The sequence below is a fragment of the Hymenobacter coalescens genome, from assembly GCF_054783195.1.
In genome coordinates this window covers 57,672-112,381 of the sequence record NZ_BAAGRA010000026.1, presented here as the reverse complement: position 1 = coordinate 112,381, position 54,710 = coordinate 57,672, and the positions used below count along the sequence as shown (strand labels likewise).

Annotated in this window: 55 protein-coding genes (1 of these 55 only partly in view); 27 read left to right on the top strand and 28 right to left on the bottom strand. The window is 63.7% G+C overall.

Going from position 1 to position 54,710, the window contains the following annotated elements; translation table 11 throughout:
- Window positions 1–6: 6 nt before the first annotated feature.
- A complete protein-coding gene (locus ACYVKQ_RS22130) occupies window positions 7–1,110 on the top strand; it encodes a vWA domain-containing protein (RefSeq protein ID WP_460677548.1) in 1,104 nt (367 codons plus the stop codon).
- A gap of 127 nt (window positions 1,111–1,237) precedes the next feature.
- Here the strand turns inward: ACYVKQ_RS22130 and ACYVKQ_RS22125 are convergent, their stop codons facing one another.
- Complete coding sequence (locus tag ACYVKQ_RS22125) at window positions 1,238–2,212, bottom strand: c-type cytochrome (protein WP_460677547.1); 975 nt, start codon at window positions 2,210–2,212, stop codon at window positions 1,238–1,240.
- A gap of 110 nt (window positions 2,213–2,322) precedes the next feature.
- On the bottom strand, window positions 2,323–3,297 hold the full coding sequence (locus ACYVKQ_RS22120) for a c-type cytochrome (protein WP_460677546.1): 975 nt from the start codon (window positions 3,295–3,297) through the stop codon (window positions 2,323–2,325).
- A 398-nt stretch (window positions 3,298–3,695) separates the two neighbouring features.
- Here ACYVKQ_RS22120 and ACYVKQ_RS22115 point away from each other — a divergent pair, with 398 nt between their 5' ends.
- Both ACYVKQ_RS22115 and ACYVKQ_RS22110 read left to right on the top strand, forming a co-directional pair.
- Complete coding sequence (locus ACYVKQ_RS22115) at window positions 3,696–5,231, top strand: sigma 54-interacting transcriptional regulator (protein ID WP_460677545.1); 1,536 nt, start codon at window positions 3,696–3,698, stop codon at window positions 5,229–5,231.
- A gap of 206 nt (window positions 5,232–5,437) precedes the next feature.
- Window positions 5,438–6,040, top strand: coding sequence for a helix-turn-helix domain-containing protein (locus ACYVKQ_RS22110; protein ID WP_460677544.1), 603 nt, complete (start codon window positions 5,438–5,440; stop codon window positions 6,038–6,040).
- Window positions 6,041–6,501: 461 nt separating this feature from the next.
- On the opposite strand, the gene ACYVKQ_RS22105 is transcribed toward ACYVKQ_RS22110, so the two are convergent.
- The gene (locus ACYVKQ_RS22105) at window positions 6,502–7,278 is read right to left on the bottom strand and encodes an MbnP family protein (RefSeq protein ID WP_460677543.1); all 777 of its coding nucleotides are present in this window, start codon (window positions 7,276–7,278) and stop codon (window positions 6,502–6,504) included.
- 342 nt (window positions 7,279–7,620) lie between these two features.
- On the opposite strand from ACYVKQ_RS22105, the gene ACYVKQ_RS22100 reads away from it, so the two are divergent.
- On the top strand, window positions 7,621–7,803 hold the full coding sequence (locus tag ACYVKQ_RS22100; RefSeq protein WP_460677542.1) for a hypothetical protein: 183 nt from the start codon (window positions 7,621–7,623) through the stop codon (window positions 7,801–7,803).
- A 216-nt stretch (window positions 7,804–8,019) separates the two neighbouring features.
- Here ACYVKQ_RS22100 and ACYVKQ_RS22095 read toward each other — a convergent pair whose 3' ends face one another.
- A complete protein-coding gene (locus tag ACYVKQ_RS22095; protein WP_460677541.1) occupies window positions 8,020–8,478 on the bottom strand; it encodes a peptidylprolyl isomerase in 459 nt (152 codons plus the stop codon).
- 317 nt (window positions 8,479–8,795) lie between these two features.
- Here ACYVKQ_RS22095 and ACYVKQ_RS22090 point away from each other — a divergent pair, with 317 nt between their 5' ends.
- Entirely contained in the window at window positions 8,796–9,275 is a 480-nt protein-coding gene (locus ACYVKQ_RS22090; protein ID WP_460677615.1) for a fasciclin domain-containing protein, read from the top strand.
- 174 nt (window positions 9,276–9,449) lie between these two features.
- Window positions 9,450–10,067, top strand: a complete 618-nt coding sequence (locus tag ACYVKQ_RS22085) for a fasciclin domain-containing protein (protein WP_460677540.1) — start codon at window positions 9,450–9,452, stop codon at window positions 10,065–10,067.
- A 160-nt stretch (window positions 10,068–10,227) separates the two neighbouring features.
- On the opposite strand, the gene ACYVKQ_RS22080 is transcribed toward ACYVKQ_RS22085, so the two are convergent.
- The 7 genes from ACYVKQ_RS22080 to ACYVKQ_RS22050 all read right to left on the bottom strand — a co-directional run bounded on the left by ACYVKQ_RS22080 (window position 10,228) and on the right by ACYVKQ_RS22050 (window position 17,405).
- Window positions 10,228–11,124 carry an NAD(P)-dependent oxidoreductase gene (locus ACYVKQ_RS22080; RefSeq protein ID WP_460677539.1) on the bottom strand — a complete coding sequence of 299 codons (897 nt, stop codon included), beginning with the start codon at window positions 11,122–11,124 and terminating at the stop codon, window positions 10,228–10,230.
- 148 nt (window positions 11,125–11,272) lie between these two features.
- Complete coding sequence (gene rsgA / locus ACYVKQ_RS22075; protein WP_460677538.1) at window positions 11,273–12,202, bottom strand: ribosome small subunit-dependent GTPase A; 930 nt, start codon at window positions 12,200–12,202, stop codon at window positions 11,273–11,275.
- A 113-nt stretch (window positions 12,203–12,315) separates the two neighbouring features.
- The gene (locus tag ACYVKQ_RS22070; protein ID WP_460677537.1) at window positions 12,316–13,572 is read right to left on the bottom strand and encodes a 3-deoxy-D-manno-octulosonic acid transferase; all 1,257 of its coding nucleotides are present in this window, start codon (window positions 13,570–13,572) and stop codon (window positions 12,316–12,318) included.
- 172 nt (window positions 13,573–13,744) lie between these two features.
- A complete protein-coding gene (locus tag ACYVKQ_RS22065) occupies window positions 13,745–14,386 on the bottom strand; it encodes a redoxin domain-containing protein (RefSeq protein ID WP_460677536.1) in 642 nt (213 codons plus the stop codon).
- A gap of 144 nt (window positions 14,387–14,530) precedes the next feature.
- Window positions 14,531–14,974 carry a Fur family transcriptional regulator gene (locus ACYVKQ_RS22060; protein ID WP_460677535.1) on the bottom strand — a complete coding sequence of 148 codons (444 nt, stop codon included), beginning with the start codon at window positions 14,972–14,974 and terminating at the stop codon, window positions 14,531–14,533.
- Between the two features lie 302 nt (window positions 14,975–15,276).
- Window positions 15,277–16,050: an enoyl-CoA hydratase-related protein gene (locus tag ACYVKQ_RS22055; RefSeq protein WP_460677534.1), complete on the bottom strand. Its 774-nt coding sequence runs from the start codon at window positions 16,048–16,050 to the stop codon at window positions 15,277–15,279.
- Between the two features lie 35 nt (window positions 16,051–16,085).
- Window positions 16,086–17,405: an aspartate kinase gene (locus tag ACYVKQ_RS22050; RefSeq protein WP_460677533.1), complete on the bottom strand. Its 1,320-nt coding sequence runs from the start codon at window positions 17,403–17,405 to the stop codon at window positions 16,086–16,088.
- 92 nt (window positions 17,406–17,497) lie between these two features.
- Between ACYVKQ_RS22050 and fbp the strand changes: the two genes are divergently transcribed.
- Window positions 17,498–18,532: a class 1 fructose-bisphosphatase gene (gene fbp / locus ACYVKQ_RS22045; RefSeq protein WP_460677532.1), complete on the top strand. Its 1,035-nt coding sequence runs from the start codon at window positions 17,498–17,500 to the stop codon at window positions 18,530–18,532.
- Between the two features lie 86 nt (window positions 18,533–18,618).
- Here the strand turns inward: fbp and ACYVKQ_RS22040 are convergent, their stop codons facing one another.
- The 3 genes from ACYVKQ_RS22040 to yihA all read right to left on the bottom strand — a co-directional run bounded on the left by ACYVKQ_RS22040 (window position 18,619) and on the right by yihA (window position 20,404).
- On the bottom strand, window positions 18,619–19,194 hold the full coding sequence (locus ACYVKQ_RS22040; RefSeq protein WP_460677531.1) for a DUF5606 family protein: 576 nt from the start codon (window positions 19,192–19,194) through the stop codon (window positions 18,619–18,621).
- A gap of 37 nt (window positions 19,195–19,231) precedes the next feature.
- Window positions 19,232–19,711, bottom strand: coding sequence for an energy transducer TonB (locus ACYVKQ_RS22035; protein ID WP_460677530.1), 480 nt, complete (start codon window positions 19,709–19,711; stop codon window positions 19,232–19,234).
- A 75-nt stretch (window positions 19,712–19,786) separates the two neighbouring features.
- Entirely contained in the window at window positions 19,787–20,404 is a 618-nt protein-coding gene (gene yihA, locus ACYVKQ_RS22030; protein ID WP_460677529.1) for a ribosome biogenesis GTP-binding protein YihA/YsxC, read from the bottom strand.
- 484 nt (window positions 20,405–20,888) lie between these two features.
- Between yihA and ACYVKQ_RS22025 the strand changes: the two genes are divergently transcribed.
- The 4 genes from ACYVKQ_RS22025 (at window position 20,889) to ACYVKQ_RS22010 (ending at window position 25,635) form a co-directional block, all read left to right on the top strand.
- Window positions 20,889–23,186 (top strand): OmpA family protein, encoded by a 2,298-nt coding sequence (locus ACYVKQ_RS22025; RefSeq protein WP_460677528.1) that lies wholly within the window; start codon window positions 20,889–20,891, stop codon window positions 23,184–23,186.
- Between the two features lie 130 nt (window positions 23,187–23,316).
- Entirely contained in the window at window positions 23,317–24,042 is a 726-nt protein-coding gene (gene ubiE / locus ACYVKQ_RS22020) for a bifunctional demethylmenaquinone methyltransferase/2-methoxy-6-polyprenyl-1,4-benzoquinol methylase UbiE (protein WP_460677527.1), read from the top strand.
- Window positions 23,991–24,788, top strand: coding sequence for a type IX secretion/gliding motility protein PorT/SprT (gene porT, locus ACYVKQ_RS22015; RefSeq protein WP_460677526.1), 798 nt, complete (start codon window positions 23,991–23,993; stop codon window positions 24,786–24,788). Before ubiE ends, porT begins: the two co-directional genes overlap by 52 nt.
- A gap of 94 nt (window positions 24,789–24,882) precedes the next feature.
- Window positions 24,883–25,635 carry an SDR family NAD(P)-dependent oxidoreductase gene (locus ACYVKQ_RS22010; RefSeq protein ID WP_460677525.1) on the top strand — a complete coding sequence of 251 codons (753 nt, stop codon included), beginning with the start codon at window positions 24,883–24,885 and terminating at the stop codon, window positions 25,633–25,635.
- Window positions 25,636–25,772: 137 nt separating this feature from the next.
- On the opposite strand, the gene ACYVKQ_RS22005 is transcribed toward ACYVKQ_RS22010, so the two are convergent.
- Window positions 25,773–26,432, bottom strand: a complete 660-nt coding sequence (locus ACYVKQ_RS22005; protein WP_460677524.1) for an alpha/beta hydrolase — start codon at window positions 26,430–26,432, stop codon at window positions 25,773–25,775.
- 51 nt (window positions 26,433–26,483) lie between these two features.
- Window positions 26,484–26,975, bottom strand: a complete 492-nt coding sequence (locus ACYVKQ_RS22000) for a cytidine deaminase (protein WP_460677523.1) — start codon at window positions 26,973–26,975, stop codon at window positions 26,484–26,486.
- A gap of 201 nt (window positions 26,976–27,176) precedes the next feature.
- On the opposite strand from ACYVKQ_RS22000, the gene ACYVKQ_RS21995 reads away from it, so the two are divergent.
- The 3 genes from ACYVKQ_RS21995 to ACYVKQ_RS21985 are packed head-to-tail and all read left to right on the top strand — an operon-like array spanning window position 27,177 to window position 30,189.
- Complete coding sequence (locus ACYVKQ_RS21995; protein WP_460677522.1) at window positions 27,177–28,532, top strand: saccharopine dehydrogenase family protein; 1,356 nt, start codon at window positions 27,177–27,179, stop codon at window positions 28,530–28,532.
- Between the two features lie 21 nt (window positions 28,533–28,553).
- Window positions 28,554–29,495, top strand: a complete 942-nt coding sequence (locus tag ACYVKQ_RS21990; protein WP_460677521.1) for a hypothetical protein — start codon at window positions 28,554–28,556, stop codon at window positions 29,493–29,495.
- Window positions 29,488–30,189, top strand: a complete 702-nt coding sequence (locus ACYVKQ_RS21985) for an ATP-binding cassette domain-containing protein (protein ID WP_460677520.1) — start codon at window positions 29,488–29,490, stop codon at window positions 30,187–30,189. The genes ACYVKQ_RS21990 and ACYVKQ_RS21985 overlap by 8 nt, the downstream gene beginning before the upstream one ends.
- 15 nt (window positions 30,190–30,204) lie before the next feature.
- Here ACYVKQ_RS21985 and ACYVKQ_RS21980 read toward each other — a convergent pair whose 3' ends face one another.
- The 5 genes from ACYVKQ_RS21980 to aroQ form a co-directional block, all read right to left on the bottom strand.
- Window positions 30,205–30,924: a tRNA1(Val) (adenine(37)-N6)-methyltransferase gene (locus tag ACYVKQ_RS21980; protein WP_460677519.1), complete on the bottom strand. Its 720-nt coding sequence runs from the start codon at window positions 30,922–30,924 to the stop codon at window positions 30,205–30,207.
- Window positions 30,925–30,949: 25 nt separating this feature from the next.
- Window positions 30,950–31,417, bottom strand: a complete 468-nt coding sequence (gene rnhA / locus ACYVKQ_RS21975) for a ribonuclease HI (RefSeq protein WP_460677518.1) — start codon at window positions 31,415–31,417, stop codon at window positions 30,950–30,952.
- Window positions 31,418–31,535: 118 nt separating this feature from the next.
- Window positions 31,536–32,099, bottom strand: a complete 564-nt coding sequence (locus ACYVKQ_RS21970; RefSeq protein WP_460677614.1) for a MarC family protein — start codon at window positions 32,097–32,099, stop codon at window positions 31,536–31,538.
- Between the two features lie 97 nt (window positions 32,100–32,196).
- Complete coding sequence (locus ACYVKQ_RS21965; RefSeq protein WP_460677517.1) at window positions 32,197–33,252, bottom strand: aminotransferase class V-fold PLP-dependent enzyme; 1,056 nt, start codon at window positions 33,250–33,252, stop codon at window positions 32,197–32,199.
- A 139-nt stretch (window positions 33,253–33,391) separates the two neighbouring features.
- Window positions 33,392–33,838 (bottom strand): type II 3-dehydroquinate dehydratase, encoded by a 447-nt coding sequence (aroQ, locus tag ACYVKQ_RS21960; protein WP_460677516.1) that lies wholly within the window; start codon window positions 33,836–33,838, stop codon window positions 33,392–33,394.
- Window positions 33,839–33,910: 72 nt separating this feature from the next.
- Between aroQ and ACYVKQ_RS21955 the strand changes: the two genes are divergently transcribed.
- A complete protein-coding gene (locus ACYVKQ_RS21955) occupies window positions 33,911–34,507 on the top strand; it encodes a Riean_0653 family protein (protein ID WP_460677515.1) in 597 nt (198 codons plus the stop codon).
- Window positions 34,508–34,552: 45 nt separating this feature from the next.
- Window positions 34,553–35,458 carry a site-specific tyrosine recombinase XerD gene (xerD, locus tag ACYVKQ_RS21950; protein WP_460677514.1) on the top strand — a complete coding sequence of 302 codons (906 nt, stop codon included), beginning with the start codon at window positions 34,553–34,555 and terminating at the stop codon, window positions 35,456–35,458.
- 16 nt (window positions 35,459–35,474) lie between these two features.
- Here the strand turns inward: xerD and ACYVKQ_RS21945 are convergent, their stop codons facing one another.
- Window positions 35,475–35,924 carry a hypothetical protein gene (locus tag ACYVKQ_RS21945; protein ID WP_460677513.1) on the bottom strand — a complete coding sequence of 150 codons (450 nt, stop codon included), beginning with the start codon at window positions 35,922–35,924 and terminating at the stop codon, window positions 35,475–35,477.
- Between the two features lie 92 nt (window positions 35,925–36,016).
- On the opposite strand from ACYVKQ_RS21945, the gene ACYVKQ_RS21940 reads away from it, so the two are divergent.
- The 3 genes from ACYVKQ_RS21940 (at window position 36,017) to ACYVKQ_RS21930 (ending at window position 41,626) form a co-directional block, all read left to right on the top strand.
- Window positions 36,017–37,744, top strand: a complete 1,728-nt coding sequence (locus ACYVKQ_RS21940; RefSeq protein WP_460677512.1) for a DUF6044 family protein — start codon at window positions 36,017–36,019, stop codon at window positions 37,742–37,744.
- Between the two features lie 159 nt (window positions 37,745–37,903).
- Window positions 37,904–40,867: an FtsK/SpoIIIE family DNA translocase gene (locus ACYVKQ_RS21935; RefSeq protein ID WP_460677511.1), complete on the top strand. Its 2,964-nt coding sequence runs from the start codon at window positions 37,904–37,906 to the stop codon at window positions 40,865–40,867.
- Between the two features lie 114 nt (window positions 40,868–40,981).
- Entirely contained in the window at window positions 40,982–41,626 is a 645-nt protein-coding gene (locus tag ACYVKQ_RS21930; RefSeq protein ID WP_460677510.1) for a LolA family protein, read from the top strand.
- Window positions 41,627–41,736: 110 nt separating this feature from the next.
- Here the strand turns inward: ACYVKQ_RS21930 and ACYVKQ_RS21925 are convergent, their stop codons facing one another.
- Both ACYVKQ_RS21925 and ACYVKQ_RS21920 read right to left on the bottom strand, forming a co-directional pair.
- The gene (locus tag ACYVKQ_RS21925) at window positions 41,737–41,949 is read right to left on the bottom strand and encodes a hypothetical protein (protein ID WP_460677509.1); all 213 of its coding nucleotides are present in this window, start codon (window positions 41,947–41,949) and stop codon (window positions 41,737–41,739) included.
- A 23-nt stretch (window positions 41,950–41,972) separates the two neighbouring features.
- Window positions 41,973–42,551 carry a tetratricopeptide repeat protein gene (locus ACYVKQ_RS21920; protein WP_460677508.1) on the bottom strand — a complete coding sequence of 193 codons (579 nt, stop codon included), beginning with the start codon at window positions 42,549–42,551 and terminating at the stop codon, window positions 41,973–41,975.
- Between the two features lie 83 nt (window positions 42,552–42,634).
- Here ACYVKQ_RS21920 and ACYVKQ_RS21915 point away from each other — a divergent pair, with 83 nt between their 5' ends.
- From ACYVKQ_RS21915 to ACYVKQ_RS21890, 6 genes are all read left to right on the top strand, one after another.
- Window positions 42,635–43,942 carry a DUF2851 family protein gene (locus tag ACYVKQ_RS21915; protein WP_460677507.1) on the top strand — a complete coding sequence of 436 codons (1,308 nt, stop codon included), beginning with the start codon at window positions 42,635–42,637 and terminating at the stop codon, window positions 43,940–43,942.
- Window positions 43,939–45,219 carry a hypothetical protein gene (locus ACYVKQ_RS21910; protein ID WP_460677506.1) on the top strand — a complete coding sequence of 427 codons (1,281 nt, stop codon included), beginning with the start codon at window positions 43,939–43,941 and terminating at the stop codon, window positions 45,217–45,219. Before ACYVKQ_RS21915 ends, ACYVKQ_RS21910 begins: the two co-directional genes overlap by 4 nt.
- 107 nt (window positions 45,220–45,326) lie before the next feature.
- A complete protein-coding gene (locus tag ACYVKQ_RS21905) occupies window positions 45,327–45,959 on the top strand; it encodes a NeuD/PglB/VioB family sugar acetyltransferase (RefSeq protein ID WP_460677505.1) in 633 nt (210 codons plus the stop codon).
- A gap of 93 nt (window positions 45,960–46,052) precedes the next feature.
- Window positions 46,053–47,009 (top strand): oxygen-dependent tRNA uridine(34) hydroxylase TrhO, encoded by a 957-nt coding sequence (gene trhO, locus ACYVKQ_RS21900; protein ID WP_460677504.1) that lies wholly within the window; start codon window positions 46,053–46,055, stop codon window positions 47,007–47,009.
- Between the two features lie 28 nt (window positions 47,010–47,037).
- The gene (locus tag ACYVKQ_RS21895) at window positions 47,038–47,805 is read left to right on the top strand and encodes a hypothetical protein (protein ID WP_460677503.1); all 768 of its coding nucleotides are present in this window, start codon (window positions 47,038–47,040) and stop codon (window positions 47,803–47,805) included.
- Window positions 47,806–47,828: 23 nt separating this feature from the next.
- Window positions 47,829–48,701, top strand: coding sequence for a nucleoside phosphorylase (locus tag ACYVKQ_RS21890; protein WP_460677502.1), 873 nt, complete (start codon window positions 47,829–47,831; stop codon window positions 48,699–48,701).
- A gap of 130 nt (window positions 48,702–48,831) precedes the next feature.
- Here the strand turns inward: ACYVKQ_RS21890 and ACYVKQ_RS21885 are convergent, their stop codons facing one another.
- The gene (locus ACYVKQ_RS21885) at window positions 48,832–49,131 is read right to left on the bottom strand and encodes a hypothetical protein (protein WP_460677501.1); all 300 of its coding nucleotides are present in this window, start codon (window positions 49,129–49,131) and stop codon (window positions 48,832–48,834) included.
- Between the two features lie 110 nt (window positions 49,132–49,241).
- Window positions 49,242–50,258 carry an acyl-CoA reductase gene (locus tag ACYVKQ_RS21880; protein ID WP_460677500.1) on the bottom strand — a complete coding sequence of 339 codons (1,017 nt, stop codon included), beginning with the start codon at window positions 50,256–50,258 and terminating at the stop codon, window positions 49,242–49,244.
- Between the two features lie 175 nt (window positions 50,259–50,433).
- Here ACYVKQ_RS21880 and ACYVKQ_RS21875 point away from each other — a divergent pair, with 175 nt between their 5' ends.
- Window positions 50,434–50,784 (top strand): 4Fe-4S dicluster domain-containing protein, encoded by a 351-nt coding sequence (locus tag ACYVKQ_RS21875; protein WP_460677499.1) that lies wholly within the window; start codon window positions 50,434–50,436, stop codon window positions 50,782–50,784.
- Window positions 50,785–50,859: 75 nt separating this feature from the next.
- Here the strand turns inward: ACYVKQ_RS21875 and ACYVKQ_RS21870 are convergent, their stop codons facing one another.
- Complete coding sequence (locus tag ACYVKQ_RS21870; RefSeq protein WP_460677498.1) at window positions 50,860–52,077, bottom strand: adenine nucleotide alpha hydrolase family protein; 1,218 nt, start codon at window positions 52,075–52,077, stop codon at window positions 50,860–50,862.
- A gap of 53 nt (window positions 52,078–52,130) precedes the next feature.
- Window positions 52,131–52,994, bottom strand: a complete 864-nt coding sequence (locus ACYVKQ_RS21865; protein ID WP_460677497.1) for a carbon-nitrogen hydrolase family protein — start codon at window positions 52,992–52,994, stop codon at window positions 52,131–52,133.
- Between the two features lie 315 nt (window positions 52,995–53,309).
- On the opposite strand from ACYVKQ_RS21865, the gene ACYVKQ_RS21860 reads away from it, so the two are divergent.
- Window positions 53,310–54,710: the 5' portion of a valine--tRNA ligase gene (locus ACYVKQ_RS21860; protein ID WP_460677496.1), read on the top strand. Its footprint extends 1,230 nt past the window's final position; only the first 1,401 of its 2,631 coding nucleotides appear in the window; it begins with the start codon at window positions 53,310–53,312; its stop codon lies off the right edge, out of view.

The window sequence follows — 54,710 nt, the reverse complement described above, 5'->3', positions numbered from 1 at the left end:
TGATCTATGGCTGTTGGCTTCCGCTTCCGCGATTACGTGCCCGAAGAGTCTCCTGAGAAAGGCTTCGACACGCTTTTTAAACTATTCATGCAGCTGGTCACCATCACGTCGGGCGACGTGGCGGAGGCCCTGTCCTGGCTCAACGAGCTGGACAAGCAGTACGGCCTGACCGACGACGAGTACGGCATGGGCGACTTCATCGAGGACCTGAAGAAAAAGGGCTACATCGACGAAAACGAGCAGCAACTCGGCGAACTGAAGATTACGGCCAAGTCGGAGCAACTGATCCGCAAATCGGCGCTGGAAGAAATCTTCGGCAAGCTCAAGCGCGGCACCCAGGGCAACCACCGCACCCCGCACGCCGGGCAAGGCGACGAGCTGACCACCGACCTGCGCGACTACCAGTTCGGCGACACCATCGAGCAGATCGAAATGACCGAGAGCCTGCGCAACGCTCAACTCAACCACGGTCTCGACGGCAACTACCTGCTCACCGAGGGCGACCTGGAAGTGCGCGACACCGAGCATAAGACGCAGACCTCGACGGTGCTGATGATTGACATTTCGCACTCCATGATTCTCTACGGCGAGGACCGCATCACGCCGGCCAAGAAAGTGGCCATGGCCCTGGCCGAGCTGGTGAAGCAGAAGTACCCCAAAGACTTTCTCGACATCATCGTGTTCGGCAACGACGCCTGGCAGATCGAGGTGAAGGATTTGCCCTACCTGCAAGTGGGGCCCTACCACACCAACACGGTAGCTGGGCTGGAGCTGGCCATGGATCTGCTACGCAAGCGCAAGACGGCCAACAAGCAGATCTTCATGATTACCGACGGCAAGCCGACCTGCCTCAAGGAGCCTGGCGGCTACTACAAAAACTCGTTCGGCCTCGACCGCAAAGTGGTCAACAAGACCCTGAACCTCGCCGCCGCCGCCCGCCGCCTGAAAATTCCCATCACCACCTTTATGATTGCCTCCGACCCGTACCTGCAGCAGTTCGTGCGCGAGTTCACCGAAACGAACCAGGGCAAGGCCTACTACAGCTCCCTGAAGGGCCTGGGCGGGCTGATTTTTGAGGATTACAAGCGCAACCGCCGCAAGTCGCTCTAGCACTGTGCAGCGCGGACCGAATCGAAGGAAAGCTTAGATAAGTCATTGTTTACCAGTATGTAGCACAAAAAAACGGCCGCCCCCGACTGGGGCGGCCGTTTTTCATTGCCGGGCCTCTGGTTTTTCCCTAACGCGTAGCCACGGCGGCGGCGCCGTCTTCGGGCGTCGCATGCTTTAATACGGGAACGGTGCGCAGGTAGGCGTAAATGGCCTTGGCTTCGCTCTCCTCCATGAGGGTAAATTTGGGCATGGGCAGGCTCAGCGGCCCGTGGGGCGACTGGCCGAAGCGCACTGCCTGCACGAACTGGGCTTCCGTCCAGTCGCCGATGCCGGTTTCGGGGTCGGGCGTCAGGTTGCGGCTCACGATGGCCTTGCCGTTCGGGGTCATAAACGTGTTGCCGCCGCCCATGTACCCGCCGGATTTTTCCGGCTCTTGGGCGTTGTTGGTTTTGAAGTCCTTGCTGTGGCAGTCGTAGCACATGTAGCGGCCCACCACCAGGTAGCGGCCGTAGGCCACGGCATCGGTTTGGGCGGGCGCCACCACCGCTTTGGTGGGCATGGGCTGGGGTTTCATCACGGTGTTGGCCAGTGTCTTGGCCAAGAACGACGGCTCCTGCGTGTGGGAGGGAGTCGGGTTGGGCTGCACCTGCGCGTCGTTGGAGTGCAGGTAAGCAATGACGCTGTGCACGTCTTCGTCGGACATGTGCACGAAGTTGGGCATCACGATGCGGTAGCGCCCGTCGCGCCCGATGCCGGTGCGCAGCAGGCCCACCAATTCCTCGTCGGTCCAGGTGCCGATGCCGTGCTGCTTGTCCTGCGTGATGTTGGCCGAGTACAGTTTGCCGAACTCGGGGGGCAATTCGTCCATACGCTTGCCCGTCAGCGCGCCGGTGCTGCGGTCCAGGTGGCAATCGGCGCACATGGCATTGACGATGCGCTGCCCGTGGGCAATGCGCGCCGGCGTGGCCACGATCTTTTGCGTGGCCACCTGCGGCTTGTCGTAGCTGGGAATGCCGCGGACCTGGATGGCGGTAGCGGCCACGACTCCCAGGAAGATTATCCCGGCCACGAGCAGGCCCAGGATGCGAAATACTTTTTTCATAGCGTCAGGAAGGCAATAGGGAGGCGGAAGAGAGTGGGACAAAAGTATGGTAAACTTGTACCCAAGTCACTCGCATGATCATGTGAGGACCTCAACCGTGCCCCTGGCAGCTAGCGCGCCGCCACGGCCGCCGGCCCGTCCTCGGGAGTGGCTTTGCGGATAATGGGCACCGTGCGCAGGTAGGCGTAGATGGCGCGGGCCTCCTCGTCGGTCACCAGCGAATACTTAGGCATGGGGTAGCGCAGGGGCCCATTGGGGGAGCGGCCGTACTTCATGGCCTGGGTAAACTGGTCGGGCGTCCAGTCGCCGATGCCGGTTTCGGGGTCGGGCGTCAGATTGCGGCTCACGATGTCGTGGCCGGCCGCGTCCTGGAGCACCGAGCCCCCGCCCAGGTAGCCGGAGGAGTGCTCGGGGGTTTGATCGTCGGTTTTCAGGATGTCGCCGGAGTGGCAGTCGTAGCACTTGTAGCGGGAGGTGACGAGGTAACGGCCGAAGGCGACGGCGTCGGTGGGGCTCGGCTGCAGAATGGGGCGGGCGGGCAAGGCCGCGGGCTTGATGATGGTATTGGCCAGCACCTTCCCGAAAAAGCTGGGCTCCTGCGCGTGCGAGGCCACGGCCGCCGGCTGCACCACCGCGTCGGCGGAGCGCAGGAAGGCCACAATGCTCAGCACGTCCTCGTCGGAGAGGCGGGCGAAGTTGGGCATCACCGAGCGAATGCGCCCGTCGGGGCCCAGCCCGGTGCGGATCAGGGCCACCAGCTGGGCGTCGGTCCAGGCGCCTATGCCGTGCTGCCTATCCTGGGTGATGTTGGCCGAGTAAAACTTCCCGAACTGGGCCGGGATATCCTTCAGCAGCTGCCCGCTCAACCGGCCGGTCTGCTTGTCGAGGTGGCAGGAGGCACAGACGCTCATGGCCAGGCGCCGGCCGTGTTCCAGGCGGGCCGGGGTGTAGGCGACAGGGGCTAACCGGAGCTGGGGTGGGTCGTAGCTGGGAATGCCGCGCACCTGCACAAACGTGGCCGCGCAGGCGACAAGGAAAATGACGCCGGCCACCGCGAAGCCGACGATTCGGAGGATTTTTTTCATAGCTGAAAAGGGGATGGTTGGAAGCGGAGCGAGCCGCAAAAGTATCCGCCGCAGCTACGCCTGTCAGTCGCATAATCATGTGTAAGCCAGGGCCGATGAGGCAAGTAATTCGGCCGTGTCGTCCTGAGTCCCGGCTCACCACCTGTCATCCTGCAGCTGCCGTACGCGCAGCGAAGGACCTTCTCCGGTTTGATGGTAATCTATCCAGCGTGATAAGGTCCTGCGCTTTGCTCAGGATGACAGCTCCCTCCCGTGACGGCCCTCCTCCATAACCACTCCCTTTTCGGAAGCCGGTTTCTCAAACCGCGCCGGTCCGCGCCACCGGCCCCGACGAACCTCCGCCCCGGTTTCGCTGTTTAACGGGCCGGGACCTGTCTCCCGCTCCCTATCTGCCCCTGATGAACCACCAGCAAATCACCACCCTCGGCCAGCTCAAGGCCGCGGGCTACCGGTCGCGCTCCGTGAAGGAAGAGCTGCGCGACAACCTTATCCAGAAATTACAACGCCGCGAAAACGCCTTTCCCGGCATCCACGGCTACGACGAGACGGTGATTCCCGACCTGCAGCGGGCCATCCTCTCCATGCACCACATCAACCTGCTGGGTTTGCGCGGGCAGGCCAAGACGCGCATTGCCCGCCAGCTGGTGGGCCTGCTCGACGAGTACATTCCCGTGGTGCAGGGCTCCGAGCTGAACGACGACCCCCTGCTGCCGCTCTCGCGCTACGCCGTAGACCTGCTGGCCGACAAGGGCGACGATACGCCCATCAGCTGGCTGCACCGCGACGAGCGCTACACCGAGAAGCTGGCCACCCCCGACGTATCGGTGGCCGACCTGATCGGCGACGCCGACCCCATCAAGGCGGCCACCTTGAAGCTGCCGTACTCCGATGAGCGCGTGATTCACTTCGGCCTGATTCCGCGCGCCCACCGCGGCATCTTCGTTATCAACGAATTGCCCGACTTGCAGGCGCGCATTCAGGTGGCCCTCTTCAACATCCTGCAGGAAGGCGACATCCAGATCCGCGGCTTCAAGGTGCGCCTGCCGCTCGACATCCAGTTCGTCTTCACCGCCAACCCCGAGGACTACACCAACCGCGGCTCCATCGTGACGCCGCTCAAGGACCGCATCGACGCGCAGATCATCACGCACTACCCCAAGACGCTGGAAATCGGCAAACGCATCACCCGCCAGGAAGCCCGCCTGACGGAGCAGCAGCGCCAGCTGGTGACCGGCAACGAAGTCGTGCACGATTTGGTGGAGCAGGTGGCCATCGAGGCCCGCGGCTCGGAGTACGTCGACGCCAAATCGGGCGTGTCGGCCCGCCTCACCATCTCGGCCTACGAGCAAGTCATTGCCGCTGCCGAGCGCCGCGCCCTGATTAATGGCGAGACGAGCACCCGCGTGCGCGTGGCCGATTTCATGGCCGCCGTGCCCGCCATCACCGGCAAGGTGGAGCTGGTGTATGAGGGCGAGCAGGAGGGAGCCGGCATCGTGGCCGAGAAGCTCATGGGCAAGGCCCTGCGCACCCAGTTTCTGCAGTACTTCCCCGACCCCGAAAAGGCCAAGAAGCAGAAGGACAAGCCCAATCCCTACAAGCCCGTGCAGGATTGGTTCGGGAGCCACACCGTGGACGTGCTCCACGACGCCCCCGAAACCGACTACCGCGCCGCCCTGGAAGCCATTCCCGGCCTGCGCGACCTGGTGAAGGGCAGCGTGCCGGCCGAGATGTTCGTCGAAGACCCGCTGTTCTGGCAGGAGTTTGCCCTGCACGGCATGGCCGAGATGAGCCTGATTTCGCGCAACCGCCTCACCGGCGGCACCCAGTTCAAGGACCTGTTCTCCTCCATGTTTACCATGCCCAACTTCGGCGGCGACGACGACGACGACGAGGACGACGAGTACCTCTCGTCGAAGAAGCGCAAGCGACGTTAAGGCGCTGCCGCCCCGCTGCCTACCCAGCAAAAAGCCCCGCGTACCGGCCGGTACGCGGGGCTTTTTGCTGGGTAGGCCGGTACGCGCCACCTTAAAGGCGCTTGTCAACAATAAACGCTTGAATTTTTAATTGTTTACAACTGTTGTCTATAATTTCTCGTTAATTGAATAATTGTTGACACATCATCTGAACAGGTTTCGCAAGCATGGCCCGTCCTTCCCGTCGTTCCGATTCCTTTGTTGCGGCTGTACGCCGGTATTTTGGCCTCACCCTTGAAGAGCTTGGACACTACCTGGGCGTGGGCAAGTCGCTGCTTTCGCACCTGGAGGCGGGCCGCCGCCAGCCGTCCTCCACCGTGCTGCTGCGCCTGCTGCCGCTGCTGGAGCAGCTGCCGGCCGAAGCCCACGCTCCGGCCGCGTCGGCTCCGCCGGTAGCCCCGCCCGAGCCCCCGCCAGCCATTGCGCCCGAGGCGGGGCCGCTGCTCGCCCGCATCGACGAGTGTCGGCACAGCGCGGCCCAGGTGCGGCGCGAGCTGGGCGCCCTGCAGGATTCCTTGCGCGTGGCCCGGCGCTGGCAGCAGGCCTTGCCCGCCCTGTTGGCGGCCCCGCCCGCCCTGCCCACCGCCGAGGAAGCCGTGCACCACGCCCGCGCCCGGCGCTGGCTGGTGCGGCGTGCCGAGGATGCCACGCAGGTGCTCAGCGGCGCCCAGTACACGGTCCGCTACCACTTGCTCACGGCCCGCGCCGAAGCCCTGGAAGCTGAGGCTGCCGCGCTGGCCCGCTGGCTGCCCGCCGCTGACGAGCGGTAAACCGGCTGCGGAAATATTTACAGGCTACCGGAATTGCCTTATTGACAGGGATACTATAGTTCTCGCATCAGTTTTCCCACTTTTTAACCATTCTGTTACGCGTATGCCCATTGATGTAACCCTGCTCACCACCCGCGCCGAGTGCGAACAAGTGCTGGCCAACTAAGAAGCCGAGCTGGACGGCTACCAGAACCGTACTTCCAACCTGGAATTCGCCGACCGCGCCGGGACCGACAAGGCCGGCGCCTTGGCCGTGGTCAACGCCGAAATTGCGTCGCTGAACGCCTCGCTGGCGGTGGCCGACCTACCGGTTTCTTACCGCGACCGGCGAAAGAGCAAGCTGCGCCGCGCCACCAACCTTATTCCCTCGATCCGACACCCCCTATTGCAACGCCAAAGGCCGCTTTGCGCAAGCAGAGCGGCCTTTTTTACGTGGCGTCGGTAGCGCCGGCTGCGCGCCGTTAGCGCACGTGCTCCACGCGGAACAGGCCGGTGGCGTAGTTGTCAGCCAGCAGCTTGGCGTTGGGGCCGCCCATTACGTTGGAGAGCGTGCGGAAATCGACGGTGCGGGCCGCGGTCGGGCCGTTGAACATGCTGAGCACATCCACCTTCAGGTGCACTTGCGGGGCCCGGCCGGCCCGCACCGCCAGCACGGTGTTGGCGGGCAGGGCCGGGGCCACGGTACGGATGGTGTTGTTCGGCCACCGGAACCCGCCGACGTGGAACACCAAGCTGCCGTTGCCGGGAGCCTGCGGCGAGGTTCCCTCCAGCTTGGTGTACACGTAGCCCGTGTTCCAGGTCCAGAACATGTCATTGAGCGGATCCAGCGCCCCGGTCTGCGCGCCGGCCACGTTGCGGGCGCTGTCGACGCCGATGGTAAAGGTGAGCTTGCGGTAGTCGCCGGCTGGAATGCCGGTGAGCGTGAGTTTTTTCGAGGCCGGGGAGTTTTCCTTGATCAGGTGGTAGCTCTCCGGCTCGGCCCACTCCGTGCCGTCGGCTTGGGTGAGCCTGATGTTGGAAATGTAGTAGTTGAAGGTGGTGACCGTGAACGGGTTGCCGGCGCCGTTGGTGTACGTGTCGGTGTTCAGTACCAGCGGCCGGCTCCCGACGACATGGTCGAATTGCAGGGCCAGTTCGCCTTGGGCGGCGGGGTCTTTTTTCTTGGAGCCGCAGGCCGTAAACGTCAGCGACGAAGCCACAGCGGCGCCCAGCAACAGGGCAGAGGAAAGCAGGTTCATGGGATTCAGCGGCAGGGTAAACCGGACAGGCAGGGCTGAGCGCCGGCCCGGAGGCCGGCTCCGGTAGCCCCGGTCCCATCCGGAAAGTGACAACGCGGTGAGCCGGCCCAAGCGCGTAGCCAGCAGCTAAGTAAAGGTAGGCGCTGCCGGCAAATTGGAGGAGGCAACTAGGCAACCGAAAGGGAAAACGCCTTTTACCCAGCCCGCCGCGCCGTTGGCATAGCCGCGGCATCCTTTGGGCGAAACCTTGAGCCAACTAGGAACGCGCTGGCGCACCTTTGTCTTGTTCTCAGGGCGCAACGCCACCGGAACCACTTCTCTCAGCCTTTGTCAGCCCCGGTTATGCCCGCTTCGCTACTCGCCCGCTTCGCTTCCCTTCTTCTCGTTGTGGCCCTGCTGCTGCCCAGCCTGGGGGCGATGGCCACTGCCGATCCGGTGCGGCCGCGCTTCAACAAAAACGGGGTGAAGCGCCCGGTATACAAAACTTACAAGCCCGGCCACCGCTGGCTGTTTAGCCAGCGGTAGCCCCGAAATTCCAGTGTTAGCGGGCGTAAAGGTTGGAATGGTTGCGGTCCGCTATTAAGTCACTCTTTTGAGGCAACTGGTGAAAGAGCCCTCCGCGTCGTGCCGACGGGAGGGCCTTTTTGTTTTCCGGCCGGCGCGTTGGGCGGCCGCCACAAGCAAACGCCCGGGACCTGCGCAGGTCCCGGGCGTTTGCTTGTGGCGGCCGTAACCCGAGGGCTACGCTTCCTTCACCACGATTTTATCGATGGTGTCGTTGGCTTTGATCTGGTCAATCACGTCCAGGCCTTCCACCACTTTGCCAAACACGGTGTGGTTGCGGTCGAGGTGGGCGGTGTTGTCGCGCGAGTGGCAGATAAAGAACTGCGAACCGCCCGTGTTGCGGCCGGCGTGGGCCATCGAGAGCACGCCGCGGTCGTGGTACTGGTTGTCGCCGGTCAGCTCGCAGGGAATCTTGTAGCCGGGGCCGCCGGTGCCGGGCGTGCCCTTGGCACCGTCGCGCGAGTTCGGGCAGCCACCCTGGATGACGAAGTTCGGGATGACGCGGTGAAATTTCAGCCCGTCGTAAAAGCCCTGCTGGGCCAGGTCGGTGAAGTTCTTGACGGTGCCCGGAGCATCTTGCTCGAAGAACTCGACTTTCATCACGCCCTTGTTGGTGTGGATTTCGGCAGTTTTCATGGAAGGAGTACGAAACGGATGGGAAGGAAGGGGGAATGCCCCCAAAGCGGGTGCAAAAGTAGCTTATTACGGGAGCTTCGGAATCCGGGGTACAGTTGAGTTTCGTATGATCCTGCGGCTTTGCGACATACCGCCGCCGGCCACGCTCCACACCTTCCCTTTTCCAAACTCTTACGCACATGAAAAAGCAATTCACCGTCGGTGCCCTGGCTTTACTGGCCGTAGCGGCCACGCTCAGCAGCTGCGGCGACAACAAAGCCACGGAAACGACCGACGTGACGACCACCGAAACGACTACGGCCACGGCCGAGGCACCGATGGATTCGGCCGGTGCCGCAGCCGGCAATGGCGTGATGGTGGGCGGCGCCATGATGACGCCCGACAAGGATATCGTCGACAACGCCGTGAACTCCACGGACCACACCACGCTGGTGGCGGCCGTGAAAGCGGCTGGCCTGGTTGAGACGCTCAAGGGCACCGGTCCGTTCACCGTGTTTGCCCCGGCCAACGACGCTTTCACCGCCCTGCCGGCGGGCACCGTCGACGGTTTGCTCAAGCCCGAAAACAAAGCCAAGCTCACCAGCGTGCTGACCTACCACGTAGTGCCCGGCGCCCTCAAAGCCGCCGACCTGCAGGACGGGCAGGAGCTGACCACCGTGCAGGGGGAAAAGCTGAAAGTGTCCATGCAAGGCGGTAAGGTCATGGTGGGCGGCGCCACGGTGACCATTCCGGACGTGGTATCGAGCAACGGCGTGACCCACGTGGTCGACAAAGTGCTGCTGCCCGCCAAGATGTAAGCAGATTAGCCCCCCGCAGGGCTACTGCCGAGGCCCGGTCTGCCCGCAGACCGGGCTTTTTTGCGCGTCTTTCGCGGCGCCGATTCTGGGAGGCGCGGCCGAAAGCAGCGGCGGCCGCCCCAACCTTGCCCGCCGGGCTTGCGTCTGGTAGCTTTACTACCTAATCCGTACCCCATGCACTACCGTCTGAGGCCTTTGCTGGCCCTGCTGCCGCTGCTGGCCGCCTGCAACTCGCAGCCCGCCGAAACCGAAACCTCCGCCGAAGCCGGCGCTACCGTCGTCGACTCCGTGGCCTACGACCCGGACGCCAGCTCCGATTCCCTGCGCATGGGCAAGAGCGGCGGGGTGCAAGTGGGCAGCGCCACCCTGACGCCCGACCGCACGCTGGCCGACAACGTGGCCGCCGCGCCCGATCTGAGCCGGCTGCTGCAGGCCGCCCGGCAGACGGAGTTGGCCGGCAATCTGGGCGGGGAGGGGCCCTATACCATTTTCGCACCCTCCAACGCGGCCTTCAACAATCTGCCCTACGGAGCCATGGCCGGCTTGCTCAAGCCCGAAAGCAAGGACAAGCTCACCGGTCTGCTTGGCTACCACGTCATCCAGAGCCGCTTGCTGGCCCTGGACCTGCGCGACGGGCAGCAGCTGACCACCATGGAGGGGCACAAAGTCACCATCGGCGTGCAGGGCACACAAATCACGGTGAACGGCGCGAACGTGACGACCCCCGACGTGGTATCCAAAAACGGCGTGCTGCACGTTATCGACAAGGTACTGCTTCCCCCCAACGACTAGCCAAGCTCCGTAATCCGGTAGGTGGCGGAACCAACCAAACCCGCGCCAACGCTGACCATCGGTACTCCGCGCCGCCCTTGCACCCGTACGGGACAGGGGCGGCGCGGAGGCATTTCAGCGCAGCAGGTGGAGTGGGCCGTGTGGGCAGCTGATGGAGGCCTCAACGATGGGGCAGGCCGGCCCCTTCCGAGATGCGGCGGGCAAAGGACGTCCAGTCTTCGTCGACGCTGGCGTGACGCGCGACGGTGGCGGTCAGGTGGTCCAGGATGATGTGAGCCACCGGCATGGGCACCTCTTTGGCCCGGGCTTCCGACAGCGTGAGCAGCAGGTCTTTTTGCAGCAGGAAGGGGGTAGAGCCGGCGGGTTGGTAGTCCTGGTCGGCTATCATGCGGCCGTAAGTGCGGTAGGCCGGGCCGGTGAAGAGCGTGTGGGTCATGATGTCGTAGATCCGCTGCCGCGGCACACCGCTTTTCTCCGCCAGCGTAAAGGCTTCTGCCATGGCTTCGATGGCCGCCCCCAGCATAAAATTGCCGCACAGCTTCACCACGTTGGCCGCCCCTACTTCTTCGCCTACGTCGAACGACCCCTGGCTAAGGCTGGGCAGCAGGGGCAGCAGCAGGGCCTTAGCTGCGGCCGGACCCGAGAGGCACACCCACAGCTGCCCGTTGGCTGCCACGATGGGCCGGCCGAAAACCGGCGCCGCTACCAGGGCCGAACCGTGCTCCTCGTGGGCCCGCGCCAGCTCCGCATTGGTGCCCGGCGCCACGGTACTGCACGAAGCGTGCACGGCCCCCGGCGGCAGCGCCTCCAGAAACCCCTCCGGGCCGGTAGTCAGCTCCCGCAGCACCTCGTCGTCGGTGACCATGGTGAACACCACCTGGGCCTGGCGTACGGCGTCGGCGGGCGTATCGGCCACGCGGGCCCCATGGGCGTGCAGCCGCTCCGTCTTGCCCGGCGTGCGGTTGTACACGACGAGGGAATGGCCGGCCAGCTGCAGGTTGGTGGCCATGGCCTGGCCCATGTGGCCCAGGCCCAGGAAGGCGATGTTGTATTTCATGCGAACAACGGGGAACCGGGAGGAACTGGCGGCTCTGGTGTATTCGCAGGCTATGCGGCGCGGGTTGTGCCGGAAGGCGCTGGCGCGTCTGGTTCCGTTGCTCCGGCAAGGGTGGATGCCCCGCCAGCGTGTCGTTTGGCGCGCCGCCTTAGCGGCGGTTGTCTTCGTCGGCCAGCATGCTCAGGTAGCTGTCGTAGCGCGGCAGCGCAATTTTGCCCTTCTCCACCGCTTCCCGCACCGCGCAGCCGGGCTCTTCCAGGTGGCGGCAGTTGTGGTAGCGGCACTGGTTCAGGCGGGCGCGCATTTCGGGAAAGTAGTGGGCCAGCTCCCCCTTTTTCATGTCTACCAACCCCAACTCCTTGATGCCCGGCGTGTCGATGAGGTAGGTTCCGGGGCGCACCTCCAGCATTTCGGCGAAGGTAGTCGTGTGCTTGCCCTTATCGGAATACTCGCTGATTTCGGCTGTTTTCAACGCCAGGTCCGGCACCAGGGCATTGATGAGTGTGCTTTTACCCACGCCTGAGTGTCCCGAAAGCAAAGTAGTCTTGCCCTGCAGCAGCGCTTCGATGTCGGCCAGTCCCTCGCCGGTAGCCGCCGAGCTGCGCAGGGTGGGGTAGCCGGTGCGCTGGTACATGTTCTCAATCTGCCCGAGGTACTCCATCAGCTCTTCCTCGTACAGGTCAATTTTATTGAAGATCAGCGTCGCCGGAATGCTGTAGGCCTCCGCCGTCACCAGAAACCGGTCGATGAAGCCGAACGAGGTAGCGGGCGAGGCCAGCGTCACGATCAGCAGCGCCTGATCCAGGTTGGCCGCCACGATGTGGGCGTGCTCGGTCTTGTGCACCGAGCGGCGGATGATGTAGTTGCGCCGCGGCTCGATGTGGTCGATGACGCCGGTGCCGGCGTCGCCGTCGGGGTCGGTTGCAAACTCCACCACGTCGCCCACGGCCAGGGGGTTGCTCACCTTCAGCTCTTTGTGCTTGAAGCGTCCGCGCAGGCGGCAGCGGTGCAGCTGCAGGGTGGCGTGGTCGCGCACCACGTACCACGAGCCGGTGGATTTGACGACGGTTCCGGTCATGCGTTAATGTATGAGGGTGGAAGTTGAAGAGGTCAAGAGTTAGGAGGTTGTACTGGCAGGAAGGAAGCGGGTACTTGGCAGTTGTAAAGTCGCAAACAGTACCTTGGCAACCCCTAAATTCCTCCCCTCATATCCTCCTGAACTTCTCGCAGAATGCGCGCCGTGGCCCCGGCTTCCTGCTGTACGTAGGCGTAGGCCCGCTGGCCCAGCTCGTGGCGCAGGGCGGCCTCCGCGAGCAGCGGCTCCAGACGAGCCTGAACTTCGTCGGCCGAGGTTACCACGAACGCGCTGCCCAGGGCCACCAGGTCGCGGGCTTCGCGGAACTTCTCGTAGCGCGGGCCGAAGAGCAGCGGCAGGCCAAAGGCCGCGGCTTCCAGCGTGTTGTGCAGGCCCTTGCCAAAGGCGCCGCCGATGTAGCCCAGGTCGCCGGCGCGGTACAGCTCGCGCAGCAGGCCCACGTTGTCGATGAGCAGCACGCGGGCCCGGGCCACGGTGGTCGCGTCGGCCTGGGAGTAGCGCACCACCCGGCCCGGCAAGGTGGCTTCCACCTGCTGCAGGTGGGCCTCGTTGATTTCGTGCGGAGCTACAATGACGCGCAGCTCGTTGGCCCAGCGCTGCAGGCTGGGGGTAAGTACGTCCACGTCGGGCGGCCACACCGAGCCAGCCACCAGCACCGGGGCCGCATCGGCGGTGAAAGCGGCCACCACGGGTAAGTTCCGTGCCGGGGCGTTGGCCGTGGCCACTACGGTATCAAAGCGGGTATCGCCGGCCACCGTGGCCTGGGGGATGCCAATGCCGCGCAGCAGCTCCACGGACGACAGGTCCTGGGTGAAAATGTGCGTAAGCTGGCTTAGCACCCGCCGGAAAAAGCCGCCCCAGGGTTTGAAAAACACTTGGTCGGGCCGGAAAATGGCCGACACGCAGAGCGTGGGCACTTGCTGCCGCTTCAGTTCGGCCAGGTAGTGGTACCAGAATTCGTACTTCACGAAAATAGCCAGTTCGGGCCGCACCGTCGCCACAAAAGCCCGGGCGTTGGCGGCCGAGTCAAGCGGCAGGTACAGGATGTGGTCGGCGCCAGGCCAGTCCTTGCGCACCTCGAAGCCCGAGGGCGAAAAGAACGTCAGCACCAGCCGGTGCTGCGGGTAGCGCAGGCGCAGGGCTTCGAGCAGCGGGCGGCCCTGCTCAAACTCGCCGAGGGAGGCACAATGCACCCAGATGCGCGGAGCGGCCTCGGCGGATAGCCGGGCCTGCAAGCCCGGAAGCCACCGGCGGCGGCCATCCACCCATTGCCGGGCCTTCGGCACGAAAGGTGCCACGAGGCGCAGCAGAAGGCCGTAGAGGCGCAGGGCGAGGGAATAAAGGAAAACCAAAGGTGTGCGGAAGCTTGGGGCTGGTGCCGGAAGGGGGGCCAGCGCTAATCAGCCGGCGCAAGGGCTGGCTACTGGGAGAGTCGGCCGGCAAAAATACGTATTGGCGGGCGGCAAGACGAAAAAAGCTCCGGCCAGACGGCCGGAGCTTTGCGATTCGGAGCTACCCGAACATTTAGGCGTTGGTGGCGTGCTTGGCCAGGTAGCTCGACACGCCCTCGCGGGTGGCCGACATGGCTTCCTTGCCTTCCTCCCAGTTGGCCGGGCACACTTCGCCGTTCTTCTCGAAGTACTGCAGAGCATCCACGAGACGCATGGCTTCGTCGATGGAGCGGCCTAGCGGGCCGTCGTTCACCAGCTGGTGACGCACGATGCCGTCTTTGTCGATGAGAAACAGGCCGCGGTAGGCCACGGGCGAGCCTACGAAGGTCATTTCGCCGGCTTCGTTGTAGTCGTAATGGCCGCCGAGCACGTCGTAGTTGGCTGCGATGGTTTTGCTGGCGTCGGCTACGAGCGGGTAGGTAACGCCTTCGATGCCGCCCCGCTCGCGCGGGGTGTTCAGCCAGGCGAAGTGCGAGAAATGCGAATCGGTGGAGCAGCCCACAACGGCCACGCCTTTGGCCTCAAACTCGGCCAGCTGGTCCTGAAACGCAATGATTTCCGTGGGGCACACGAAAGTGAAGTCGGCCGGGTAGAAGTAGAAAATGACGTGCTTCTTGCCCAGGTAACGGTCGAGCGAGAAATCCTCTTCGAATTCGCCGTCAATTACGGCCGTAGCTTTAAACGAGGGGGCACGCTTGCCTACGAGAACTGCCATTGGAATGGGGTATGGGGTGAAGAAAAGACAATGAAAATGCGGCGGGTGGGAGGCAGTTTGGTTGGGTTGCTTGGGGTTGTATATGGCGCGGCAGCCGTGGCGGCGCAACGGACCGGGCACGGAAGCTTTTCAAAATCAGGAGGATTACTTGCGCACGCCCGTGATGTGCAAGGAGAAGGATCGGGGATGAAAGTGCTCAAAGCCCCGGCTGGCGAAGAAGTCCTGCAGCAACTGGTCCAACTTCGGGTCGCAGTAATCGATGATTTCCTGCGTGTCTTGGCAAACCAGGTGGTGGTGGTTGGTGCAGTCCGTGTCGTAGCGGCGGCGGGTGCCGTCGGCATCGGCCACGCGCTTCAGCAGCCCGGCCACCACGAAGGAATCCAAGGCCTTGTACACGGTGCCCAGCGACACGGTGGGGTTGGCGGGGCGCACGCGCCGAAACACCTGCTCGGCGGTGGGGTGGCCCGGCAAGGTCAGCAGGGCTTCCAGAATAACCATGCGCTGCTGTGTGGCTCGCAGCCCGGCCTGGGTCAGGCGCCGGTGCAGCTGGTCACGGTCGGGCAGGGGCAAGGTGGTGGGCGTACTCACAGATAGGAATGATTCTCCGCAGCAAAAGTACGTCTATAAGCGAAACGCCACCAAAAAGGTTTGCCGCGGACCCACCACGAACCAGGAAAAACGCTCGTTTGGACGCGCCGTAGGAGCCAAAGCGTGACGCAGCGAGCTAGGACGACTGGTTTGGGCACGAACAGCTTACAGCCTGCTGCCCCGAAATAACACCGCCCGCCACCGCGTCAGCGCGACACGGTGGCGGGCGGTGCTGGTGGCATCCTTCGCTGCCCTAGGGGGCTGATTACCTGCGGCCAAAGGACTGCTTGTCGGGCCGGGTGTCACCGCCCTTTAAACTGGGGCTTGCGCTTTTCTACGAAAGCCGCCATGCCCTCTTTCTGGTCGTCGGAGGCGAAGGTGAGGTAGAAGTTTTTGCGCTCGAAGTGCAGCCCCTCGTCGAGGTGGGTTTCGAAGGCCCGGTTCACCGATTCTTTCGCCAGGCGCGCTGCTACCGGCGACATTTCGGCAATGCTGGCCGCCAAGCGGAAGGCTTCTTCCAAGTACTGGCCCACCGGCACCACGCGGTTGACCAAGCCGGCCCGTTCGGCTTCCAGGGCCGAAATCGGCTTGCCCGTCAGCACCATTTCCATGGCGCGGGCCTTGCCCACGGCCCGCGTCAGGCGCTGGGTGCCGCCCGCGCCGGGCATCACCCCGATCTTGATTTCGGGCTGCCCAAACTGCGCCGTTTCCGAGGCCACGATCATGTCGCAGGTCATGGCCAGCTCGCAGCCGCCGCCCAATGCAAAGCCCGACACGGCGGCAATCAACGGCTTCTTGGTTTTGCGAATCTGGTCCCACACCGTAAACTGATCCACGATGAGCATGTCGATGGCCGTGCGTCCGGCCATCTGCTTGATGTCGGCCCCGGCCGCGAAAGCGCGCTCCGAGCCCGTAAGCACGATAACGCGTACCGCCTCGTTGTCGTCAAGCTCCTTGAGGGCGGCGGCTACTTCCTGCATCAGCTGCAGGTTCAGCGCATTCAGCTCTTTCGGGCGGTTCAGTTCAATCAGGGCCACCTGCGGCCGGGCGTTCGGGGTTACGCGGATAAATTCCATGCGGTAGGGAAGAGGGGGAGTGTTAAGAAAGGCGCTCAGGACGACACACCGCCAAGCTGCTCCACAGCCGCGCGCGACACGAACTGAAACGTCTGGCGGGTGCGCTGCTCCAGCAGCAGCTCGCGGCCGCTCGTGAGCCGGCCGATGGCTTCTTGCGTGTAGTTCTTGATGGTGTAAAGCTCCAGGCCGGTGTTGTAGTAAATGGTGAACTGCTCGCGCAACTGGTCCAGGAGCTTGCGCAGGCGGTACTCGTGCCAGTCCGTGCACACCGAAAACGAAATGGCCGAGTTCTGCATCAGGTTGATTTTGAGCCGTACCTGCGCCAGCGTGCCGAAAATGACCTCCAGATTTTCTTCGGAAATAAAGGTGAGGTCCTTCGATTCAAAGGAAATCAGGCACTGGTTGGTTTTGCGGATCAAGGCCGGGGCCAGCAGGCCGTGCTTGCAGTCGTGAATCTTGGTGCCTTCGGCCGCCGGGTCCACAAAGGACTTCACGAACAGCGGAATGCGCCGCACGGCCAGGGGCTTAATGGTTTTCGGGTGAATCACCGAAGCCCCGTAGTACGCCATTTCGATGGTTTCCTGGTAGCTGATTTCGGGGTAGCGTACCGTATCCGGAAAAATCTTCGGATCGGCATTCAGCAGCCCGGCCACGTCTTTCCAGATGGTCACCGACTCGGCGCCCAGGCAGTAAGCCAGGATGGCGGCGGTGTAGTCGGAGCCCTCACGGCCCAGCGTGGTAGTTTGCCCGCTGGCGGTGCCGCCCAAAAAGCCCTGCGTGAGCACCACCCCGTGCGCGAGCAGCGGCAGCACCCGGTCGCGCACGTTGCGTTCGGTGGTGGCCCAATCCACGCGGGCCTCGCGCCAGGCGTGGTCCGTGCGAATCAGCGGGCGCACATCGAGCCAATGGGCGCCGGTGGCCGCGGCCACGATGCAGCTGGCCAGCAGCTCCCCGTAGCTGACCACCTGGTCGTACTGCCGGTCGTAGTCGCCCTTGCTGAGCGTCGCCAGCCGGTCGCCCAGCTCCTGCAACAGGTGCGCCAGCGCCCCGCTGCCCTCGCCGCAGGCCGGTGTGCCGTCGGCCGCAAGGGGAGCCGCGGGCAACAGACCGGCGGCCACGTCCAGGTGAAAGCGCCGCAACGCGCTGAGCGGCTCGGAATATTGCTCGCCAGAGTGGGCCAGGTGAAAGATGTGTTCCAGGGCGTTGGTGGTTTTGCCCATGGCCGAAACCACCACCAAAAGCGGTTGATCAGCAGGCTGCTGCCGCAAAATATGTTGCAGATTTTTTATCGCAGCGGCGTCTTTGACGGAGGCGCCACCAAACTTGAACACGCGAAGCGAATGCGAAGAAGGCATGCGCCAAAAGTAGAAAGCGCCCGCCAACTACGGGCGAAAACGCGTAGTTTTGCTACCCCTCGTTCCCGCCTTTTTTCACTTTACCCGCTGCTATGGATCATAACCAGGACCGCCTCGCGCTGCCGGTCGGCACCACCCTCGACCGGTTTATCATGCGCAAGCAGGAGGACTTTCCCTTCGCTACCGGCGAGCTGTCCCAGCTGCTGCGCGACATCGCGCTGGCTGCTAAAATCGTTAACCGCGAAATCAACCGCTCGGGCCTGATCGATGTTACCGGCGCCTACGGCCAGCAAAACGTGCAGGGCGAGGAGCAGCAAAAGCTCGACGTTATTGCCAACATCCGCTTTATCCGCGCCCTGCGCAACGGCGGGGAAGTTTGCACGGTCATCTCCGAAGAGGAGGAGGACATGATCCAAACCGGCAAAAACCAAGGCAAGTACGTGGTGGCCATCGACCCGCTGGACGGTTCGTCCAACATCGACGTCAACGTCAGCATCGGCACCATTTTCTCGATTTACCGTCGCCAGTCGCCCATCGGGCAGGAGGGGACCCAGGAGGATTGCCTGCAGAAGGGCATTCACCAGGTAGCCGCCGGCTACGTGATTTACGGCTCGAGCACCATGCTGGTGTACACCACCGGGGCCGGCGTCAACGGTTTCACCTACGAAGCGTCGCTGGGCGAGTTTTTCCTCTCGCACCCCAACATCACCACGCCCAAAACCGGCAATATCTACTCCATCAACGAGGGCAGCGCCAACTCCTTCCCCGAAGGCGTGGCGAACTTCGTGCAATACTGCAAAGACCAGAACTTCTCGGCGCGCTACATCGGCTCGTTGGTAGCTGATTTTCACCGCAACCTGCTGAAAGGCGGCATCTACATCTACCCGCCGACGGCCAAGGCCCCCAACGGCAAGCTGCGCTTGATGTACGAATGCAATTCCCTGGCTTTCATTGTGGAACAGGCTGGCGGCAAAGCCAGCAATGGCCTCAAGCGCCTGATGGAAATCGAGCCCAGCTCCCTACACGAGCGGTGCCCGCTGTTCATTGGCTCTACGGAACTGGTGGAGAAGGCCGAGCAGTTTCTGACCAAGGAAGCCCCGGAGGTGACGGCTGCACAGGAAGCGTAACCGCAGTTATCCGGACAAAAAAAGGCCCCGCTGAGCATTCAGCGGGGCCTTTTTTTGTCCGGGTCTGCTCCGGCGAAAAAGAGGGCTTACTCGGCCTTTTTACGGGCGCGCTTCGGAGCCGCATCCGCAGCGGCTTCCGGATTGCCGGCTGCGTCGTCGTCGGCGCCGCGCTGCGACGGCACGGCCCCGGCCGTGCTCAGCGTGTCGGTGGTTGCGTCCGTGGCTTCTGCCTGCGCAGCGGCCTCGTCGCCGGTGGCCGCTTCGGCCGACTGGTAGGTCAGGCGGCTGCTCACGGCGCCGTACCACGATACCAGTTTCTTGATATCGGAGAGGTACACGCGCTGCCGGTCGTAATCCGGAATGATTTCGCCCAGAAAGGCGGTCAGCTCCTGCTCCGTCGATTTGTTGGTAACGGGCAGCTGCTGGCCGTGTTTCTGGTAGATGCGGTCAAACACCTCGGTGAGCGGCACCGTCTGGTCCGGATCTTCGGTGTAGATGCTGATTTCGTGCAGCAACGAGACTTTGTTGCGGGCCGAAGCTACCGAGCGGCGGGCCTGCGGGTCCAGGGTTTCCACCAGCACGCCATTGTTGGCGGGGCGCACCAAGCGGTACAGGCCGGGCATGCCGCTGATGGCGGCAATTTCCCTCAGGTCGTAGGGCATAGGAACGGGAAAAGGGTAAGGAAAAAGAAAAGCAGGTTTACTGGGCGGTGTTGGCACCGGCGGCCCCGAGCTTGAATACGATGGGCAGGCTGGTCAGGATGGCGTACTCCGGCTTTTTAAACTGCAGGAGCTTGGTAACGCGCAGGGCTTCCTCGCCGCAGCCACCGCCGATCTGCTTCACCAGCTTCACGCCGCTCATCGTGCCGTCGGGGTTTAGCGTAAAGCTCACCACGCAGGTACCCTGGATGCGGTTGCGCCGCGCCATCAGCGGGTACTTCAGTTCCTTGTAGATGAAGTCGTACATGGCCTCCTGTCCGCCCTCGTAGTATTCGGCGACCGGAATGCTCTTGGGGGCAGCTGTGGCAATCTTGGTGACCGGGTCCACGGCCGGCGCGTCGGGCGCTGGGGCCGCGTCGCCTTCGGTCTTGGTTTTCACTTTCACTTTCTGCTGGGCCATGGAAGGCACGGCGGCCAGCGCCAACAGGGCCAGGGCCAGCGTGAAGGTGGTCTTTTTCATGTCAAAAGGGGGAGAGGAAGAGAAAGAGATGAAAACGAATTCGCGGCGTTTGGGCCTGGCAATTACGCTGCCAATCTACGCATTCCCGGCCTCATTGCGCATCTGCTGGTTTACCTCCTCAATAAAGCCCAGCACCTCATCCCGGCCGTTGCGGGCCACGGCAGACGTCACGAAGTAGCGGGGCAATTCCTCCCAGGTTTCGCGCATCTTTTCCAGGAAGCCCTGCACATGCTGCTGGGTACGACTCGATGACTGCTTATCGGTTTTGGTAAACACGAGCACAAACGGCACACCCATTTCGCCCAGCATCGTAATGAACTCGAGGTCAACGGCCTGGGGTTCCAGCCGCGAATCGATAAGCACGAAAACACACGACAGATTTTCGCGCTTGGCCAAATAAGCCCGGATCATTTTTCCCCATTTGGCCCGCGACTCTTTGCTGACGCGGGCGTACCCGTAGCCCGGTAAATCCACCAAATACCATTCGTCATTAATAAGAAAATGGTTGATGAGCTGGGTTTTACCCGGCAGCGAAGACGTTTTGGCTAAAGCCGTGCGCCCGGTCAGCATATTGATCAACGAGGATTTTCCTACGTTGGAGCGCCCAATAAAAGCGTACTCCGGGAATGTGGCAGGCGGGCACTTCGCTACTTCGGTATTGCTTTGCAGAAAACGAGCGTCACGAATTAACATAATGGGGCGAAGTGGAAAAGTGAATTACTCCCGCAAAAGTAGCCGGATGAGCGTTAGGGTTTTGGAGTCCTATTTTTTCTGGGTTCGTATTAAATTTTTTTCGTTTCCTGTTGCTATTATTATTGCGCTTCTATATTTGTGCGGCTCATAGTGGGGAATTTCAACTTTTTGCAGCCGGCAAGATGGATGAAATGCTGACGTCCCCCGCGCTTACCGGATAGGATACGACGAAGGTCGTATTATAAAATTTTTATCTTTGCCCGCGGTGAGCCCGTTTTCTGGGGATTCTGCGCGGTGTAGCGCCGGTGCGAGTTCTTCGTCCGAAGAGCCCTTGCCCGTAAAATTACCTCGGCAGCAAACTAACCTTAAGTCGGGTTTTGAGTATATAGGGACGCTTTTGCTAACCCTAGCCCTCGTTTTCGAGGAGTTACGCAAAACACCACCAACCCTTCTCTGCAACTCCATATTCCAAACTCCCCTTCCAATGGACAACTTCGTCAGAAGGTTACTACAGGCCTCGGTTGCCATGGCACTGACCGCTGCGGTGGCTCAGCCTTCGATGGCCCAAAGCACCCGAAAGCAACTGAAAACCGCCAATAAGTTCTTCGACCAGGAGAACTACCGGGCTGCCATTCCGTTCTACGAGCAGGTGCTGGCCAAGGAGCCGAACAATGCCTTGGCGCTGTTCCGCGCCGGCATTTCGTACATGTCCTTTGACAAGGAAAAAGCCAGCGACTATATCTACAAAGCCCAGAAGCTCAAGCCGAAGGTGTCGAAAGACGTAGAGTACTGGCTAGGCCGTGTAGACCACCTGAACTACAATTTCGACGAGGCCATCACGCACTTCCAGGCGTACAACGCGACGCTGAAAAAGAAGGACACGCGCAAGGCCCAGCTGGCCCAGCTGATTCAGCACGCCAAAAACGCGAAGATTCAGTTTAACTCGCCCAAGGACATCTTCGTGAAGAACCTGGGGCCGACGATCAACTCGTCGTACTCGGAGCACAGCCCGGTTATCTCGGCCGACGACAAGCTGCTGCTCTTTACCTCGCGTTCGGAAAACGTGACCGGCTCGAACGCCGGCGACGACAAATCCGGCAAGGGCAAGGGTAACGTGGCCGCTGACGGCGAGTACTACGAAGACATCTTTGAGGCCAAGCGCATCGACGAAGACGAGTGGGAAAAGCCCCGCTCGCTGTCGGGCGCCCTCAACGGCAAGGGCCACGATGCATCCATTCAGGTGTTCGACAACGACACCAAGATGCTGATGTACCGCCAGGACGAAAACGGCGACATCTTCTATTCGGAGCGCAGCAACAACGAGTGGACGGCCCCCAAGAAGCTCAACGGGAACATCAACTCGAAAGCCTTCGAATCGGATGCGTTCATCACGCCCGATGGCCTGACGATTTACTTCTCCACGAGCAAGTTCTCGGAAGACAACACCCTCGACATCTACTTCGCCACCCGCCAGCCGGGCGGCGACTGGGGGCCGGCCAAGTCGCTCGGTAACCAGATCAACACCAAGTTCGACGACGACAGCCCGTACCTGAGCCGTGACGGCAAGACGCTGTACTTCGCCTCGCGTGGCCATAACACCATGGGCGGCTACGACATCTTCAAGTCGACCTGGGACGAGGCTGCCCGCGCCTGGGGCCGCCCCGAAAACATGGGCTACCCGGTAAATACGCCGGACGACGATACCTACTACCGTCTGTCGCCCGATGGCTCGTACGCCTACCTTTCTTCCTACCGCATCGGCGGCTACGGTGAGAAAGACATCTACACCATCAACTACATCAAGAACGTCAACATCAAGGGCAAGGTCTTCTCGGCCCGCGACTCTACGACGGTCATTCCGGGCGTAGAGCTGGTGTTCAACGGGCAGACGGCCGACAAAACGGCCATCAGTTTCCGCGACGTGACCAAGCCGGACTCGGGCAACTACCAGGTGAACGTGCTGTCGGGCCGTTCGTACCAAGTGGCCCTCTCGAAGGACGGGAAGAATATCTCGACCGAGGAGTTTGCCGTGCCGGTGGTAACCAATGATTCTACCACCATCACGAAAAACTTCTACATCAACTACATCGATACCACGAGCGTGGATGTAGCGGGTCTGAAGCCGATTTACTTCGATACGGACAAGTACAACCTGCGTCCCGAGTCGGTGCGCCAGCTGAACCAGGTGGCCACGGTGCTCAAGGCCAATCCTGGCCTGAACATCTCCATCGAGGGCCATTGCGACTCGCGCAACACCGACGAGTACAACATGGTGCTCGGCCAGAACCGTTCGAACTCGGCCTTCAACTACCTGAAGAAAAACGGCATCGGCGATACGCGCATGGTGACGGTGAGCTACGGCGAGCGTCGTCCGGCCGCCCCGAACGATTCGCCGGAGAACATGCAGCTGAACCGCCGCGTAGAGTTCCGCCCGATCCTGAAGGAAGGCCAGAGCCTACGTGACGTAATGAGCAATTCGGGCGGCGGGGCTACCGGCGCAACGGGTACCTCGGGCACGGGCACTTCGACGACCACCACTACTACCACCGGCACTTCGGGCCGCTCGACGGCTCCGCTGCAGCCGGGCAAAACCAAAGTGAAAACCGCCGACGGCACCAAGGTGAAAACCAAAGTGGACGAGGACAGCGACAAGGTGAAGGTGAAAACCGAAGCCGCTGACGGCTCCAAAACCAAGACCACCACGAAAGAGGGGGAACTGGATGGCAAAGCCAAGGACGCCGCTACCGGCGACAAGACCAAGGTGAAAACCAAAAACGAATAGTGCCCCACGGCACCCCGAAAAACGGGTCGGACCAGAGGTCCGACCCGTTTTTTTTTAACATTATGCGCGGTGGGCCGTTCTATTTGGGCAATTTGCGGCCCGTTCGGCCGTTTGTACCGCACACTTTCTCATGACCGTAGTACCCTACAAAGACGACCCCACCGGCAAAAAGTCGCAGGTAGCGCAGATGTTCAACAGCATCGCGGGGAAGTATGACTTTCTCAACCACTTCCTGAGCGCCGGCACTGATATCTACTGGCGCCGCAAAGCCGTCGGGGAGCTGCGCGCACTGCGCCCGGCCCGGATCCTGGACATTGCCACCGGCACCGGTGACTTTGCCTTCGAAACCCTCAAACTGGGCGAGGAGGTCAACGTGACCGGCGTGGACATTTCGGAAGGCATGCTCGACGTGGGCCGCCGCAAGGTGCGGGAACGGGGCCTGGGCCACCGCGTGGAGCTGCAACTGGGCGATTCGGAAAACCTGCCCTTCGAGGATAACAGCTTCGATGCCGTGACGGCTTCGTTCGGGGTGCGCAACTTTGAGAACCTGCGCCAGGGGCTTACCGAAATGCACCGGGTGCTACGGCCGGGCGGGAAAGTGGTGATTCTGGAGTTTTCCAAGCCCCGGGCCTTTCCGTTTAAGCAGGCCTACAATTTCTACTTCCGGCACATCCTACCGGTGTTCGGCAAACTGATTTCCAAGGACCGCGCGGCGTATACCTACCTGCCCGAATCGGTGCAGGCCTTTCCCGACGGTCCGGATTTTCTGACCATTCTTAAGCAGGTCGGATTTACTTCTCCGCAATGGCAACCGCTCACGTTCGGCATCAGCTCCATCTACACCGCCACCAAGTAAAGCTGCGCCTGCTCGCGCTGCTGCTCATCGCGCTGCCTACCGCCGCGCTAGCGCAGAAAAAAAGCTACACCAGCGCCAAGCGCGGTAAGAACGGTCAGGTAAAATCCGTGACGGTCAATAACCTGACTGGCTACGACGACCGGTGGTTTCACCCCGGCTTCTACATCGGCCTGAACGCTTCGCGCTACCGCCTCGAACACTCGCAAACGTATGTCAATAACCTGCAGAATGGGCAGGGCATAGCCGCCAACGCCATGGTCAGCCCCGGCTTCGCGGTGGGCTTCGTGGGGGACGTGCGCCTGACCGATTACCTGAGCCTGCGCTTCACGCCGGGCGTATCGTTTCTGACGCGGGAGGTAGAGTTCAAGAAAATCGGGGCGGTCGGCGATTCTATCCAGAACCAGCAGATTGGTTCGACGCAGCTGGACCTGCCCTTGCTGTTCAAGTTCAAATCGGAACGGCGGCGCAATACGCGGGTGTACATGGTGGGGGGCGTGCGCCCCAGCTTCAACGTGGGCAACCGCAAGAAAGACCCCGAGCGCAGCCAGCTGCAGGTGGGCGGTTCCGACTTTGCCATCGAATATGGCGTCGGGCTGGATTTGTTCTACCCGTTCTTCAAGTTTGCGCCGGAACTGCGCTTCTCGCACGGGCTGACGAACCTGTCGCAGTCGGCCAACGACGTGTACTCCCAGAGCTTCCAGCGCATCCGCAGCAACACGGTGACGCTGTACCTCACGTTTGAATAACATTGTCTGATGGCTGCCTGGTCAACCGGCGGGGTGTTCGGATAAACAGAACACCCCGCCGGTTGACCAGGCAGCCATCTAACCATTTCTATACATGAAAACGGCATTGATTACCGGCGCCTCGTCGGGCATCGGGCGCGCCACGGCCGTGGCCCTGGCACAGGCGGGCTTTCAGCTGATCATTACCGGCCGGCGCCGCGAGCGGCTGGAGCAACTGGCCGCGCAACTTGGCCCTACGCCCGTACACCTGCTCACTTTTGATGTGCGCGACCGGGCGGCGGTAAAGGCCGCCATCGGGAGCTTGCCCCCGGCATTTCAGGGCGTGGACGTGCTGGTAAACAACGCGGGCAATGCGCACGGCTTGGCACCCATTCAGCAGGGCGACCCGCGCGACTGGGACCTGATGCTGGACAGCAACGTGCGGGGCCTGCTGAACGTGACCCACGCGGTGTTGCCGCTGATGCAGGCGCGCCGCAGCGGCTTTATCGTCAACATCGGTTCCATCGCCGGGCACGAGGCGTACGCCAACGGCAACGTGTACTGCGCCTCCAAGGCGGCAGTGGCGTCGCTGAGCAAGGGCATGCGGCTGGACCTGATCGGATTGGGCATCCGCGTGGCGGAGGTCAACCCCGGCGCGGTGCAAACCGAATTTTCGGAGGTGCGCTTCAAAGGGGATAAAGAGCGCGCCGACAACGTGTACAAGGGCTTCGAGCCGCTGCGGCCCGAAGACGTGGCCGAAGTCATCCAGTTCATGGTCACGCGGCCGCCGCACGTCACCATCTCGGAAGTAACGATACTGGCGGGGGCGCAGGCCGCGGCCACCACCATCGTCAAACAGCCTGCTTAACGGGCTGGCTGGAACGGCTTATTCGCGCAGTGCGGCAGCTAAGCCGAGGGCAATCTGGCCCACTTCTTAACCGGGGCACGAAGCCCCGCTTCGCCCTGACAAGCAAACAGCCCGCCGATCGGCGGGCTGTTTGCTTGTCAGCCTTGCTGCGCGAGCCGGCGCATCAGCGGAGCTTTCAGCTCGTGGTTACCCTCAAACCAGACCATTTCCGGCTGCGCCCCGTGCCCGCGCAAGAGTGCCAACTGTTCGTTGACGCGGGCCTCGGGCAAGTAGTTGTCGGAGTCGCCGCAGACGAAGGTTAGGTGGGGAATGCGCGTGAGTAGGGCCGCGGCTGCGGTCGGTTCGACGTCGTCGGGAAAGGTGCCGGCCCAGAGCACGAGGCGGGCCGGCGTGAAGCCGCTGCGCAGCAGCCAGCGGCTGACGGTGGTGGCGCCCTGCGAAAAGCCCAGCACGCACACTTCCACATCCGCCGGCGCTGCCGCGAGCAGTTGCTGCAGCAGGGTGTCGAGGTAGGCGGAGAAGTCCTCGATTTCGCTGAGGCGGTCTTCGCGCGTCATCCAGGTGGCGCCGACGCGGCCGCCGTTGCCTTGCAGGTAAAACCGGGATAGGCCCTCCGGCGCAACGACCACCGTCCCGGGTACGTCCTCGACGGCCGGGCGGAAGTGGCGGATGAAATAGCTAGCCAGCTGCCCGTAGCCGTGGCACACCAGCCACAGCCGGCGAGCGGTGGCCAAGTCGCCAAGCTGGCAATAGCGGGCGGTGCGGGGCACCTGCAGGCGGTGTTCGTGAGCGTCCATAACGGGCAGGAGGGGCGGGCCAGCGGCGACGAACCGCAGCCCGCCGGGGGCTTAGCCGCGCGCCGGCAGGACGTCCGACATGAACTGGAAGGGGAGCAGATCGGCGAAGCGCCGGAAGCGCCAGATGGTGCCGTTCGGGCCGGGCACGAGCAGCGGAATGGCGTCGCCCTGCTGGTTTTCAAACTCGATCATGACCTGTCGGCAGGCCCCGCACGAGGTGACGGCCACGAACTCGCCGCCCTGCGGCCGGGCGGCTACCGCCATGATTTGGATGCGGCGCCGGGGCTGCCGGCCGTTCAAGCCGAACAGCAGGGTGCGCTCGGCGCACAAACCTGAAGGATAGGCGGCGTTTTCCTGGTTGGTGTTCCAGGCAATGCTGCCGTCGTCGAGCAGCAGGGCGGCCCCGACGTGGAAATGGGAATAGGGCGCGTAGGCGTGGGCGGTGGCCGCCTGGGCGGCTTCCCAGCAGCGGGCCTCGTCGGTGGTCAGTTCGGCCGGCGTGAGCACGTCGGCGGTGATGGTCAGGTTCAGGGTTTGGGCCATCAGTAGGCGCAAAAACGGCGGGAAAGTAGACGATAAGCAGCCACCTGACGGCGGCCCCGTTGGGCCACGGGGGACGAAAATAGTACATTTCGGGCAGGAATCAGCTGATTGTTGGTTGCTGGGTGTTGGACGTTCACGCGGGCCGAAACCAATCAACAGTCAACAATCAGCAACCAACAATCAACCACCACCCACCACCCCATGACCCGTATCCTGTTGCTCGGCGCCGGCCGTTCGGCTTCCTCCCTGATTCAGTACCTGCTGAGCCACCTCGCCGCCGAAGACTGGCAGCTTACTATCGCCGACGTGAATCCCGAGCCCTTGCAGGCCACCGTGGCGCCCTGGGCCGCGCGGGCGCGGGCCGTGGCCTTTGAAATCGGGCAGCAGGAGCGCTTGCACGAGCTGGTGGCCGCCCACGACCTGGTGGTGTCGATGCTGCCGGCGCTGTTTCACCCGCTGGTGGCCCAGGCCTGCCTGCACCACGGGCGGCACCTGGCCACGGCATCGTACGCCACCGAAGAAATCCGGGCTTTCGACGCCCCGGCGCGGGCGGCGGGGCTGACGTTCCTGATGGAATGCGGGCTGGACCCGGGCCTCGACCACATGTCGGCGCTGCCGGTGATTGAGGAAATCCGGGCGCAGGGTGGACGGCTGACCTCTTTCAAGTCGTACTGCGGCGGGCTGATGGCCCCTTACTCGGAGGGCGACAACCCCTGGCGCTACAAGTTCACCTGGAACCCGCGCAACGTGGTGGTGGCCGGGCAGGGCACGGCCCGCTACATCGAGCAGGGTCATCCGCGCTTCATTCCGTACCAGCACCTGTTTCGCCGCGTCGACCGGCTGACGGTGCCCGGTTACGGCGAGTTTGAGGGCTACGCCAACCGCGACTCGCTCGGCTACCGGCCGCTGTACGGCCTCGACGACATTCCCACGATGCTGCGCGGCACCCTGCGCCGCCCCGGCTACTGCGCCGCGTGGGCCGCGCTGGTGGCGCTGGGCCTCACCGACGATTCCTACCGCTTGGGCAACGCTGCTGAGCTGCCGTGGGCCGAATTGCTGGAATCGTTTCTGCCGCCGGCCCCGGCCGGCACAGTGCTGGCCGAACGCGTGGCGGCTTACCTGCACCTGGAGGCGACGGGCGAGGAACTGCAGCGGCTGGACTGGCTGGGGCTGTTTACCCAGCAGCCCGTGGGCCTGCCCGATGCCACGCCCGCGCAGCTGCTGGAGCGCCTGCTCACGGCCCGCTGGCAGCTGCAGCCCCAAGACCACGACATGATTGTGATGCAGCACCTGTTCGAGTACGAGCCGGCGGGTGGCGGAGCCATGCAGCAGCGCACCTCCTCGCTGGTGGTCATCGGCGACGACGCGGTGCATACGGCCATGGCCAAAACCGTGGGCCTGCCGCTGGGCATGCTCGTGCGCCGCTTGGCGCGGGGTGAGGTGGCGCACCGCGGTGTGGTGGTGCCGGTGCACCCCGACCTCTACGCGCCGGTGCTGCAGGAGCTGGAAGCCGACTATAACATTCGGTTTGTGGAAACGGAACACGCGCTGGCGTAAGCCTGCTTCGTTAACGGCCCGATGAAAAATTATCTGCTGCTGCGTCTGCGCACCCAGGCCCGCCAGTGGGCGGAGCTCGGCTGGTGGCGCGCCGCGTTGCTGCTAGCCATCGGCGCAGCGGCCGTTGGGCAGACGTTGCGCGGATTGGCCAGCTACCCAGCCGCGCAATGGGCGGTGCCGGGGCTGTTGCTCCTCGTTGTGGTCAGCGCCCACCGGCAGCGCTCCGATCTGACGTTTCTGCAGCTTACGGCTCCCCGGTGGTGCCGTTGGGTGATGGGCGAATACGCCCTGTACGGCGCGCTGGCCACGTGCTTGGTGTTGCCATTCGGGTACTGGCCGGCGGCGCTGCTGAGCGTGCTGCTGCCGCCTCTGGCCGCCTGGCTGCCGCCCGCAACGGAGCGCGCGGCGCGGCCGCGCCGCAGCCTCTTCCGCGCCGAAGTGTTCGAGTGGGTGAGCGGCATGCGCCGCCGGGGCGGGTGGCTGGTGTGGGCGGCGCTGCTGGCCGCAGCCGGGTGGCAGCAGCAACACCCCGTGGCGCCGGCACTGGGCCTGGCGGTTTGGCTGGTTACGTGCGCCAGCTTCTACGATACGCCCGAGCCCACAGCCATGCTGCTAGGCGCGGCGCGCAGCCCCGGCCACTGGCTGCGCGGGCGCCTGGGGTGGGCGGCGGTGTACTTGGGCCTGACGGCCGCTCCTTTTCTGACCTTGCTGGTCTTCAGCCCGGCCGGCTGGGGCGGCGCGGCCCTGCTGCTGCTCTGGGCGCTGACGGTACTGACGCTGGTGGTGCTGGCCAAGTACACATTTTACCCGCATACCACCATCATGCGCTACGCCCAGGGCGCTGTAATGGCGCTGGGTTTTCTGATTCTGGCAGACGAGGTGTACGTGGCCCTGCTGACCGCGGCCCTGGTGGGCCTGCTTTGGCGCAGCCGCTACCGCCTGCGCACTTACCGCTATGATTAGTATCCACGAGCTGCGCTACGCCTACGGCCCTCACGAAGTGCTGCGCGGCGTGAGCCTGCGGGTGCGTCCGGGCGCCATCCACGGCTTGGTGGGGGCCAACGGCGCCGGCAAAACCACCCTGCTCCACTGCCTCTATGGTCTGCTGGCTGATTACCAGGGGCAGATAGGGGAGAGCAGCGGGCTGCCCATCCGCGAATGCGCCGGGCTGCTGCCGTACGAACCATTTTTCTACCCGCGGCTGACCGGGCGGGAGTACGTGACGTTCTGCCTGCAGGCGCGCAGGCGGCCAGTCACCGGCCTCGATGCCTGGAACGAACTGCTGGAACTGCCCCTGGACGAGTACGCCGAAACCTACTCGGCCGGGATGAAAAAGAAGCTGGCGCTGCTGGCCTTGCTGGTGCAGCCCTTCCGCTACCTCATCCTCGATGAGCCCTTCAACGGCCTCGACCTGGGCGCCAACCTGCTGCTGCTGGAAATCCTGCGCCGCCTGCACCGGCAGGGCGTCGGGCTGCTGCTGACCTCGCACCTGCTGGCCTCGCTCACCGAAGTGTGCGACGAAGTAACCGTGCTGGCCGACGGGCAGGTGCAGCGGCACTACCAGGCCCACGAGTTCGGCGAGCTGGCCGGCAACCTGCTCAACGACCTGCACCAGATGAAGCTGCGCCAGCTGCAGCACCTGCTGCCCGGCCGCTAACGCCGGGAGCGGCGGTCAGAAAGCCAGGTAAAAGTCGCGCAGCAGGGTTCGGAACGCCTCGGAGTAGCTTTCGTCCTGGTCGTGGATAACCAGGGCGGTCGTGGTGAGCGGCTGCGGCTCGCAGCCAAAGGTGGTGATGTGGCGCAGGGGGCGGCTGCCGGGCCGGTGCTGCAGCACCAAGCCGCCGCCGGGGTAAAGGCCGCTGCGCCGGGCTTCCTGCTCAAACTCCCGCATTTCAGGCGGGGGCAGCAGCACGGTGAGGCGGCCGCCGGGACTGAGGTGGGCCGCTGCGAAAGCCGCCAGCTCGGCAAAGCTCAGCGTGTCCGGGGCCGCGTGGCGGGCGGTGGTGCGCGCCGCGTCGGGCGACCGGAGCGAGCGGCGGAAAAACGGCGGATTGCACAGGATGTGGTCGAAGGGCGCGGGCCGGGTGGCGGCGTACGCCTGCAGGCTCAGGGGGTGCACCCGCAAGCGGGCGCCCCAGGGGCTGGCCGCCGCATTGCGGGCCGCCTGCCCAGCCGCCGCCGCGTCGATTTCCACTGCTTCGATCTGCGCCAATGGATTGCGCTGCGCCGCCATCAGGGCCAGCAGCCCGGTGCCGGTGCCCACGTCCAGGATGCGGCGGGCCCCCGCGACGTCGGCCACGGCGCCCAGCACGCAGGCGTCGGTGCTCACTTTCATCGCGCACGCAGCCTGCTCGATGCGAAAGTGCTTGAACTGAAAATAGTCGTTGGGCATGGCAAATGGCGGAGCAGCGGCCGGGCTAGGCCCGCCGTGCTTCGATCAGCTCGTACCCCTCGTCGATCAGCAGCTGGCCCTGCGTAGCGCTGCGCACGGCCAGCTGGTCGCACCGCTCGTTTTCGGCGTGGCCGTTGTGGCCGCGCACCCACTTAAAGTGCACCTTGCGTTGCCGGTAAATTTTCAGGAAGCGGCGCCAGAGGTCCTCGTTGGCTTTTTTGCCGAAGTCGGGCTTCTTTTCCCAGCCAAACACCCAGCGCTTTTCCACCGCGTCGACCACGTACTTGGAGTCTGTCACGACGGTAATGGGCAGTTCGGGCCGAGTAATGGCTTCCAGGCCGATGATGACGGCCAGCAGCTCCATGCGGTTGTTGGTGGTGAGGCGGAAGCCCTGTGTAATTTCCTTTTCGTGGGGGCCGAAGCGCAGAATGGCGCCGTAGCCGCCCGGGCCGGGGTTGCCGCGGGAGGAGCCGTCGGTAAACAGGTGAATCAAGTGACTAGACGGAATGTGGGGAATGTGCAGAAGGTGAAAAAGGGGATGAATGCCTGTGCTCAGCCACTGGAACAGCATTGCCACGTTCATCCGCATTGCTCAGATGCCGCACAGTCAATCAGAAGTTTTGTTTGAACAGCTTGATGGCAATGGCCAGCAGAATCACGCCGAACACGCGGCGCAGAATGTCCTCGCCGGCCTTGCCCAGCTTCCGCTCGATCCAGGCGCTGCTTTTGAGCACCAGGTACACGAATACGAGGTTGACCACGATGCCAACCAGCACGTTGGGCAGCGAGTACAGGGCCCGCAGCGAGAGCAGCGTCGTCATGGTGCCGGCCCCGACGATGAGCGGAAACGCCAGGGGCACGATGGAGCCGGTGCCGCCGGCCAGGGTGTTGTGCTTGAAGATTTCCACGCCCAGGATCATTTCTAGCCCGATCAGGAAGATGATGATGGCGCCGGCCAGGGCGAAGGACTGCAGATCGACGCTGAAAAGGGCCAGGATGCTCTGGCCCAGAAACAGGAACACGACCATCAGCACGCCCGCCACGAGCGTGGCCACCTCCGATTTGATGCGGCCTTCGCGCTGGCGGATCTGGATGATAATCGGGATGGAGCCCAGAATATCGATGATGGCAAACAGCGTCAGCGTAACCGACGTGATTTCCTTCAGGGAAAACAGGGTGGCAAAATCAGGCATATAGGCAATGCAACAGCCCGTCCTGCCGGCCAGAAGCCCGGGGGCTTCGGCCGGACGGGCTGGTTCTGGTGGTCAGTCGTTATACGGCCGTCAGCAGCTGCTGGAGCTGCTCGAAGGCCACGTCGGGCAGGGCCGGAAAGTTGGCAATGCGGAAAGTGTTCTTGGCCCAGGACCCATAGCCGCTGCCCAGGGTGAGGCCGGCGGCGGCGGCGCGGCGCTTGGCCTCGTCGATGAGGGCCGGGGCGGCCTGCACGGCCACCACGGTGGTGGAGCGCGTCTCGGGGTTTTGCACCAGCGGCTGAAACTGCGGGCTTTCCTCGAAGAACTGGTAGAGGCGCTGCGCCCGCTCACGCAGGTGCTGGTCGATGGCCTTGATGGGGGCGCGGTCGAGCAGCACGCGGCAGAGCAGGTAGATGGCCAGCACGTTGGGCGTGTGCGTGGTCTGGTGGTTGAGCATCTTCTCGTACATGCTCACCAGGGAGTTGTAGTGGCCCTTTTCGCCAATTTCGCGGGCTTTGGCAATGGCGCGGGGCGAGCAGATGAGCAGGCCCAGCCCGGCGGGCATACCGAAGCACTTCTGCACCGAGGCAAACCACACGTCGGCCTTGATGTGCTTGAGCTGAATGCCGCCGAGCGAGGAGGTCACGTCGACGGCGAGCAGGGCGCCGGTGAGATGGCAGCGGTTGTAAAGGTTGAGCACGGCCCCGTCGCGCAGCTGGGTGGCGGTGCTCGTCTCGTTCTGGGTGATGCACACCAAATCCGCGTCCTCGGGAATGAGGGCCGGGTCGGGCACTTCCTCCAGGCCAAACTGGTGGCCCGAGCAGGCCGGGTGCACGGCCTTGGCGTAATCCAGCCACTTCTCGCCGAAGGAGCCGTTGTACAGGTGAAAGCTCCGGGTGCGGGTCAGGCTCTGGGCCAGGATTTCCCAGCACTCCGTGGCCGAGGAGGTGAAGAAGATCGTGTAGTCCTGGGGAATGTTGAGCTTGGTTTTCAGCTCGGCCACGGTCTGGCGCACCAGCGCCGTAAACCGCTCGCCGCGGTGCGGGGCCGACAGCCAGCCCTCGTCGAAGGCCGCGGCCAAGTACTGCCGCACGGCCGGGTACACCTGCGAGGGGCCGGGATTGAATGTATACATAGGTGAGAAGACGCTAGGAGAGGAGCCGCAAAGGTAGCCCGCAGATGGCAGGCATGCCGCTGAATTCAGCGGATTCCGGCGGATAACGTCACAACGCGGCGCGGCGTATGGCGCCGCCGGGCCCGGCCGTGCCGTTGGCTTAGACCTTGAAGCCCACCCGGCGCGGGCGCAGATTCTGGAAGTACTGCAGGGCCAGCCGGTAGCTTTCCAGCTTGAAGCCGCTGATGGCCCCCGCGCAGTGCCGCCCGATGAGGCTGCGCTGGCGAAAATCCTCCCGGACCGCCAGGTTCGAAAGGTGCACCTCCACCACGGGCGTGTGAATGGCCGCTACCGCGTCGGCCAGGGCCACGCTGGTGTGGGTGTAGCCGCCCGCGTTGAGCACGATGCCGTGGTAACTGAAGCCCACCTCGTGCAGCTTGTCGATGAGGGCGCCCTCGTGGTTGCTCTGAAAATGCTCCAGCGTAAAGTCGGGGAAGGCCTCCTGGAGCTCGGGCAGGAAGTCCTCGAAGGAGCGCGTGCCGTAGATGCCCGGCTCGCGGCGGCCGAGCAGGTTGAGGTTGGGGCCGTTGATGATCAGGATTTGCATGGGGCGAAGATGCACGGAACCACCCAAAGATGTGGCTTGCGGCGGGCCGCCGAGGCGCTAACTTGCACCTTCATGAACGTGTCGATGAAGCGTGCCATCCGCCAGCGTAGCCTCGTGCTGCCTTTGCTGGGACTATTGCTGCTCGGCAGCGGTTGCAAGAAAGTCGTGGAAGCCATCAAGCCCAAGCTGCCCGACGAAACCCAGGACGGCAAAAACACCTTCGGCTGTATGCTCGACGACAAGCTGTGGCTGCCGCATTCCGACCACACCCTGCTGCCGCCGCTCAACGCGGCCTACTCCGCGGGCAGCTTCACCCTGAAAGCCTCCGACGACCACGACGACCTGCCGGGCTGGGAGGAGTTCAACCTCACGGTAACGGCCCCGAGCCTGGTGCCCGGCACCTACACGCTCAGCTCCGGCCTGACGGCCCGCTACTGGTCGCGCGACAACGACCTGAGCAACATGCGCGACTACGTGGCCGGTGCGGGCAACCAAGCCACCCTGACCATCACCAAAGTGGAGCCGCGCACCAAAACCACGACGGTGCTCGGCAACACCGTCACCTCGACGTTCACCGTCGTGTCGGGCACCTTCACCTTCACGGCCAGCACCGCCGGCGGTCAGACGATAACCGTCAAAGACGGCCGTTTCGACGTGCAGGCGTTTTAGGGCGGCGCGCTTCGTTGCCGACTCCCGGCGTAGCTTTGCCGGACTATGGCGCTGAACTGGAACCTGGCATTAAAGCAGTTTGAAGGCTACCTGCGGCTGGAAAAGTCGTTGTCGGGCCACTCCATCGAAGCCTACGTGCGCGACGTGGACAAGCTGCGGCAGTACTTGGAAATCAACCAGCGGCCGGGCGGGCCCGCTCAGGTCACCACGGGCCTGGTCCGCGAATTTCTCGCCTGGCTGGCCGAGCTGGGCCTGACGGCCACCTCCCAGGCCCGCACGCTCTCGGGGCTGCGGGCGTTCTACAAGTTCCTGCTCATCGAGGACCTAGCCCAGCAGGATCCCACCGACACGGTGGAGTCGCCCAAGCTGGGGCGCAAGCTGCCCGACACGCTCAGCTACGCGGAAGTGGAGCAGATGCTCGCGGCCATCGACCTGAGCACCAACGAGGGTACCCGCAACCGGGCCATGCTGGAAGTGCTGTATTCCTCGGGCCTGCGCGTCTCGGAGCTGATCGGGCTGCGCCTTTCCAACCTATACGTCGACCAGGGCTTCGTGCGGGTGATGGGCAAGGGCTCCAAGGAGCGGCTGGTACCCATTGGCCGTGACGCGCTCAAGCACGTGGGCCTGTACCTGGAAGGCGTGCGCTGCCACTTGGACGTGCAGCGCGGCTCCGAGGACATCATATTTCTGAACCGGCGCGGCGGGGCGCTGTCGCGCGTGATGGTGTTCAACATCATTAAGGACACGGCCGCCAAAGCGGGCATCAGCAAGGTCATCAGCCCGCACACCTTTCGCCACTCCTTCGCCACGCACCTCATCGAAGGCGGGGCCGACCTGCGCGCCGTGCAGGAGATGCTCGGCCACGAAAGCATCACCACCACCGAAATCTACACCCACCTCGACCGCGACTACCTGCGGCAGGTCATCACGGCCTTCCACCCGCGCAGCTAACGTCTGCGGCGCCGGCCTAGCCAGTCGGTGATTTTTCCTCTGCCCGCTTCAGCGTGCGCAACTGCGCGCGCAGCCAGTCCTGGGCCGTGGCGAGGTCATCGAAAATCTGTAGTTCGAACTGCTCGCCGAAGGGCTGCCGGGCCGCTACGTCGGCGGTAGCAGCCAGCATGCCGGGCGCGGTGACGTGCGCGATGAAGCGCAGCCCCAGCGCGGCGGCGGCCGGGGCCCAGATTTGCTCCAGCCAATCAGTGGAGTCAAACCACGGCCCCGAAATCTGGCTGTTGTCGTTGAGCAGAGCCGGGGAATAAAAGTGGCGCAGCGTGGAAAGGTAAGCCTCGGCGCCGCGCTCCGCGTCGCTGGTGGGCACGGGGCCCGCCCAGGTCGCGTAGAGCCACTGGTTGACCGGGTCGAACTGGATCGAGCAGTACACCTGCTCCCGGGTGTTGTATAGATCCTGCAGGCGCATGCTAAGGGGATAGGGGCTGCTGATATGGCCTAAGTAAGGATTTATCCGGGCAGCTGCCAAAAGCTTGCGGCCGCCTGCGACCTTTGCGGCCCATGAATGCTCCACGTTTGCCCTTTGGCCGGCGGCCCCTGTTGTGGGCCCTGCTGGCGCTGCTGTTGCTGTGGCTGCCCTGCCTGCTGCGCGGCCCCGACAGTTACGTGCTGCTCGACGACAACCTGGACGCGGAGGTCAGCGTGCCGGTGCTGCTGCATCGCTTCGGCGTGGCGCTGGATTACCGGCCCGAGACGACCATTCCGGCCATCATGAACGGGCTGCCGCGCAGCGCGCAGCGGCCGGGGCTGAATGTGACGGTCGGACTGTTCGGCCTGCTGCCGCCCTTGGTGGCTTATTGGACTAACGAAGTGCTGGTGCGGCTGGTGGCCCTGCTGGGCATGTACCTGCTGCTGCGCCGCTACGGCCTCGGGCGGCCCGAAGAACGGCCATTGGCGGCCGCCGTGGCCCTGGCCTGGGCGGTGCTGCCGGCCCACAACATGTACGGGCTGTCGGCGCTGGGCACGCCCTGGCCCGCGCTGGCGCTGCTGAACCTGCGCGCCGGCCGCGGCCGCTGGCCCGATTGGCTGATTCTGCTGCTGTTCCCCCTCTGGTCGATGCTGGTGCTGGCCGGGTTTTTCGTGGTGGCGGCCTTTGGCCTGCTGCTGCTCACGGATGGCGTGCGCGCGCGCCGCTGGCCGCTGGGCGCCTGGGGTGGGGTAGTAGTGCTGGCCTTGGGCTACGCCGTGGTGGAGTGGCCCCTGATCAGCAGCACCGTGCTGCGGCCGCGGTTTGTGCCGCACCGGGTGGAGTTTCGCCTCGCCGAACTGACCCCGCAAGGCTTCGGCGCCGGCTTGCGCAGCGCTTGGCAGTATTTTATCTGGGGGCAGTACCACGCCAGCCGCTTTTTCCGCGGCGTTATCCTCCTCACGCTGGGGCTGGCGGCGCTGGGCTATTGGCGGCGGACGCCTGCAAGTGCCGTCTGGCGCCGATACGCACTGAGCGGGCTGGCCGGACTGGCGGCCCTGGCAGTGTTCTGCGGCTTCTACCCGCAGCTGATGGGGCCGGTGCAGCGCATAGCCCCGTCGCTGGGCGCTTTCAACCTCAGCCGCTTTCACTTCCTGACGCCGCTGCTCTGGTTTGGGCTGTGGGTGCTGGCGCTGCGGGCGTTGCCGGCCGGCCCGGTGCGCTCGGGGCTGGTGGTATCGCAGCTGCTGCTGGGGCTGGCCAACAACCCCGAGTGGACCCAGAACCTGCGCCGCTGGGCCGGCCGTCCCGCTGCGCACGAGCCTTCGTGGCAGCAGTACCTGGCGCCGGAGCTGCTGCGGGAGGTCCGCCTCAGCCTGGAGCGGCGCAGCGGGCAGCCCGCCGCGGCCTGGCGCGTCGCCTGCCTGGGCCTGCCGCCCGCCGTGGCCCAGCTCAGCGGCTTCCACACCCTCGACAGCTACCAGAGCACTTACCCCCTGGCCTACAAGCACCAATTTCGGCCCCTGATTGCCGCCGAGCTGGCCAAGAGCCCGGAGCTGCGGCGCTACTTCGACGACTGGGGCAGCCGCTGCTACCTGTTCTCGACCGAGCTGGGCCGCAACTTCCGCGTCGGGCGCCAGGATCGGGCTGTGGTCCGCGACTGGCGCTTCGATGCCCGGGCGTTTCGGCGGCTGGGGGGGCGCTACGTGTTGTCAGCAGCGCGGCTGGCCCGGCCGGCAGTGGCCGGGCTGCGCCCGGCGGGCCATTTTACCGCGCCCGGGGCGTACTGGGAGCTGTATATTTATGAAGTCGGAGCGGAGTAGGCGGGCACGGCACGTGGCCAGCCGCGCCGGAGCGTCCGTGCGGCCCGGGCAATGCGCACTGCTTTCCGGCGTTTTCTGGGCTTGCCGGCCCAAACTCCGCATTTCTTCCCGGCGGCATCTCGCCTTAAACCCGTAATTTCGGCCCTTTGGTGCGTCTAAATGGCAAAGAATACTTACAAACCCGCGAACGGCTCGGCCCCCCGCGCCACGAACGAACCCCGCCCGGCGCGCAATCAACCCAAGGTGGCTGCGCCCGAGCCTGCGCCGCGTGAGCGGGAACCGCGCCGGGCGGCCCCGGCCGCGCCCAAGGTACCGCGCAAGCCCCTGAAGCTCCCGGATTTGGGCGGCGCGCTGGGGTTTCTCTCGGACCGCCGCTTCCAGCTGTTTACCGGCTTCTTTTTCCTGCTGGCCTCGCTGTACCTAACCATTGCCTTCTTTTCCTACCTCTTCACCGGCCACGCCGACCAGAGCGTAGTAGAGGGCCTGGCCCAGACGCCGGTCAAGGAAGCCGGGCAGGAATCCGGTAACTGGCTGGGCCTGCTCGGGGCCTGGGCCGCGCACCTGCTTATCCTGCAGGGCTTCGGCATTGCCGCGTTTGCGCTGATTCCGGTGGCCTTCGCGGCCGGCTACAAGATTGTGTTTCGCCGTACCGAGGTGTCCATCAGCTTTGTGCTGGCCGTGTGCCTGTTTGCCATGCTCTGGCTGAGCATGCTGATGGGTTACCTCGTGCTCAGCATTCAGACGCCCGGCACCGATCCGCGCACCGCCCACAGCCTCGATTTTCTTTGCGGCCGCGTGGGCTACGAGGCCGCGCTGTGGCTCGACAGCCTGATTGGCTGGGGCACGGTGCTGCTGCTGGCTTTTCTGCTGATTTCCTTCGTGGTGGGCTTCTTCAACGTAACCACCCTGAACCTGCCCCGCCGCGCCCTGGGTGCGGAGGAAGATGACGCGGAGGATGCCCCGGCAGCCGCCCGAGGTGGTGAAACCGGTGGGAACCAGGCTGCCCGAAGTGCGGCGGTGAGCGACCCGGAAGAAGACGAAGCAGGGGAGGACCTGGGCTTCACGGTGCGCAACGTCGGGCCGGTGGCGGAGGTAGCTAAACCTGTGGCACCGGCGCCGAAACCGGCCGCCACGAAACCCGAGCCTGCCCCTGCCCGCCCGGAACTTACCCTGACCGTGGACGAAGACGAGGATGGCACGCCGCCCTGGGAAGTAACCCCCGCCGCGACGGTGGCCACTGGCGCCTCGTTGGCCCTGGGTGGCCTGAACGGAGCCACTGCCGCTTCTACTGCTGCCGCCGCTGCCGCCGCTGCCGTCAGCGCCGGTCCGAGCTTTTCCATCGAAGCCCCCGCGGCGGAACCCGCCGTGGCGGCGGCTTCCCGCGTGCCCACGCCGTTGTCGTTGGCCGACCTGGCCGATGACGACGCCCCGCTGCCGGCGCCGAGCGCACCGGCCGCCGTGCCCAGCAAGGGACCGTCGTTTGAAGTGGAAATGCCCGCCGAGCCCGAGCTGACCATCGAGCGGGACCGGGCTGAGCTGGACCCCGCCGCCGGGGCCGACATGGCCGTCATTGCCGAGGAAGACGAGGACGCCGACACCATGCCGGCCGTCAACTACGACCCCACGCTCGACCTCTCGCGCTACCAGTACCCGACGCTGGAGCTGCTCAACGACTACGGCCAGGCCAAGGCCCAGGTGAGCAAGGAGGAGCTGGAGGCCAACAAGGACCGCATCGTGGAGACGCTGGGCCACTACGGCATCAACATCGCCTCCATCAAGGCTACCATCGGCCCGACGGTGACGCTCTATGAAATCGTGCCCGACGCCGGGGTGCGCATTTCCAAGATCAAGAGCCTGGAAGACGACATTGCCCTGAGCCTGGCGGCCCTCGGCATCCGCATCATCGCGCCCATTCCGGGCAAGGGCACCATCGGCATCGAGGTGCCGAACACCAAGAAAGAGATGGTGTCGATCCGCTCGGTGTTCAGCACCGAGAAGTTTGCCCACACCGAAATGGATTTGCCGATTGCCTTCGGCCGCACCATTACCAACGAGGTGTTTGTGGTGGACCTGGCGAAGATGCCCCACCTGCTGATGGCCGGGGCCACGGGCCAGGGCAAGTCGGTGGGCCTGAACGTGATTCTGGCCTCGCTGCTCTACAAGCGCCACCCCGCCCAGCTCAAGTTCGTGCTCGTCGACCCGAAAAAGGTGGAACTGAGCATTTTCAACAAGATCGAGCGGCACTTCCTGGCCAAGCTGCCCGACACGGAGGAAGCCATCATCACCGACACCAAGAAGGTGGTGAACACGCTGAATTCCCTCTGCATGGAGATGGACCGGCGCTACGACCTGCTGAAGGACGCGGGCTGCCGCAACCTGAAGGAGTACAACCGCAAGTTCATGGAGCGCCGGCTGAACCCGAAGAAGGGCCACCGCTTCATGCCCTTCATCGTGCTCGTCATCGACGAGCTGGCCGACCTGATGATGACCGCCGGCAAGGAAGTCGAGACGCCCATTGCGCGCCTCGCGCAGCTGGCCCGCGCCATCGGCATTCACCTCATCGTGGCCACGCAGCGCCCGTCGGTAAACGTGATTACCGGCATCATCAAGGCCAACTTCCCGTGCCGGATTTCCTTTAAGGTGACGAGCAAAATCGACTCGCGCACCATCCTGGATGCGGGCGGTGCCGACCAACTCGTGGGCCAGGGCGACATGCTCATCTCGCAGGGCTCCGACATCATCCGGGTGCAGTGCGCCTTCATCGACACGCCCGAGGTAGACCGCCTCTGCGACTACATCGGCGAGCAGCAGGGCTACCCCGACGCGTACATGCTGCCGGAGGTGGTGGGCGAGAGCGGCGGCGGCAACGGCGGCGAGGACTTCGACCCCGCGGAGCGCGACTCCATGTTTGAGGAAGCCGCACGCGTCATCGTGCTGCACCAGCAGGGCAGCACCTCGCTTATCCAGCGCAAGCTTAAGCTGGGCTACAACCGCGCCGGCCGCCTGATCGATCAGCTGGAGCACGCGGGCATCGTCGGACCCTTCGAGGGCAGCAAGGCCCGGGAGGTACTTATCCCCGACGAATACGCTTTGGAACAGTTGTTGAATAGCCTGCCCAAGTAACCCCGCTGCGCCGCCGAAACGCGCAAAAGTCGGTTTGTCGGATTTCTTTTAAACAAACTGACGTTTTGTACGTCTCATAGTCGCAGTTCTCCTTCTGAACTCCCTACCTCTCCCATGAAAAAATTCGTTGCCCTGTTGGCCCTCGCCGCTGCGTTTATGCAATCGGCAGATGCGCAGCAGGACCCCAAGGCTGCCAAGATTCTGGACCAGATGAGCGCCAAGTACCAGGCCATGAAGTCGTTCAAGGCCTCTTTCACGCAGACCCTGGAAAACCAGACGGCCAAGGTGAAAGAAAACATGAACGGCGACATCATCGTGAGCGGCACCAAGTTTCGGCTGAAGCTCAACGGCCAGGAGGTCATCAACAACGGCCAGACGATGTGGACCTACATGAAGTCGGAAAACGAGGTGAACATCTCGGATTACGAAGCCGACGACCAGGAAATCTCGCCCTCGCAGATCTACACGCTCTACAAGAAGGGCTACAAGTACACCTACGCCGGCGAAACCAAGGAAGGCGGCGTGGCCTGCGACGTGATTGAGCTGTCGCCGGAAGACCACAACAATCAGGTGTACAAAGTGCGCCTGAACGTGAGTAAGGTCGACAAGTCGGTGAAGAGCTGGAAGATGTTCAAGAAGAACGGCAACCGCTATACCTTCGCCATCAAGAAATTCGAGCCCAACACGCCGGTGGACGCCACCACCTTCGCCTTCGACAAGGCCAAGTACAAAGGCGTGAAGGTGATTGATCTGCGCTAAGCTTCGGCTGGCCGACGCTACTTGCGGCCCGCTTCTGCCACTCCGGCGGAGGCGGGCCGCGGTGTTTAAAATACTTCGCCGCTGAGTTGCGCCAAGGCTAAGGCGGCTCCCTAATGGCCGTACCCAGCGGCGCGGCGAAAATAAGCAGCCGGATCCTGGCGGTGAACGGGCAACAGCTGCGGCTGTTGCTGGGCTACCTGGCCTAAGTAGAACAGGGCGGAAGGACGGACGGCCTGCCCGCCTTGCTCGACGGCCAGCGTAAGCCAGCGCGCCGCGTCAGCGTAGCTGGCCGGCGGCTGCAGGTAGTATTGCCCTAGTGCCACGGCCGCTTTGAATTTGCCGTGGGCTACGGCGCGTTCGAGCCAGTAAATTCCTCGTTTGGCGCGGCGGGGCCGCCCTGGCCTTGGCACAGGCAGCGGCCGTATTCCAGCATAGCCTTGGGGTTACCGAAACGGGCACCACGGCCAAACCATCGGCGGGCCAACACGTGGCTTTGCTCAACGCCGTGGCCGTGTAGGGCCATGTTGCCCACGTGGTGCATGGCAGCAGCGTTGCCATTCGCCGCCAATTGGCGGTACAGTTGCCAGGCACGGATGCGGTTGCGCTCCACGCCGTGGCCGTTATCGTAGCAGATGGCGAGGTTAAAAGTTGCCAGCGCGTGGCCCGAGTCAGCAGCGCGTTGTAACCAGAAAACGGCCTGTGCATAATCCTGCTCCACGCCCCAGGCGTCGCCGTAGGCCAGGCCCAGGAAGCCGGCGGCACTGACGTTGCCGGCCTCGGCACTCTGGTGCAATAATTCCAGGGCCCGCCGAACGTAGCGGGAAGAATAATTCAGGGTAAAGCGGGAGCGGTACATGACCACCAGGGCCCGGCGGGTACTTTCAGCCGCCACGCGGCTATCGAATTCGGCGCGCAATAAGAACACAATTGGGGCAGGTGGCACAAGTTACTCCTTGGCGTCTATATTTAGCTGTTCAACTATGCGTTAGCCGTCATCCTTACCCCGCGATGCAAGAAGATTTTCTCCACTACGTGTGGCAGCATCAGTATTTCGATAAGGCCAGCCTGCGCACCGAGCAGGGCGAGCCAATCATCGTGCTCAAGCCCGGTTTTCGCAACGCCGACGCCGGTCCCGATTTCCTTGGCGCCCGCCTGATGATCGGCGACGTGGAGTGGAACGGCGCGGTGGAAATTCACCTGCGCGCCTCCGACTGGCACCGCCACCAGCACCAAACGGACCGCAAGTACGACCAGGTCATTCTGCACGTGGTGCACGCCGCCGATCAGCCCGTGCGCCGCACCGACGGCAGCGAAGTGCCTGCCCTGGCCCTGCAGCCGCGGCTGCTGCCCAGCCTGCTCGGCGCCTACGAAGCCTTGATGGCCGCCGATGTGCCGGCAGCCCTGCCCTGCGCCGGGGCCGTGGCCACGGTACCCGAAGTGACGCGGCTCAGCATGGTGGAGCGGGTGCTGCTGGAGCGCGTGGAGCAGAAAGCCGATGCGGTGCAGCTGCTGCACGAGCGCCACGGCCAGGACTGGGAAACCACGGCCTGGCACGCGCTGGCGGCGGGCTTCGGCTTCAAGAAAAACACCGAGCCGCTGGCCCGTCTGGCGCAGACCCTCCCGCTGGCCGTGCTGCGCCGCCACCGCCACGATGCGCGCCTGACCGAGGCGCTGCTGCTGGGCCAAAGTGGTTTGCTGCCGCCAACGGCCGAAGCCCCGGATGACTATTGCCGGGCACTACGGGCGGAATACGACTTCCTGGCCCACAAATACGGGCTGCAGCCCGCCGCGCTGGCCGCGCACGAGTGGAATTTCCTGCGCCTGCGCCCGGCCAACTTTCCTACGGTGCGGCTGGCCCAGCTCGCCGCGCTGATTCACGCCCAGCCCCGGCTGTTTCAGCCCCTGCTCGATGCGCCCGACGTCTTGGCCCTGGAGCGGGTGCTGTTGGCGCCACTGGGCGCCTACTGGCAGCGCCATTACCGCCCGGGAGTACCCGCCGTGCGGGTGCCGGGCCTGGGCCGCAGCAGCGCGCACCTGCTCATTAGCAATGTGGTGGTACCGCTGCGGGTGGCCCACGCCCGCTCCGTAGGCAATCAGGAAGCGGTAGAAGCGGCCGTGGAGCTGCTGGCGCAGCTGCCACGCGAGCAGAACAGCGTGCTGGCGCCCTACGAGGCCCTGCAGTTTCGCCACCGCACCGCCGCCGACTCGCAGGGCCTACTAGCTTTGCAGCGCGGCTACTGCCAGCCGCGCCGCTGCCTGCATTGTGCCATCGGCAGCCGCATCCTTCAACGCAATGTGCCCCTGACCGCTTCGTGAAGCTGCTGCTCTTGGTGGCCGGCAACGCCGCCATTCTGTTTGGCCTAAGCCGCTGGCTGCTGGCGCAGCACCGGCTGCCCCGCTTGCGCCGCTACCTGCTGCCGGCGCTGGCCCTGCGCCTCATTGCCGGCGCCATCAGCACCATTCGTCCCAGCGACGACGCGTTGCACTTTCACATCTGGGCCGGGCGGTTCGCGGCGCAGCTCTGGGCCGAGCCCGCCGGGTGGCTGCACATGCTAGGCAGCGAGGAATTTCACTTCGGGGGCTACCACATGGTGTTCCACGGCTACTCCAACACGCTGTTTTTCATCAAGGTAGTTTCGGCGCTCAACGTGGTGACGGGCGGTTCGATGCTGGTCGAGGCGCTTTACCTGTCGGTGGCCAGCTTTGCGGCCTGTTGGATGTTGGTGCGAGTCCTCAGCCAGCTGTTTCCCGGTACGCGCGGGGCCGCCCTCGTTGGCTTGCTGCTCTGGCCTTCGGCTACGTACTGGTCCAGCGGCATCACCAAGGAAAGCTTGCTGCTGGCGGGCTGCGCCCTGCTGCTGGCTGCTGCGCTGAGGCTCCTTTACGAGCCGGCCCCGGCGGTGCGGCTGGGATGGGTACTGCTGGCGCTGCTGGGCGCCTGGCTGAGCTTCAAAATGCGGTTCTTCTTCGGCGGGGCCCTGCTGGCGGTGTTGCTGGCCCTGGCAGTGGTGCGGTCAGCAGAGCTGCTGGGCGGGCCGATGCGCCACCGCAGCGCGCAGGCTTTGCTTTTTGGCGTGCTGCTGGTGGCCGGCATCTGGCTGGCCGGACAAGTGAGCCCGGTGTTCCGGTTCAACAAGTTCGCCAGCCAACTGACGCGCACCTACGCGGCGCTGCTGCAAAAGTCGGCGGGGCGGCCGCACGTGGCACTGCCGGAGCTGGCGCCTACTCCCGAAAGCATTCTGCGCTACACGCCGAAAGCCGTGGCCAGTACGCTGTTTCGGCCCTTTGCCTGGGAGGGCGACACGGTGTTCTACGGTTTCGCCGCGCTCGAAAACCTGGCCCTGCTGATCCTGACGGCGGCAGCACTGTGGGACTGCTTCCAACAACGGTGGGCGCCACTGCCCTTTGCGCTGGCGCTGGCCCTGCTCACGTACTGCCTGCTGCTGGCGGCGCTGGTGGGACTGAGTACGCCCAACTTAGGGACGCTTAGCCGCTACCGCGCGCCGTGGCTGCCCTTGCTGGTGTACCTGCTGGTCAGCCAGCCCACGGCGGGTGGGTGGCTGCGACGGCTGCGGGCCTTGGGGCTGCATTGAGCCGCGCGTTGCCTGCTGCACAGCGACCTAGGCCATTCCACGCGCCAGCCGTATCTTTGCGGCTTAGTGCGCCCCAGCTGCGGGCGCCGTTCCCCGTAGAATCGCGCATGGAAAACCCCGTAATCATTCTTGGTGCCCAGACCGTCGGCACCGCTGCCCTCGACGCCTTTACCAGCAACGACGTGGTGGTGTACTGCCTGCTCGACGACAACCCCAAGCTGAAAGATACCGACCTGCACGAGGTGCCCATCATGGGCGCTACCGACGACGAGGAGATGCTCAAGCTTCTCGGCAAGAAGTGCGAAGTATTCGTGGCCACCGAGGACACGGCTTCGCGCAAGGCCCTCACCAACATGCTGCGCCAGGAATACGAGCAGGTGCCCGTCAACGCTATTCACCGCGCTGCCAGCGTGGCCGAGCACGCCTGGCTGGGCCACGGCAACCTCGTATCGGCCGGTGCGGTGCTGGCCTCCGACGTCAAGGTGGGCAACGGCTGCCTGATCGGCGTGCGGGCCGTGGTGGACGTGCGCGCCCAACTCGCCGACTACGTGCAGGTAGGGGCCGGAGCCGTCATCAATGCCGACGTGGAAATTGGGGAGCAGGCCTTCATCGGTTCGGGCGCCGTCGTCGTATCCGGCGTCAAAATCGGCGCCAAGGCCCGCGTGGGGGCCGGCGCCGTGGTGGTGGCCGACGTGCCCGCCAACCAGACCGTGTTCGGCAACCCCGCTACCAAGGTTTAATGGGGAAGGAGGAATGAAGAAGGAGAAATCGGTTGTTGCAACCAATACTCCGCATTCTTCCTTCCTCCTACTTCCTTCTTCATTCCCATCAAGATGGATTACCGCGTACTGCTTTATTACTGCTACACGCACATCGAAGACCCGGTGGCTTTCCGCGAGGAGCACCACCGGCTGTGTTTGCGCCTGAACCTGCGCGGCCGCATCATCGTGGCGGGCGAGGGGCTCAACGGTACCGTGTCGGGCACCGTGGCCGACTGCGAGGCGTACATGCAGGCGGTCAAGGCCGATGCACGCTTCGGCGCGCTGGAGTTCAAGGTAGAAGAAGCGCCGGAGCACACGTTCCAGAAGCTGCACGTGCGCATCAAGCCCGAAATCGTGCACGTGGGGCTGCCCGCCATCAAGCCCTACGAACGCACCGGCGTGCACCTCTCCCCGGAGGAGTTCAAGGCCATGAAGGACCGCGACGACGTGGTGATTCTGGACGTGCGCTCCGACTACGAGCACCACCTCGGCCGCTTCAAAAACGCGGTGACCCTCGACATCGGCAACTTCCGCGAGTTTCCGGAGAAAGTAGAGGAGCTGCGCCAGTACCAGGACAAGAAGATCCTAACCTACTGCACCGGCGGCATCAAGTGCGAAAAGGCGTCGGCCTTTCTGCTCGATCAAGGCTTCGAAAACGTCTACCAGCTGCACGGCGGCATCATCAAGTACGGCCTCGAAACCGGCGGCGAGGATTTCGAGGGCAAGTGTTACGTGTTCGACGGGCGCGTGGCCGTCGACGTGAACACGGTGAACCCTACGTTGGTGGCCCATTGCATCAGCTGCGGCCAGCCCGACGAGCGGATGGTCAACTGCGCCAACCCGCACTGCAACGCCCACGTGGTGCTCTGCGAGAGCTGCGCCGAGCAGCGCGAAGGCGCCTGCTCCGACGCCTGCCAGCAGCACCCTGACAAGCGCCCGTACGACGGTACCGGCACCTACCCCAAGCTCAGCAACCACTACAACCCCGAGCAGGGCCTCTCGTCGTACCGTCCGCCGGTGCTTTCATAAGCGGCTCTGCGTGACCTGCGTTACCGGAATGTTACCAAAAACCCTGGCTGCGGCCGGGGTTTTTTCGTTTTTTACCCGAGGTTTGCCGCCAATGGAAGCACCAGAAGCTTACGAGTTGGAAAAATGGCTCTGGACGGAGGCCGATTTCGACCGCATGGGTTGGCATGACGCTTCGGTGTATGCTTGGCGGCTGGCAGGAGAGGAACTGCTGCTGGATATCGACTACATCTTTCAGTGGAACCAGCCGGAGGTAGAAGGCGCCGGGTTTACTTTCTGGGTGGCACCGGCAACGCTGGTGTTTTGGGAAGTGCAGAACGTAGAATTCGATTTCGATTTTATCGGAGGACTTTCAAAAGAAAATGCACTTGAAATAGACGGGATAGAGAAGGAGCCCGATGGGGAATGGGTGATTCAATTTCATAATGGCTACCTAAGTTTCCGAGCGGCCGGGTTCACTCAATACATTCGGCGCACCCCTTCCTTCGAATTTGGTCAACAGGTTTCTTTTCCTTTTCGAGCCGGCAATTCCCTTGAAAAAATCACCGGTGAAGCGCAATCGGGCGCGTTCGACTTTGCCGAGTTTCGTACAACGAACACTTGGCGCCTGTACCAAGTAATGCTGGAGCAGATGAGCGTTCGGCACCGGCTCGATCAACTGCTGGATGCGCGCTCCGCCGGCCACCTCGACCTCAAAAGCTTCCTACTTCAAAAGCGCGACCTTCAGGACCGCCTTAATTACCTCGGTATCGAATTGCGGGGCACCCGCTTCGACCGCGGCTACACCGACCTTTCTTAATCTTCACTCTCACCCGAACCATCATGCCGATTCCTTCGTCGGAGCTCATCCTGAACCGCGACGGCAGCATCTACCACCTGAACCTGCTGCCCGACCACATTTCCGATACCATCATCACCGTCGGCGACCCCGACCGCGTGGCGCAGGTCAGCCAGCACTTCGACTCCATCGAGACGGAAGTGGCCAAGCGCGAATTCGTGACCCACGTGGGCTACTACCGCGGCAAGCGCCTCACGGTCGTGTCCACCGGCATCGGTACCGACAACATTGACATCGTGCTCAACGAGCTGGATGCCCTCGTCAACATCGACTTCGTGACGCGGCAGCCGCGCCCCATCGAGGAGCGCATTGCCCTGCGCATCATCCGCGTGGGCACGAGCGGCTCGCTGCAGGCCGACATTCCGGTGGGCTCGCACCTGGTGACCGAGCACGCGGTGGGCCTGGAGTCGCTGATGCAATTCTACCCGCTGGTGGAAACCGGCGCCGAGGTGGAATTCGCCACCGCCGTGCAGCAGGCCGTCGGCCTCGATTACCGTCCGTACTGCGTGCTGGGCTCCGATTTGCTGCGCGAGCAGATCGGAGCGGGCATGGTCAACGGCAACACGGTAACCTGCCCGGGCTTCTACGGGCCGCAGGGTCGCACCCTGCGCCTGGAGCCGCGCTACCCTGATCTGCTGGAGCGCCTGCGCACGGTGCAGTTCAGCAACCCAGAAGGCACCTTCCGCCTCACCAACTTCGAGATGGAAACCGCTGGCTACTACGCCCTGGGCCGCATGCTGGGCCACGAAATCGTGTCGCTGAACGCCATTGTGGCCAATCGGGCCACCGGCGAATTCGCCGAAAACAGCGACCAGATTGTCAACGACCTGATTGCTACGACCCTGGCGCGCGTATAGCCAACCCGGATGCGGCTTTCGAGGAGCCCCATCGAAGCAGGCAAACAAAAAGCCCGGCCAATTAAGGCCGGGCTTTTTGCTGGAAGTCAGATCTGCGCAAGACAGGAGCTGGGGCTGAATGCTCCCGAGCTTAGTAGAAATCGAAGCCGACGATGGCGTGCAGCGGCAGCGTAATGCCGGCTTTCAGGGTAAGGTAGGTTTCGTGCACGCCCCACACGGTGGTTTGCACGCGCTTCGTTTCGTCCTCGGCCGTCTTGAAGTAGATGTCAAGCTTGCCGTGGTAGTTGTTGCCGAGGGCGCAGGCGCGCTCAGCATCCAGGCGCCGCAGCCGACGCTCTTCGGGCGTGGCGAGGACGTCTTCGTGGGGGAAATGAAGGGTCGGAATCGTTTCCTTGGCAACGGTTTCGGCCGATTGGCTGACGACTAGCATAGGCGTACAAATCGGGTGAGTGCTGTAGCGGAAGAACAAACAACCGTGCCAAAAAGTGTACGGCCCGTGGAGGACGCATGAAACGGGGAAGAACAGGCGCGGCGGTTTTTCTACGTCAACGCCGTCAAAAAGGCCATGGTATCCACCCCGTCGGCGTAATCGCCCACGCCCGGCTGCTGCGCCAGCCCGGCCGGCACCGAATCCGGGTACCAGCCGTTGACCGACACGATGATCTGCGTCTTGTCGGCAATATCGGCCAGCTGCTGCCGCAGGTCGTCTTCGCCCTGGTACTCGCTGTAGTGCAGCACCGAAATGGGCGACACCAGCTGCATGCTCTCGGTGACGAGCATGAACCCGTTGTCGAGGTGTGGCACGCGGTTTACCAGCAGCAGGCTTTTTTGGTAGTCGTAGTTGTTGTGGTAGCGGTTGTGGTTGTCGACCTGCTCCCAGGGCTGCATGGCGTCCAGAAAGGGGGTGAAGTCGTAGCCGGCCGGCACGAGCAGCTTCGAGACGTTGCGGCAGCCCAGGCCGTAGTAGCGGAAGATGTCGGCGCCGAACTTGGCGAGTTCTTCGCGCGGCTCCAGTCCGGCAATGACGCCCACGCTGGAACGGTTGCGCCGAATCAGGTGGGGCTTTTTGCTGAAGTAGTATTCAAAGTAGCGGGCCGTATTGTCGGAGCCCGTGGCGATGAATGCGTCCGCGTCGCGCAGCATTTCCACAAACCGCAGCCGCTCGGCAAAGCGGGGCTCTAGCTCGAGCAGTTGCGCGCCCACCCAGCGGAGCAGGATGTTGTCGTCCTTGGAGAGCTTGGCCAGCAGCGTGTGGCCGCTCAGCAGCACGCACAGCAGGTCGTGAAACCCCACCAGCGGAATGTTGCCGGCCATGACCACGCCCACGCGGCGCGGCTCGCCCTGGGGCTCGGCCGGGTAACGGGCGGCCCAGGCCGTGAGCGGCTCGGCGTCGAGCAGGTGCGCCACGCCGGCTACCGCGTCGCGCACGTTGGGCTCGTCGAACCAGGGGTTGTGGTTGCGGGCGCGGAAAGCCAGCGAAAGCAGTTCGTCGTCGGAGAGGGTGCGCAGGCGCTGCCCCAGGCGGATAAAGGCAGCGAGTCGTTCGGCGTGGGTCATAGGAAAGGAAAAGCGGGAATCCGGGGCGAAAGTTCGCAAGAAACCCCGGGCGGTACTACTTTTGCCCGGCTGTGCGCGTTCCATTCCCGCGCCTGCCCGGCCCGGTCAGCAAACCTCCGGCCCCCGCGGCTGCGTATCAGCTATACTTCCAACTCTCAACCGACGACCTACGGCCATGGCCATCATGATTACCGACGAGTGCATCAACTGTGGTGCCTGCGAACCAGAATGCCCGAATAACGCCATCTACGAAGGCGGCGCGAACTGGCGCTGGGCCGACGGCACCACGCTGAAAGGCACCATTGAGGTGGATGGCGGCAAGCAGGTAGATGCCACCAGCCCCCAGACGCCCGTTTCCGACGAGTACTACTACATTGTCTCGGACAAGTGCACCGAGTGCGTGGGCTTCCACGAAGAGCCCCAGTGCGCCGCCGTGTGCCCCGTAGACTGCTGCGTGGACGACCCGGACTACCGCGAAACCCAGGAGCGCCTGCTGCAGAAGAAAGACTGGCTGCACATCGCCTAAAACGGACTTCCGACGAAGCCAACAAAAAACCCGCTCCGGACTCGGAGCGGGTTTTTTGTTGGGGCCGGAGTAAGCCTAGCCGCAGTTGAAGTACTTGTCGTAGGCCGACTCGGGGAGCAGGCGCAGCTTGCTGGCGAGCCAGATGGGGGCGCGCAGCAGGCGGATCAGGGCGTAGTTGTTGGGGTAGTCGCGGAAGCTCTTGACCGGGGCCTGCAGGATCTGCTCGAACTCGGGGCGGCTCAGGCCCAGGCGCTTGAGGCAGAGGCGGATGACCTGCTCGTCCTCGATGGGGTTGACGTGGCGGCACTTGGCCAGGGCCTCCTGGCGCGTCATCTGGCCCGAGCGCACCAGGGCCGAGTAGTTGAACAGGCGCCGGTCGATGTTGAACTTGACCCGGTTCAGGTAGTAAATCACGCTCTGGTAGAGGTCGTCGAAGTAGTGGGCGCCCGGGTTCTGCCAGTCCAGCTCGCGCTCGAGCAGCTGGTCCACGTCGCGGCGCACGTAGGGCACGTGGTAGAGCAGCGTGACGGTCTTGATGCCGCGCCAGACGGTGTAGTAGAACAGCTCTTTGACGTCCAGGTGGAAGCCCGGGTCGGTGGGCGTCCAGGGGCGCAGCGGCACCGAGCCGAAGCGCCGGTGCACGGCCTTCAGGTACTTGCCGTCGAGGTAGTTCCAGGCCAGCGGGCAGATGCCCTCGGTGCGGAAGGACTGGCCGATGACGATGCGCTTGACCCCTTCCTTGGCCGCCACCCCGTAGAGGGCCGTGGCGATGCCCACGTCCGTGCCCTCCTCGATGTCGGGGGTGGAGGCCTTCAGGAAGGCAATCTTCAAGTCCCGCGACTCGCGCCAGTCGGAGGTGATGGTGCGCAGCTCCACGCCCAGGCGGCGGCAGGCCTTGACCATGTTCTCGCCCGCCACGGGGTTGCCGAAGCCGTCGTTGAAGTGCACGGCCAGCGGGCGCAGGCCCAGCTGCACGACGCAGTACCAGAGCGTGAAGGAGCTGTCGCGCCCGCCGCTGACGCCCAGCACGCAGTCGTACTTGCCGCCGCGGCCCAGGCGCTTCATCTCCGCCGCCGCGCGCCGCACGTACGCCTCGCCGGCTGCCCCGAGCGGGTTTTCGCGCTCCATCTTGTCGTGCAGGGCGCAGAAGTTGCACTCGCCCGCCGGCCCGCCGAAGCGGATGCCCGGCACCGTCGTGTCCATGATGCACCGCGGGCACTGCTGGTAATCCGCGGGGGGGGTGGGCCGGTCAATGGGTGATTCGACGGCGTCCAATACGGGGGTGGAAGACATGGGGTAAACGTGTGACAATAGGCGGGGGAAAACGGTGGTGTGGAAAGCGGCGGTCAGGGGTGGGTGGGAAGTTCGTCGAAGCGAAAGCCGCGCTGCCGCAGCCGCTCCGTAATGGCGGTGCCGCGCTCGGGGCGCTGCGGACGCGGCAGGTCCGCAACGATCAGTTCACCGGCAAATTCATTGAACTTGCCCTGCGCCCGGATGCCGTCGGCCGCTACCGCCAGCGAGCAACCGATGCTTTTCTTGCCTTCGTACGGCCCGCCAACGATGTAGCCGACGGAGGTAGTTCCGACCACCACCACGTTGTAGTAGGAGGCCAGAATCTGGTAAGGCTTGATCCACTTCTCGTGGTAGGGGTCGTCTTCCTCGGTCAGAGAGTAGTCCACCGTCCACGACGACGGCGAAAGGATGATTTCAGCGCCCATGCGGGCCAGGGTGTGCCCGATGGGCAGCCCGTCGATGTAGTTATCGGCGCAGATGTTCAGGCCGAGCTTGCCCAGGGGCGTATCGATGACGTTGAGTGTCTGCCCGACTTCGTAGAACGGTTGCTCGACGGTCAGCAGGTTGATCTTGTGGTACTTCAGCAGAATCTCGCCCTGCGGGTTGATCAGCACGGCGGCGTTGTAGATGCGGCCGTCGGCGGCGCGCTCCGTCAGGCCCGCGCACACGTACACGCCGTGGCGCACGGCTTCCTGGCAAAGGCGGTCGGAATACGGGCCTGGAATAGGCTGGGCTTCCGTCAGGGCACTGGGGTGGGTCCAGGCGAAATCCAGGGTTTCGGGCAGCAAAATCAGGTCGCAGCCCCGCTGAGCGCCTTCCCCGATCATGCGAGCCGCCCGCTCCAGGTTGCGCAGCGGTTCGCCGCCCTCCACCAGCAACTGGCCCATCCCGATCCGGACCGAGCCTTGGCTAGGCAATTCTACAGGGCGGGGTTGGGCACTGGGCGCGGCGGCCGCAGGGGTGGGAGCTGGTTTTTTCCAGCGACTAAACAACGTCGTCATCCTGGTTAAAGTGATGCGTGGATGGAAAGCAAGGGTCTCCTAGCTAAATGTACGCTGCCTTTCGCAAATCTAGGCCAATACATTCTGTAGTGGCTACGCAAATCTACTATTCCTTTTTGAGTACAAGATTAAAACCTAATTAAGTCCAATGCCGTGACCGGGGTTGGCACCACTTCCGCCCCCGCGTTGAAATGCCTACTTTTGCCGATTCCGAACCGATTTTTCCCGATTATGTCCATCCCGAAGACTTACCAGCCTGCTGAGGTCGAAGCAAAATGGTACCAACGCTGGCAGGAGCAAGGCTTTTTCAACTCGAAGCCCAACCCGCGCAAACCGGCCTACTCGGTAGTGATTCCGCCCCCGAACGTGACCGGCGTGCTGCACATGGGCCACATGCTGAACAACACCATTCAGGATGTGCTCGTGCGCCGTGCGCGCATGCAGGGCAAGGAAGCCTGCTGGGTGCCCGGCACCGACCACGCCTCCATTGCTACCGAGGCCAAGGTGGTGCAGATGCTCAAGGAGCGCGGCATCGAAAAGAAAGACCTCAGCCGCGAGGAGTTCCTCAAGTACGCCTGGGAGTGGAAGGAAAAGTACGGCGGCATCATCCTGGAGCAGCTCAAGAAGCTGGGCGCCTCCTGCGACTGGTCGCGCACGCGCTTCACCATGGAGCCGGAACTGACCGAGGCCGTGCTGCGCGTGTTTGTGGATCTGTACCGCAAAGGGCTGATCTACCGCGGTATCCGCATGGTCAACTGGGACCCGCAGGGCCGGACGGCGTTGTCGGACGAGGAAGTGATTCCCAAGAACACCCAGGCCAAGATGTACCACCTGCGCTACCCGGTAGTGGGGCAGGAGGGCCAGTTCCTCACCGTGGCCACCTCGCGGCCCGAAACCATCATGGCCGACGTGGCCGTGGCCGTGAACCCCACCGACGAGCGGTACCGGCACCTGCACGGGGCCAAGGTGCGCATTCCGCTGCTGGGCCGCGAAATTCCGGTGATTCTGGATGAGTACGTGACCATTGAGTTCGGCACGGGCGCGCTGAAGGTGACCCCGGCGCACGACCTGAACGACTACGAACTGGGCCTGAAGCACAACCTGCCCGTCATCGACATACTGGACGACGGCGGCTTCCTGAACGAGAAGGCCGTGCTCTACGTAGGGCAGGACCGCTTCGCCGCGCGGCGCGCCATTGTGAAGGATCTGGAGGATGCCGGCCTGCTGGCCAAGGTGGAGGAGTACGCGAGCATTCTGCAGACCTCCGAGCGCACCGGGGCCGTCATCGAGCCGCGCCTCTCGCTGCAGTGGTTCCTGAAAATGGAGCACCTGGCCGGCCCCGCGCTGGCCGTGGTGGAGGACGACCGCGTGAAGCTGCACCCGCCCAAGTTCAAGAACATGTACCGCTCGTGGATGGAGAACGTGCACGACTGGTGCATCTCGCGGCAGCTGTGGTGGGGACAGCGCATCCCCGCCTATTACCTGCCCGATGGCACCTATGTGGTGGCGTTGACCGACGAGGAGGCGCTTCAACTGGCGCGTGAGCAGAGCGGTAACAACGATTTGCAGGGCAGTGACTTGCGGCAGGACGAAGACGTGCTCGACACCTGGTTCTCGGCTTGGCTGTGGCCC

Bases quoted from the DNA above. Each gene is read 5' to 3' on its own strand.
- ACYVKQ_RS22130 (WP_460677548.1), top strand. From the start codon at position 7: ATGGCTGTTGGCTTCCGCTTCCGCGATTACGTGCCCGAAGAGTCTCCT.
- ACYVKQ_RS22125 (WP_460677547.1), bottom strand. From the start codon at position 2,212: ATGAAAAAAGTATTTCGCATCCTGGGCCTGCTCGTGGCCGGGATAATC.
- ACYVKQ_RS22120 (WP_460677546.1), bottom strand. From the start codon at position 3,297: ATGAAAAAAATCCTCCGAATCGTCGGCTTCGCGGTGGCCGGCGTCATT.
- ACYVKQ_RS22115 (WP_460677545.1), top strand. From the start codon at position 3,696: ATGAACCACCAGCAAATCACCACCCTCGGCCAGCTCAAGGCCGCGGGC.
- ACYVKQ_RS22110 (WP_460677544.1), top strand. From the start codon at position 5,438: ATGGCCCGTCCTTCCCGTCGTTCCGATTCCTTTGTTGCGGCTGTACGC.
- ACYVKQ_RS22105 (WP_460677543.1), bottom strand. From the start codon at position 7,278: ATGAACCTGCTTTCCTCTGCCCTGTTGCTGGGCGCCGCTGTGGCTTCG.
- ACYVKQ_RS22100 (WP_460677542.1), top strand. From the start codon at position 7,621: ATGCCCGCTTCGCTACTCGCCCGCTTCGCTTCCCTTCTTCTCGTTGTG.
- ACYVKQ_RS22095 (WP_460677541.1), bottom strand. From the start codon at position 8,478: ATGAAAACTGCCGAAATCCACACCAACAAGGGCGTGATGAAAGTCGAG.
- ACYVKQ_RS22090 (WP_460677615.1), top strand. From the start codon at position 8,796: ATGGATTCGGCCGGTGCCGCAGCCGGCAATGGCGTGATGGTGGGCGGC.
- ACYVKQ_RS22085 (WP_460677540.1), top strand. From the start codon at position 9,450: ATGCACTACCGTCTGAGGCCTTTGCTGGCCCTGCTGCCGCTGCTGGCC.
- ACYVKQ_RS22080 (WP_460677539.1), bottom strand. From the start codon at position 11,124: ATGAAATACAACATCGCCTTCCTGGGCCTGGGCCACATGGGCCAGGCC.
- rsgA (WP_460677538.1), bottom strand. From the start codon at position 12,202: ATGACCGGAACCGTCGTCAAATCCACCGGCTCGTGGTACGTGGTGCGC.
- ACYVKQ_RS22065 (WP_460677536.1), bottom strand. From the start codon at position 14,386: ATGGCAGTTCTCGTAGGCAAGCGTGCCCCCTCGTTTAAAGCTACGGCC.
- ACYVKQ_RS22055 (WP_460677534.1), bottom strand. From the start codon at position 16,050: ATGGAATTTATCCGCGTAACCCCGAACGCCCGGCCGCAGGTGGCCCTG.
- ACYVKQ_RS22050 (WP_460677533.1), bottom strand. From the start codon at position 17,405: ATGCCTTCTTCGCATTCGCTTCGCGTGTTCAAGTTTGGTGGCGCCTCC.
- fbp (WP_460677532.1), top strand. From the start codon at position 17,498: ATGGATCATAACCAGGACCGCCTCGCGCTGCCGGTCGGCACCACCCTC.
- ACYVKQ_RS22040 (WP_460677531.1), bottom strand. From the start codon at position 19,194: ATGCCCTACGACCTGAGGGAAATTGCCGCCATCAGCGGCATGCCCGGC.
- ACYVKQ_RS22035 (WP_460677530.1), bottom strand. From the start codon at position 19,711: ATGAAAAAGACCACCTTCACGCTGGCCCTGGCCCTGTTGGCGCTGGCC.
- yihA (WP_460677529.1), bottom strand. From the start codon at position 20,404: ATGTTAATTCGTGACGCTCGTTTTCTGCAAAGCAATACCGAAGTAGCG.
- ACYVKQ_RS22025 (WP_460677528.1), top strand. From the start codon at position 20,889: ATGGACAACTTCGTCAGAAGGTTACTACAGGCCTCGGTTGCCATGGCA.
- ubiE (WP_460677527.1), top strand. From the start codon at position 23,317: ATGACCGTAGTACCCTACAAAGACGACCCCACCGGCAAAAAGTCGCAG.
- porT (WP_460677526.1), top strand. From the start codon at position 23,991: ATGGCAACCGCTCACGTTCGGCATCAGCTCCATCTACACCGCCACCAA.
- ACYVKQ_RS22010 (WP_460677525.1), top strand. From the start codon at position 24,883: ATGAAAACGGCATTGATTACCGGCGCCTCGTCGGGCATCGGGCGCGCC.
- ACYVKQ_RS22005 (WP_460677524.1), bottom strand. From the start codon at position 26,432: ATGGACGCTCACGAACACCGCCTGCAGGTGCCCCGCACCGCCCGCTAT.
- ACYVKQ_RS22000 (WP_460677523.1), bottom strand. From the start codon at position 26,975: ATGGCCCAAACCCTGAACCTGACCATCACCGCCGACGTGCTCACGCCG.
- ACYVKQ_RS21995 (WP_460677522.1), top strand. From the start codon at position 27,177: ATGACCCGTATCCTGTTGCTCGGCGCCGGCCGTTCGGCTTCCTCCCTG.
- ACYVKQ_RS21990 (WP_460677521.1), top strand. From the start codon at position 28,554: ATGAAAAATTATCTGCTGCTGCGTCTGCGCACCCAGGCCCGCCAGTGG.
- ACYVKQ_RS21985 (WP_460677520.1), top strand. From the start codon at position 29,488: ATGATTAGTATCCACGAGCTGCGCTACGCCTACGGCCCTCACGAAGTG.
- ACYVKQ_RS21980 (WP_460677519.1), bottom strand. From the start codon at position 30,924: ATGCCCAACGACTATTTTCAGTTCAAGCACTTTCGCATCGAGCAGGCT.
- ACYVKQ_RS21965 (WP_460677517.1), bottom strand. From the start codon at position 33,252: ATGTATACATTCAATCCCGGCCCCTCGCAGGTGTACCCGGCCGTGCGG.
- aroQ (WP_460677516.1), bottom strand. From the start codon at position 33,838: ATGCAAATCCTGATCATCAACGGCCCCAACCTCAACCTGCTCGGCCGC.
- ACYVKQ_RS21955 (WP_460677515.1), top strand. From the start codon at position 33,911: ATGAACGTGTCGATGAAGCGTGCCATCCGCCAGCGTAGCCTCGTGCTG.
- xerD (WP_460677514.1), top strand. From the start codon at position 34,553: ATGGCGCTGAACTGGAACCTGGCATTAAAGCAGTTTGAAGGCTACCTG.
- ACYVKQ_RS21945 (WP_460677513.1), bottom strand. From the start codon at position 35,924: ATGCGCCTGCAGGATCTATACAACACCCGGGAGCAGGTGTACTGCTCG.
- ACYVKQ_RS21940 (WP_460677512.1), top strand. From the start codon at position 36,017: ATGAATGCTCCACGTTTGCCCTTTGGCCGGCGGCCCCTGTTGTGGGCC.
- ACYVKQ_RS21935 (WP_460677511.1), top strand. From the start codon at position 37,904: ATGGCAAAGAATACTTACAAACCCGCGAACGGCTCGGCCCCCCGCGCC.
- ACYVKQ_RS21930 (WP_460677510.1), top strand. From the start codon at position 40,982: ATGAAAAAATTCGTTGCCCTGTTGGCCCTCGCCGCTGCGTTTATGCAA.
- ACYVKQ_RS21915 (WP_460677507.1), top strand. From the start codon at position 42,635: ATGCAAGAAGATTTTCTCCACTACGTGTGGCAGCATCAGTATTTCGAT.
- ACYVKQ_RS21905 (WP_460677505.1), top strand. From the start codon at position 45,327: ATGGAAAACCCCGTAATCATTCTTGGTGCCCAGACCGTCGGCACCGCT.
- trhO (WP_460677504.1), top strand. From the start codon at position 46,053: ATGGATTACCGCGTACTGCTTTATTACTGCTACACGCACATCGAAGAC.
- ACYVKQ_RS21895 (WP_460677503.1), top strand. From the start codon at position 47,038: ATGTTACCAAAAACCCTGGCTGCGGCCGGGGTTTTTTCGTTTTTTACC.
- ACYVKQ_RS21890 (WP_460677502.1), top strand. From the start codon at position 47,829: ATGCCGATTCCTTCGTCGGAGCTCATCCTGAACCGCGACGGCAGCATC.
- ACYVKQ_RS21885 (WP_460677501.1), bottom strand. From the start codon at position 49,131: ATGCTAGTCGTCAGCCAATCGGCCGAAACCGTTGCCAAGGAAACGATT.
- ACYVKQ_RS21880 (WP_460677500.1), bottom strand. From the start codon at position 50,258: ATGACCCACGCCGAACGACTCGCTGCCTTTATCCGCCTGGGGCAGCGC.
- ACYVKQ_RS21875 (WP_460677499.1), top strand. From the start codon at position 50,434: ATGGCCATCATGATTACCGACGAGTGCATCAACTGTGGTGCCTGCGAA.
- ACYVKQ_RS21870 (WP_460677498.1), bottom strand. From the start codon at position 52,077: ATGTCTTCCACCCCCGTATTGGACGCCGTCGAATCACCCATTGACCGG.